The sequence below is a fragment of the Lentzea alba genome, from assembly GCF_047445655.1.
Taxonomy (GTDB): domain Bacteria; phylum Actinomycetota; class Actinomycetes; order Mycobacteriales; family Pseudonocardiaceae; genus Lentzea; species Lentzea alba_A.
In genome coordinates this window covers 226532-283093 of record NZ_JAJAEG010000006.1, presented here as the reverse complement: position 1 = coordinate 283093, position 56562 = coordinate 226532, and the positions used below count along the sequence as shown (strand labels likewise).

Annotated in this window: 52 protein-coding genes and 1 pseudogene (2 of these 53 only partly in view); 27 read left to right on the top strand and 26 right to left on the bottom strand. The window is 69.1% G+C overall.

Features of this window, described 5'->3' with window-relative positions; all coding sequences use genetic code 11:
* The 3 genes in view from LFM09_RS12295 to LFM09_RS12285 are tightly spaced (at most 40 nt apart) and all read left to right on the top strand, a layout consistent with a single transcriptional unit that may run on beyond the window.
* Positions 1–878 carry the 3' portion of a TlpA family protein disulfide reductase gene (locus LFM09_RS12295; RefSeq protein WP_414096520.1) on the top strand. It extends 61 nt beyond the left edge of the window, so 878 of the gene's 939 nt are visible here — the last part of the coding sequence; the start codon falls outside the window, past its left edge; it ends in the stop codon at positions 876–878.
* Entirely contained in the window at positions 875–2659 is a 1785-nt protein-coding gene (locus LFM09_RS12290; protein ID WP_414096519.1) for an ABC transporter ATP-binding protein, read from the top strand. The genes LFM09_RS12295 and LFM09_RS12290 overlap by 4 nt, the downstream gene beginning before the upstream one ends.
* Positions 2660–2699: 40 nt before the next feature.
* Positions 2700–3044 carry a S26 family signal peptidase gene (locus LFM09_RS12285; RefSeq protein WP_414096517.1) on the top strand — a complete coding sequence of 115 codons (345 nt, stop codon included), beginning with the start codon at positions 2700–2702 and terminating at the stop codon, positions 3042–3044.
* Here LFM09_RS12285 and LFM09_RS12280 read toward each other — a convergent pair.
* Positions 2990–3274: a helix-turn-helix domain-containing protein gene (locus LFM09_RS12280; RefSeq protein ID WP_414096516.1), complete on the bottom strand. Its 285-nt coding sequence runs from the start codon at positions 3272–3274 to the stop codon at positions 2990–2992. The genes LFM09_RS12285 and LFM09_RS12280 overlap by 55 nt on opposite strands.
* A gap of 181 nt (positions 3275–3455) precedes the next feature.
* On the opposite strand from LFM09_RS12280, the gene LFM09_RS12275 reads away from it, so the two are divergent.
* The 5 genes from LFM09_RS12275 to LFM09_RS12255 all read left to right on the top strand — a co-directional run bounded on the left by LFM09_RS12275 (position 3456) and on the right by LFM09_RS12255 (position 13017).
* Positions 3456–8630: a CHAT domain-containing protein gene (locus LFM09_RS12275; protein WP_414096515.1), complete on the top strand. Its 5175-nt coding sequence runs from the start codon at positions 3456–3458 to the stop codon at positions 8628–8630.
* 50 nt (positions 8631–8680) lie between these two features.
* Entirely contained in the window at positions 8681–9373 is a 693-nt protein-coding gene (locus LFM09_RS12270) for an NUDIX hydrolase (RefSeq protein WP_414096514.1), read from the top strand.
* 95 nt (positions 9374–9468) lie between these two features.
* A complete protein-coding gene (locus LFM09_RS12265) occupies positions 9469–9951 on the top strand; it encodes an NUDIX domain-containing protein (RefSeq protein ID WP_414096513.1) in 483 nt (160 codons plus the stop codon).
* A 199-nt stretch (positions 9952–10150) separates the two neighbouring features.
* Positions 10151–11011 (top strand): hypothetical protein, encoded by an 861-nt coding sequence (locus tag LFM09_RS12260; RefSeq protein WP_414096512.1) that lies wholly within the window; start codon positions 10151–10153, stop codon positions 11009–11011.
* Entirely contained in the window at positions 11008–13017 is a 2010-nt protein-coding gene (locus tag LFM09_RS12255) for a hypothetical protein (protein ID WP_414096511.1), read from the top strand. Before LFM09_RS12260 ends, LFM09_RS12255 begins: the two co-directional genes overlap by 4 nt.
* Positions 13018–13021: 4 nt before the next feature.
* On the opposite strand, the gene map is transcribed toward LFM09_RS12255, so the two are convergent.
* Positions 13022–13801, bottom strand: coding sequence for a type I methionyl aminopeptidase (gene map / locus LFM09_RS12250; protein ID WP_414096510.1), 780 nt, complete (start codon positions 13799–13801; stop codon positions 13022–13024).
* A gap of 135 nt (positions 13802–13936) precedes the next feature.
* Between map and LFM09_RS12245 the strand changes: the two genes are divergently transcribed.
* Positions 13937–14491 carry an EF-hand domain-containing protein gene (locus LFM09_RS12245; RefSeq protein WP_414096509.1) on the top strand — a complete coding sequence of 185 codons (555 nt, stop codon included), beginning with the start codon at positions 13937–13939 and terminating at the stop codon, positions 14489–14491.
* Between the two features lie 177 nt (positions 14492–14668).
* On the opposite strand, the gene LFM09_RS12240 is transcribed toward LFM09_RS12245, so the two are convergent.
* Both LFM09_RS12240 and LFM09_RS12235 read right to left on the bottom strand, forming a co-directional pair.
* Complete coding sequence (locus LFM09_RS12240; protein WP_414096508.1) at positions 14669–16207, bottom strand: tannase/feruloyl esterase family alpha/beta hydrolase; 1539 nt, start codon at positions 16205–16207, stop codon at positions 14669–14671.
* Between the two features lie 11 nt (positions 16208–16218).
* A complete protein-coding gene (locus tag LFM09_RS12235; protein ID WP_414096506.1) occupies positions 16219–16854 on the bottom strand; it encodes an AfsR/SARP family transcriptional regulator in 636 nt (211 codons plus the stop codon).
* An 89-nt stretch (positions 16855–16943) separates the two neighbouring features.
* Between LFM09_RS12235 and LFM09_RS12230 the strand changes: the two genes are divergently transcribed.
* Positions 16944–17615, top strand: a complete 672-nt coding sequence (locus LFM09_RS12230) for an AfsR/SARP family transcriptional regulator (protein WP_414096505.1) — start codon at positions 16944–16946, stop codon at positions 17613–17615.
* Here LFM09_RS12230 and LFM09_RS12225 read toward each other — a convergent pair.
* Positions 17599–18429 carry a TIR domain-containing protein gene (locus LFM09_RS12225; protein WP_414096504.1) on the bottom strand — a complete coding sequence of 277 codons (831 nt, stop codon included), beginning with the start codon at positions 18427–18429 and terminating at the stop codon, positions 17599–17601. The genes LFM09_RS12230 and LFM09_RS12225 overlap by 17 nt on opposite strands.
* A gap of 37 nt (positions 18430–18466) precedes the next feature.
* Here LFM09_RS12225 and LFM09_RS12220 point away from each other — a divergent pair, with 37 nt between their 5' ends.
* From LFM09_RS12220 to LFM09_RS12200, 5 genes are all read left to right on the top strand, one after another.
* Positions 18467–19936, top strand: coding sequence for a protein kinase domain-containing protein (locus LFM09_RS12220; RefSeq protein WP_414096503.1), 1470 nt, complete (start codon positions 18467–18469; stop codon positions 19934–19936).
* A gap of 116 nt (positions 19937–20052) precedes the next feature.
* A complete protein-coding gene (locus LFM09_RS12215; protein ID WP_414096502.1) occupies positions 20053–20520 on the top strand; it encodes a cupin domain-containing protein in 468 nt (155 codons plus the stop codon).
* 83 nt (positions 20521–20603) lie between these two features.
* The gene (locus LFM09_RS12210) at positions 20604–21446 is read left to right on the top strand and encodes a polysaccharide deacetylase family protein (protein ID WP_414096501.1); all 843 of its coding nucleotides are present in this window, start codon (positions 20604–20606) and stop codon (positions 21444–21446) included.
* Positions 21443–23593 carry a penicillin acylase family protein gene (locus tag LFM09_RS12205; protein WP_414096500.1) on the top strand — a complete coding sequence of 717 codons (2151 nt, stop codon included), beginning with the start codon at positions 21443–21445 and terminating at the stop codon, positions 23591–23593. The genes LFM09_RS12210 and LFM09_RS12205 overlap by 4 nt, the downstream gene beginning before the upstream one ends.
* A 4-nt stretch (positions 23594–23597) precedes the next feature.
* Positions 23598–24944 carry a PLP-dependent aminotransferase family protein gene (locus tag LFM09_RS12200; protein WP_414096499.1) on the top strand — a complete coding sequence of 449 codons (1347 nt, stop codon included), beginning with the start codon at positions 23598–23600 and terminating at the stop codon, positions 24942–24944.
* Here LFM09_RS12200 and LFM09_RS12195 read toward each other — a convergent pair.
* On the bottom strand, positions 24928–25122 hold the full coding sequence (locus LFM09_RS12195) for a ferredoxin (RefSeq protein WP_414096498.1): 195 nt from the start codon (positions 25120–25122) through the stop codon (positions 24928–24930). The two genes, LFM09_RS12200 and LFM09_RS12195, sit on opposite strands and share 17 nt — an antisense overlap.
* A gap of 2 nt (positions 25123–25124) precedes the next feature.
* Entirely contained in the window at positions 25125–26327 is a 1203-nt protein-coding gene (locus LFM09_RS12190; RefSeq protein ID WP_414096497.1) for a cytochrome P450, read from the bottom strand.
* Between the two features lie 73 nt (positions 26328–26400).
* Here LFM09_RS12190 and LFM09_RS12185 point away from each other — a divergent pair, with 73 nt between their 5' ends.
* The 5 genes from LFM09_RS12185 to LFM09_RS12165 all read left to right on the top strand — a co-directional run bounded on the left by LFM09_RS12185 (position 26401) and on the right by LFM09_RS12165 (position 29825).
* Entirely contained in the window at positions 26401–27039 is a 639-nt protein-coding gene (locus tag LFM09_RS12185) for a TetR family transcriptional regulator (RefSeq protein ID WP_414096496.1), read from the top strand.
* An 89-nt stretch (positions 27040–27128) separates the two neighbouring features.
* Positions 27129–27782, top strand: a complete 654-nt coding sequence (locus tag LFM09_RS12180) for a Crp/Fnr family transcriptional regulator (protein WP_414096494.1) — start codon at positions 27129–27131, stop codon at positions 27780–27782.
* Positions 27783–27867: 85 nt separating this feature from the next.
* Entirely contained in the window at positions 27868–28197 is a 330-nt protein-coding gene (locus tag LFM09_RS12175) for a hypothetical protein (RefSeq protein ID WP_414096492.1), read from the top strand.
* 93 nt (positions 28198–28290) lie between these two features.
* On the top strand, positions 28291–28980 hold the full coding sequence (locus LFM09_RS12170; RefSeq protein WP_414096491.1) for a hypothetical protein: 690 nt from the start codon (positions 28291–28293) through the stop codon (positions 28978–28980).
* Entirely contained in the window at positions 28959–29825 is an 867-nt protein-coding gene (locus LFM09_RS12165; RefSeq protein ID WP_414096490.1) for an aminoglycoside phosphotransferase family protein, read from the top strand. Before LFM09_RS12170 ends, LFM09_RS12165 begins: the two co-directional genes overlap by 22 nt.
* Positions 29826–29862: 37 nt before the next feature.
* Here the strand turns inward: LFM09_RS12165 and LFM09_RS12160 are convergent, their stop codons facing one another.
* From LFM09_RS12160 to LFM09_RS12150, 3 genes are all read right to left on the bottom strand, one after another.
* A complete protein-coding gene (locus tag LFM09_RS12160; protein WP_414096489.1) occupies positions 29863–30204 on the bottom strand; it encodes a hypothetical protein in 342 nt (113 codons plus the stop codon).
* Between the two features lie 30 nt (positions 30205–30234).
* Positions 30235–30726, bottom strand: a complete 492-nt coding sequence (locus LFM09_RS12155) for an RICIN domain-containing protein (RefSeq protein WP_414096488.1) — start codon at positions 30724–30726, stop codon at positions 30235–30237.
* A gap of 105 nt (positions 30727–30831) precedes the next feature.
* Positions 30832–31293 carry an SRPBCC family protein gene (locus LFM09_RS12150; protein WP_414096487.1) on the bottom strand — a complete coding sequence of 154 codons (462 nt, stop codon included), beginning with the start codon at positions 31291–31293 and terminating at the stop codon, positions 30832–30834.
* Positions 31294–31443: 150 nt separating this feature from the next.
* Between LFM09_RS12150 and LFM09_RS12145 the strand changes: the two genes are divergently transcribed.
* Positions 31444–32805, top strand: a complete 1362-nt coding sequence (locus LFM09_RS12145) for an RNA-guided endonuclease InsQ/TnpB family protein (protein WP_414096486.1) — start codon at positions 31444–31446, stop codon at positions 32803–32805.
* Here LFM09_RS12145 and LFM09_RS12140 read toward each other — a convergent pair.
* The 6 genes and pseudogenes from LFM09_RS12140 to LFM09_RS12115 all read right to left on the bottom strand — a co-directional run.
* Positions 32724–33434, bottom strand: a pseudogene (locus LFM09_RS12140) (SDR family NAD(P)-dependent oxidoreductase); the annotation flags it as partial. The gene LFM09_RS12145 and the pseudogene LFM09_RS12140 overlap by 82 nt on opposite strands.
* Complete coding sequence (locus LFM09_RS12135; protein ID WP_414096485.1) at positions 33434–34585, bottom strand: sulfotransferase family protein; 1152 nt, start codon at positions 34583–34585, stop codon at positions 33434–33436. The pseudogene LFM09_RS12140 and the gene LFM09_RS12135, both read right to left, overlap by 1 nt.
* Entirely contained in the window at positions 34582–35631 is a 1050-nt protein-coding gene (locus tag LFM09_RS12130) for a DUF1214 domain-containing protein (protein ID WP_414096484.1), read from the bottom strand. Before LFM09_RS12130 ends, LFM09_RS12135 begins: the two co-directional genes overlap by 4 nt.
* Before the next feature lie 60 nt (positions 35632–35691).
* Positions 35692–37458 carry an adenylyl-sulfate kinase gene (cysC, locus tag LFM09_RS12125; RefSeq protein ID WP_414096483.1) on the bottom strand — a complete coding sequence of 589 codons (1767 nt, stop codon included), beginning with the start codon at positions 37456–37458 and terminating at the stop codon, positions 35692–35694.
* Complete coding sequence (cysD, locus tag LFM09_RS12120; protein ID WP_414096594.1) at positions 37458–38375, bottom strand: sulfate adenylyltransferase subunit CysD; 918 nt, start codon at positions 38373–38375, stop codon at positions 37458–37460. Before cysD ends, cysC begins: the two co-directional genes overlap by 1 nt.
* The gene (locus tag LFM09_RS12115) at positions 38342–39028 is read right to left on the bottom strand and encodes a 3'(2'),5'-bisphosphate nucleotidase CysQ (protein WP_414096482.1); all 687 of its coding nucleotides are present in this window, start codon (positions 39026–39028) and stop codon (positions 38342–38344) included. The genes cysD and LFM09_RS12115 overlap by 34 nt, the downstream gene beginning before the upstream one ends.
* Positions 39029–39101: 73 nt before the next feature.
* On the opposite strand from LFM09_RS12115, the gene LFM09_RS12110 reads away from it, so the two are divergent.
* The gene (locus tag LFM09_RS12110) at positions 39102–39716 is read left to right on the top strand and encodes a TetR/AcrR family transcriptional regulator (RefSeq protein WP_414096480.1); all 615 of its coding nucleotides are present in this window, start codon (positions 39102–39104) and stop codon (positions 39714–39716) included.
* Here the strand turns inward: LFM09_RS12110 and LFM09_RS12105 are convergent.
* The 5 genes from LFM09_RS12105 to LFM09_RS12085 form a co-directional block, all read right to left on the bottom strand.
* Entirely contained in the window at positions 39703–40347 is a 645-nt protein-coding gene (locus LFM09_RS12105; protein ID WP_414096479.1) for a hypothetical protein, read from the bottom strand. The two genes, LFM09_RS12110 and LFM09_RS12105, sit on opposite strands and share 14 nt — an antisense overlap.
* Positions 40348–40414: 67 nt before the next feature.
* A complete protein-coding gene (locus tag LFM09_RS12100) occupies positions 40415–40942 on the bottom strand; it encodes a cysteine dioxygenase (RefSeq protein WP_414096478.1) in 528 nt (175 codons plus the stop codon).
* A gap of 11 nt (positions 40943–40953) precedes the next feature.
* The gene (locus LFM09_RS12095) at positions 40954–41943 is read right to left on the bottom strand and encodes a YeiH family protein (RefSeq protein ID WP_414096477.1); all 990 of its coding nucleotides are present in this window, start codon (positions 41941–41943) and stop codon (positions 40954–40956) included.
* A 69-nt stretch (positions 41944–42012) separates the two neighbouring features.
* Positions 42013–42912 (bottom strand): LysR family transcriptional regulator, encoded by a 900-nt coding sequence (locus tag LFM09_RS12090; RefSeq protein ID WP_414096476.1) that lies wholly within the window; start codon positions 42910–42912, stop codon positions 42013–42015.
* A gap of 55 nt (positions 42913–42967) precedes the next feature.
* Positions 42968–44680, bottom strand: coding sequence for a S8 family peptidase (locus LFM09_RS12085; protein ID WP_414096475.1), 1713 nt, complete (start codon positions 44678–44680; stop codon positions 42968–42970).
* A gap of 216 nt (positions 44681–44896) precedes the next feature.
* Here LFM09_RS12085 and LFM09_RS12080 point away from each other — a divergent pair, with 216 nt between their 5' ends.
* Positions 44897–45313 carry a hypothetical protein gene (locus LFM09_RS12080; RefSeq protein WP_414096474.1) on the top strand — a complete coding sequence of 139 codons (417 nt, stop codon included), beginning with the start codon at positions 44897–44899 and terminating at the stop codon, positions 45311–45313.
* On the opposite strand, the gene LFM09_RS12075 is transcribed toward LFM09_RS12080, so the two are convergent.
* Positions 45310–45795 (bottom strand): MarR family winged helix-turn-helix transcriptional regulator, encoded by a 486-nt coding sequence (locus LFM09_RS12075; RefSeq protein WP_414096473.1) that lies wholly within the window; start codon positions 45793–45795, stop codon positions 45310–45312. The two genes, LFM09_RS12080 and LFM09_RS12075, sit on opposite strands and share 4 nt — an antisense overlap.
* 62 nt (positions 45796–45857) lie before the next feature.
* Between LFM09_RS12075 and LFM09_RS12070 the strand changes: the two genes are divergently transcribed.
* The gene (locus LFM09_RS12070) at positions 45858–47069 is read left to right on the top strand and encodes an amidohydrolase family protein (protein WP_414096472.1); all 1212 of its coding nucleotides are present in this window, start codon (positions 45858–45860) and stop codon (positions 47067–47069) included.
* Here the strand turns inward: LFM09_RS12070 and LFM09_RS12065 are convergent.
* Complete coding sequence (locus LFM09_RS12065) at positions 47053–48309, bottom strand: hypothetical protein (protein ID WP_414096471.1); 1257 nt, start codon at positions 48307–48309, stop codon at positions 47053–47055. The two genes, LFM09_RS12070 and LFM09_RS12065, sit on opposite strands and share 17 nt — an antisense overlap.
* 98 nt (positions 48310–48407) lie before the next feature.
* Here LFM09_RS12065 and LFM09_RS12060 point away from each other — a divergent pair, with 98 nt between their 5' ends.
* Positions 48408–51869, top strand: a complete 3462-nt coding sequence (locus LFM09_RS12060) for a hypothetical protein (RefSeq protein WP_414096470.1) — start codon at positions 48408–48410, stop codon at positions 51867–51869.
* Here LFM09_RS12060 and LFM09_RS12055 read toward each other — a convergent pair.
* Both LFM09_RS12055 and LFM09_RS12050 read right to left on the bottom strand, forming a co-directional pair.
* The gene (locus LFM09_RS12055) at positions 51851–52981 is read right to left on the bottom strand and encodes an aromatic ring-hydroxylating oxygenase subunit alpha (protein WP_414096469.1); all 1131 of its coding nucleotides are present in this window, start codon (positions 52979–52981) and stop codon (positions 51851–51853) included. The two genes, LFM09_RS12060 and LFM09_RS12055, sit on opposite strands and share 19 nt — an antisense overlap.
* A 32-nt stretch (positions 52982–53013) precedes the next feature.
* Positions 53014–54321 (bottom strand): cytochrome P450, encoded by a 1308-nt coding sequence (locus LFM09_RS12050; protein ID WP_414096468.1) that lies wholly within the window; start codon positions 54319–54321, stop codon positions 53014–53016.
* A gap of 98 nt (positions 54322–54419) precedes the next feature.
* Between LFM09_RS12050 and LFM09_RS12045 the strand changes: the two genes are divergently transcribed.
* Both LFM09_RS12045 and LFM09_RS12040 read left to right on the top strand, forming a co-directional pair.
* Positions 54420–55565 (top strand): HEAT repeat domain-containing protein, encoded by a 1146-nt coding sequence (locus tag LFM09_RS12045; protein ID WP_414096467.1) that lies wholly within the window; start codon positions 54420–54422, stop codon positions 55563–55565.
* Positions 55514–55951, top strand: a complete 438-nt coding sequence (locus tag LFM09_RS12040; RefSeq protein WP_414096466.1) for a tetratricopeptide repeat protein — start codon at positions 55514–55516, stop codon at positions 55949–55951. Before LFM09_RS12045 ends, LFM09_RS12040 begins: the two co-directional genes overlap by 52 nt.
* Here the strand turns inward: LFM09_RS12040 and LFM09_RS12035 are convergent.
* On the bottom strand, positions 55938–56562 hold the 3' portion of the coding sequence (locus LFM09_RS12035) for a DeoR/GlpR family DNA-binding transcription regulator (protein WP_414096465.1). It continues 107 nt past the right edge of the window; the window shows 625 of its 732 coding nt (coding positions 108–732); its start codon lies beyond the right edge, outside the window; the stop codon is at positions 55938–55940. The two genes, LFM09_RS12040 and LFM09_RS12035, sit on opposite strands and share 14 nt — an antisense overlap.

Below are 56562 nucleotides of genomic sequence, written 5' to 3'. Positions count from 1 at the left end.
AAGTCCGCACCCGGCAAGGGTTTGCCGAGTTCCGCGACTCGATCGCGGCCATCGCGCCGTGGTCGCCGGCCCGGCTGGTCGCCGCGGCGATCCTCGCGGCAGAGGCCGTTGCCGTGGTGTTGCTGGCCGTCCCCGGCACGCGACTGGGGTACGCGGTCGTGGTGGCGTTGCTGTTGGCGTTCTGCGGTGGGATCGCGTTGGTCATGCGGAGCCGGAAAGCCGTGCGCTGCAAGTGTTTCGGCGCGGGCGGTGAGGTGCTCGGGCCGAAACACCTCGTCCGCAACGGATCACTGGTCGCTGTCGCTCTCATCGGCGCGTTCGCGCCGTCGCCCGCATCCTGGGAGGAACCGTTGACCCTGCTGACGATTGCCGTGGTGCTGCTCGCCGTCGTGGTCGCGCTGCACGTGCTGTTCACCTGCGGCCTGGTGGCCAGGGTCCGGGAGCTGCAGGAGAACTCCGGACCGCGCCGCAACGAGAACCTGCCGCAGCCCGGCCTGGTGATCAAGCCGTTCGAGGTCACCGATACGAAGGGCATGCCGTTCACGAACGCCGACCTCGACGGGCCGGTGCAGGTCGGTTTCTTCTCGGTCGGTTGTGGACCGTGCCGCACGCTCAGCGACGCGCTGCTGGCCGACCCGCCCGCGGCGAGGTTCGTGTCTGTTGTGGACGGTGATCTCACCGATCCGGAAGCGACCTCGCGACTGGCCGAGAAGGTCAGCGGGCTCGGGCGGGTCGTGGTCGTCGGCACCGACGACCCGGTGCTGTCGGCGTTCGAGGTCATGGCGTTCCCGACGCTGGTGCACACCCACGGCGGTGTGGTGACCGCGTCCGGCATCAAGCTCGGCGACTTCGCGCACGCTCCGGCGCCGGTGGCATGATCCGCAACGCCGCGGCGGCGCTCGCGTTGCCGTTCAGAGCAACGCCGCTGGTCGCCACGATCACGCTCGTGCTCACGGTGTTCGCCGGTGTGGCGCCGGCGAGCGGCGCGTGGCTGACGATGCTGCTGGTGGACGAGCTGACCTCGGGAACGGCGAGCCCTGGCCGGGCGGCGTTCCTCGCGGTCGCCGCGGCGCTGGTGGGCGGGCTCGCGATCGCGTTGCTCTACCTCGGCGGCCACCTCGGGGAAGTGGTGCAGCAGCGGGTCACGCTGACCGTCGAGAGCAGGTTGTTCCGCCGGGTCGCCACGTTGCCGGGGCTGCGGTACGTCGAGGACCCCGCGTTCCACGACCGGCTGCGGCTCGCCGAGCAGGCGGCGCAGGAGGCTCCCGGCACGATCTCGCAGTTCACCCAGGAGGTGATCCGCTCGGTCGTGCTGCTGGTCAGCTTTTCCGGCGCGTTGCTGGTGGTGTGGCCACCGATGACGTTGCTGCTGCTTGCCTCGGTGGTGACCGCGGTGTTCGCCAGGCTGGCGACTGCGCGGCGTGAGGCGGCCACGGAGGAGGCGTGGGTCGCCACCGACCGGCGGCGGCTGTTCTACCGGGCGTTGCTCACGGATGTGCGTGCGGCCAAGGAGATCCGGTTGTTCGGGCTCGGATCGTTGCTGCACAACAGGATGATCGACTCGCTCGCGACGGTCTCCGGCGCGCGGCTCGCGGCGGCGCGCCGGGGAACGTTGGTGCAGAGCGCCCTTGCGTTGCTCGGCGCCGCGGTGGGTGGGGCGGGCACGGTCGTGGTGGTGCTCAACGTGGCGGCCGGTCGGTCTTCGGTCGGTGATCTCGTGCTGTTCCTGGGAGCCGTCGCAGGGGTGCAGACCGGGCTCTCCGGTGTGGTGCTGCAGCTCGGTGAGGCGGGGCGGGCGGTCACGTTGTTCGGGCACTACCTCGACGTGATCGGCACTCACGACGACCTGCCCGAGGGCACGGGGACGCCGTCTCACAACGCGTCGATCGAGCTGCGGGACGTCTGGTTCCGCTACAGCGAGGACGGACCGTGGGTGCTGCGCGGGGTGAACCTGACCATCCCGGCCGGGAGGGCGGTCGGACTGGCCGGCGTCAACGGTGCGGGCAAGAGCACGCTGGTGAAGCTGCTTTGCCGGTTCTACGACCCGCAGCGGGGCACGATCACGTGGGACGGTGTGGACCTCCGCGAGCTGGACGTCGACGGGCTGCGGGCCCGGATCGGCGTGGTGTTCCAGGAGTTCATGGCCTACGACTTGACCGCGGCGGAGAACATCGGCATCGGTCAGGCCGCTCGGCTCGACGATCGGGGTGCGATCGAAGCCGCGGCGGAGCTGGCCCGCGTGGCCGACACGATCAGGGCGTTGCCTCAAGGGTTCGACACGGTGTTGTCCCGGACCCACGCGGACGACGACCATCCGGGCGTGACGTTGTCCGGTGGGCAGTGGCAGCGCGTGGCCCTGGCGCGGTGCCTGATGCGCGCCGACGCGGAGTTGATGATCCTCGACGAGCCGACGTCCGGGCTGGACGCCGAGGGCGAGCACCGGGTGCAGGAAACCGTGCGGCGGCACGCGGAAGGCCGGACCCGGTTGCTGATCTCGCACCGGATGTCCTCGCTGCGGGGTGCCGACCTCATCGTGACCCTGGCCGGCGGGCGGATCGCCGAGCAGGGTCGTCACGACGAGCTGATGGACGCGGGTGGGGAGTACGCGCGGCTCTTCCGGTTGCAGGCGGACGGATACCAGGATGCGAGGGTCGGTTGATGGGACTGCTGTGGACCGGGTACCGGGTTGCGAGGGCGCGATGATCACCCTCCCGTGGACGCGGGTGGTCGTGCGGGGCAACAGCATGGCGCCGACCCTGCGCGACGGCCAGCAGCTCCTGGCCCGCCGCCTGCGCAGGGACCCGCGCCGCCGTGAGGTGATCGTGTTCCGGGTGCCGGACCCGGAACTGCCGCACCGGATCAAACGGGTGGCGGCCGTCGCCGGAGACCCCATACCGGACTGGCTAACCCCGACGCTGCCGGACGTGGCCCAGGTGCCGGCGGGGTTCGTCGCGGTGGTGGGGGACAACCCGCGTTCACAGGACTCCCGTCAGCTGGGTTTGGTCGACTGCCGCGACATCGTCGGTGCCGTGCGCGGTGCCTGACATCGCCTCGCGTTGACCCAGCGCCGCCGCCAGCTCATCGGATCACCGCCGCACGCCCGTGCGATCGCCAGCACCGTGTCGAGCCGGGGAAACCGCTGGCCGGTCAACGCGTCGTGCAACGTGCTGCGCGCGCATCCGGTGCGGCGCGCCAGTTCGCGGTAGGACAACCCGACCAGCAGCCGCAGCTCGTCCAGGTCGACTCCCAGTTCTGTCCTGCCCCCTGTGGTCATCACAGACTCCCGTGTAGTCGCTCCGTTCCTCTCCGCGATCAGCCCACCCGCATGCCTACCCGCGGATCGCCGATTTCGCCACCACATGATCGAAATGATCGAACGCGCTGACGTGGAATAGGGGTAACGAAGTCGTTCGGATCCGCGAGAGCCACATGCACCTACGCGAAAGCAGGCCGGCATGGAGCTCATCGTTCACGGCAAACGCGTCGACTCACCGAAGGGTGACGAGTTCGCGGAGCTGTACGGAAACGACTTCGAGAGCTACCAGACCCGCGGCGAGATCAAGGTCGCCGGAGTGCGCAACGCCGACGCGGAGTTCGTGGGCCTGGACGGCGCGAGCGACGACGTCATCGAGGTCGTGGACACCGACGGCGTGGTGTCGTTCCACCGCGCCGACCGGCTGGCCGAGGCCGCCCGCGACACCGAGATCACCGACTACCTGGAGTCGGAGACCCGCTCGCGCGGCTCGTCGGCCGGGCTCGCCTCGGTCCGGCGCGTCGAGGTCACGCTGCCGCCGGAGGTCGCCGCGAACCTGCGCGTGGTCGACCAGGCCGTCGGCGTCGACATCGACCGCTCGGGGCTGGTCGACGACGCGCTCGGCGTGGTGGCCAACCCGATCGCGACCTGGACCGCCCGCAAGGCCATGCGCGAGGTCGTGGAGTGGATCGACAAGCCGGTCGGAGTCGACGCGCCCGAAAAGGTGTGGCGGCGCAAGCCGAAGCCGCGCGGGGTCTACAAGGTCGACGACAAACTGCAACTGCATCCCAAAGCGTTGCTGGACGCGGAGGTGCCGTCCAGCGACAAGCCGTATCTGGTGCTGCTGCACGGGACCTTCTCGCACACCGAGGGCGCGTTCGGCGCGCTGCGCGATACCCCTGAGTGGCTGGAACTGGTCAAGACGTACGAGGGCCGCATCCTGGCGGTCGAGCACGCGACGCTGAGCATGTCTCCGGTGGAGAACGCCTTGCAGGCCGCGGAGTTCCTGCCCGCCGGCACACCCCTGCACCTGGTGAGCCACTCACGCGGCGGACTCGTGGGCGAGGTGCTGAGCTACGCGTCGAAGCAGCCGCCCAACCTCAACCCGTACAAGCCGGATTCGCAGCCCGTCGACCCTGAGTCCCGACACCCTGACCTGAAAGCGTTGCCGAAGCTGCACGAGCGGCTCACCGAACGGAAGATCACCGTCGAGCGGTTCGTCCGGGTCGCCTGCCCCGCGCGTGGCACGACGCTCGCCTCGCACCGGCTGGACAAGTGGGGATCGTTCCTGTTCAACGCGTTCAACCTGGTGCCGGGGCTGTCCGAGACCGGCATCGCGTTCCTGATCAAGAAGTTCCTGATGACCGTGCTGGAGCAGCGCACGGACCCGCGCATCGTGCCCGGCATCGAGGCGATGATGCCGGAGGCGCCGTTCCTGCGGATGCTGCTGACCGCGACGAGACTGGACGACGGGCTGGGCTCGATCGCGGGTGACGTGCAGGGCAGCGGGATCCGCCGCAACCTGCTGGTGCGGGGCATGAACCTGTTCTTCCGCGAGGACCACGACTTCGTGGTGCCGACCTCGTCGATGTCCGGTGGTGCGCGCAGGAAAGCGCAACGCACCGCGTCGTTCAGGGGAACCACCGTCAGCCACGGCAAGTACTTCTCCAACTCGGACAGTCGCCAGGCGTTGCTGGGCTGGCTCAAGGCCACGAGTGGTCAGAGCGTGGCGCTGTTCGAGGACCCCACCATCACCACCACCACGCCACGGCACCGCGACGAGGCCTTGGTGGAGAAGAACACCAAGGTGATCGTGGTGCCCGACCTGCTGGGGTCGCGCATCAAGGTCGGCGAGGTGGAGACCTGGCCCGACGTCGCCGAGCTCGCGAGCTGCGGCGTGCCGAAGTCGCTCGACGGACAGCCGAACGGCCTCGTGAACGCCTACGGCATGCTCGCCGATACACTCGCCACACCGCACGAGGTGCTGCCTTTCTCTTATGCACCAACGGAGTCGCCGGTTGAGCGGCTGACCGGCCTGCTCGCCGCCCAGGTGGCGCAGGACAAGCCGGTGCACGTGGTCGCGCACGGGTTGGGCGCGCTCCTCGTTCTGGAGGCTCTGCGCGACGACGATCTGCGCAAGGCCTGGCGGGGCAAGGGCGGACGTGCGGTGCTGCTGGGCCCGCCGCTGCAGGGCAGTTGGCTGGCGAAAGCACGGTTGGCCGGCCGCGACGAGTTCACCGCGGCTCTCGCGTTGCTCTCGGGTGCCGAGTCTGCCGAGATCGGGCAGCAGATGGCCCGATGGCCGCTGATGGAGCTGCTGAAGCCTCGCGAGACGCCGGACACCGCGGACTGGACCGGGATCACCGCGGTCTACGGTTCGGCGGAGCTCACCGCGTCCGGTGTGAAGGACGGCGACTTCACCTGTTCGACCGGTGGTGACGGGTTCGCGATGCCGACCCCCGTTCCCGGCCTGCCGACGTTGTACGCGGTCGTGCCGCACGCGGACCTGCCCGGTGACCGCGACGTCGCGGCCTGCGTGCTGAACCTGTTGGAGGGCAAGACACCGGCGAAGCTGCTCAACTCGCCGCCCGCGGTGACGATCGACGCCAGGACCATGCCCGAGTCACGCGGACGGTTGCTGTTGCCGACCGACGCCGAGATCGTGCGGATGGCGTGGGGCGGCGGTTCGCGCACGTCCGACCGCCAGGTGTTGCGGGTCTGCGTCATGCACGGCGATCTCGGGTCGGTGCAGGATCCGGTGCTCGTCGGTCACCAGGACGGCACGCCTGTGGGTGGTGCCGAGAAGGCGCTGGACACCAGGCTGAAAGGGGCGCTCATCCGCCGCCTCGAACTGCGGCAGTACCCGGGACCGCTGAACACCTGCGAGGTGTTCGAGGACGACAAGGGCCCGGCCGGCGTGGTGATCGGCATCGGCGACGCCGGTGACCTGACGCCCCGCGGCCTGACGGCGAGCGTGATCCAGGCCGTGCTCCGCCTCGTCGCCGAGAGCAGGGACCGGGGCGCGACGGAACCGCTGGCGCTCGCGGCGGTGCTCGTCGGCACCGCGCTGGTACCCGCGATGCCGGTGGAGAACTCGCTCACCGCGATCGTCACCGGTGTGCGCCAGGCGAACCGCCGGCTGCGGGACGTCAGGTCGAGCGTGTTCGTCGACGAGCTGAAGATCGTCGAGCTGTACGAGGACAGGGCGATCCAGGCGACCAGGGCAGCGATCAACCTCGCGGGCACGCTGAAGGGCGACGGCGGCACCGAGGTCGTCGTCGAGGGCCGCCTGTTGGAGGGCGAGCACGGCACGCGCGGGATGCCGCGCCCGGACTACCACGACGACACGTGGCGGACCGTCCGCATCGTGGCGGCCGAGCCGGGCCAGCGGGTCCCGCTCGCCGAGGGCCTGGTCGAGCTGACGTTCACGAGCATCGGCAGGGACGCCGGTGTGCAGCAACGGGTGAGCAGGGGCCAGCGCCGCGTGCTGGACGAACTGGTCTCGGAGGCCATCGACAAGCCGGTGCAGGACCACCAGCTGTTCAACACCCTCTACGAGCTGCTCGTGCCGAACGCGTTGAAGGAGCAGGGATACGGCAGCGAGCACCTCAGCGTGGTCGTCGACGAGCAGGCGGGCGTGCTGCCGCTGGAGATGCTCGCCAGCCGTTCCCCGGACGAGGACCTGCTGCCGCTGGCCGTGCAGGTCGGTGTGCTGCGCAGGCTGGAGACGCGCACCACCACGGAAGGCACGCGACCCTCGTCGGGAAAGGCCGCGCTGGTCATCGGCGACCCGGCGGGCACCGGTCTGAAACGGCTGCCGGCCGCGCGCCGCGAAGCCGAGCTGGTGCGGGACGTGTTGCACAGCAAGGGGTACGAGGTCACCGCGATCATCCCCGGCGCGGACGCCGACGCGGGTGAGGACGTCGTCGGAATCCTGAACGCCCTGTTCGCCCGCGAGTACCGGATCATCCACATCGCCGGGCACGGCAACTACGACCCGGACGACGTCACCCGCAGCGGCGTGCGCATCGGCCTCGACACCTACCTCGGTCCACTCGAGATCGCGAAGATGCGGACGACTCCGGACCTCGTCTTCATGAACTGCTGCCACCTCGGCGCCATGAGGTCGCGCACGCGGGGCGCGTCGATGCCCGCCGACCGGTTCGCCTCCAGCATCTCCCGCCAGCTCGTGGACAACGGCGTGCGCGCGGTGATCGCGGCGGGGTGGGCGGTCGACGACAGGGCCGCCTACGCCTTCGCCGACCGGTTGTACGACTCGTTGCTCTCCGGCCGTGATCTCGGTTCAGCCGTGTTGCAAGCCCGCCAGCGCGTGTACCGGGAATTCCCGGCCACCAACACATGGGGTGCGTACCAGGTGTACGGCCCGCCGGCGTTCCGGCTGGTGTTGCGATCCGGGCAGGCGGGGCGGCCGGCGGCACCGATCGCGCAGCGGGAGCTCAGGGACCGGCTCGACGAGCTCAAGCGCCGCGCCGAGACCTGCCGGCCGAACGAGGTCCCGGACCTGGCCGAGGAGCTGCAGGCCCTGCGCGACGTGGATCCGCAGAGCTGGCTGGGCGGCCGGGAGCTGTCCGACATCGGCGACGTCTGGGGGCTGCTCGCCCGCTATGACCGGGCGATGGAGTGCTACGAGGCCGTGCTGAAGGACTGGAGCTCGGCCGGCACCCTCAAAACCTTGGAACAGCTCGTCAACGTCAAGGCCAAGAGCGCGGTCGAGCTCGTCGAACAGAGCGAGAAGAACACCCCGGACGCCCTGGGTCGCCTCGCGGAGGCCGAGGACCTGTTGAACTGGTTGCTGGAGCGGGGCAGGACACCCGAACGGTTGTCGATGCTCGGCAGCCTCGCCAGCCGCCGCGCACGGTGCTCTCTGTCCACAAAGGATGGACCGGTTGCCGCTCTAGCCGCCGCCCGTGACGCGTACGGCGAGGCCGCCGACCTGCACCAGGCCAAGACCGGCGAGGTCTACTACTACCCGACGCTCAACCAGGTCGTCCGCGGACTGCTCGCGCACCTGTGGAACCCGGAGCAGCCGTTCGTCAAGACCGATGCCAAGAAGAAGATCGCGGACGCGGCCAAGGCGGCGCGCGAGATCTCGCCCTCGACCTTCTGGTCACGGGTGACGGAGGCGGACGCGTTGCTCGCCAGGGCGTTGGTGGCCGACAAGGTGGCTGAGCGGGCTGCTCGGGTCACGGCTGCCTACGAGGAGGCGTTCCTCAAGTCGAGCAGCCGTGACCGGGCGACGGTTCTGGAGAACCTGGACATCATCGCGAAGGCGTTGCCGGGCGAGCGGGAGCAGGATGCCGCGGCGTTGCAGGAGATGCGGAAGGCGCTGGCCGAGGTGACGTCTCAGGCGCCGTGACCGGGCCGCCGTTTGGCGGGCCGGACCGTCCGGTCAGTACGCTGCCCGCCATGACTCGCCGACCTCGGCAGACCGTCGCGCTCACCGCGGATCTCGTCATCCTGACGATCCGCGAGGGCGTGCTGTGCGTGCTGGTCGTGGAGCGCGGCAACGAGCCGTTCGCCGGCCGGTTGGCGTTGCCCGGCGGCTTCCTGCGGGGCGAGGAGAGCCTGGACGAGACGGCCGCGCGTGAGCTGGCCGAGGAGACCGGGCTCGACGCCGCTGATCTGCACCTGCAGCAGGTCGGCGTCTACTCCGCGCCTGATCGCGATCCGCGTCAGCGGGTGGTGACGTGCGCTTACCTGGCGATCGCGCCGAACCTGCCGTTGCCCAGCGCCGGTTCGGACGCGCGGGCGGCCCACTGGCTGCCGGTCGACGAGGTGCGGCGCAGCGGGTTGGCGTTCGACCACGACGAGATCCTGCGCGACGCCGTCGAGCTGGCGCGGGCCGAGTTGCAGTTCCGGACGATCGCGACGGCGTTCTGCGCGGACGAGTTCACGATCGGTGAGCTGCGCGAGGTGTACGAGGCGGTCTGGGGGGTGGAGCTGGACAAGCCCAACTTCCACCGCAAGGTCACCGAGTCCGCCGGGTTCGTCGAGGCGACGGGGGAGAAGCGGCCCAGTCCCAACGGCCGGCCCGCCGCGCTCTACCGCGCCGGTGGTGCGGTCACGTTGTCGCCGCCGATGATGCGGCCGCGGTCCTGACGCGTGTTCGTGTCTGATTGACAATTGGCTTGTCATAACGAAGTTCTTTCGTCGAACCACTTGATGTCAATCTGACAATAACCTAGCCTTCCGGTATGGCTGAAGGTCGGAGGCTCACCGCGGACGTCGTGTTGTTCACCAAGCAGGACGGTGTGCTGGCGGTCCTCGTCGTGGAACGGGGGAAGGGGCCGTTCGCCGGCGCGCTCGCGTTGCCCGGCGGGTTCGTGGAGCCGGACGAGCGTGCGGCCGACGCGGCGGCGCGAGAGCTCGCCGAGGAGACCGGCATCGCGGTGCCGCGGGATCGGCTGAGGCGGTTCGGGCGCTATCGCAAGCGTGGCCGGGATCCGCGCGGTGCTGTTGAGAGCGTGGCGTTCCACGCGTATGTCGCCGGGGCTCCCGCGCCGGTGGGAGGGGGTGACGCCGCCGGTGCCCGGTGGGTGGGGCTGGCGGAGTTCTTCGGAGTGGACACCGCGGTCGCGTTCGACCACCGCGAGATCGTGGCCGATGCCATCGCTCACCGGTTCGGGTTTCGTTACCGCGTGGAATCGGTGCTGGACATCAGGTTTCCCGGTGGTTGAGCGTCCTCTTGGGATGTAACGAAAGAATGGTTTGACGCGAAACGCAGGGCGGGGTTAACCTCCTCCGCGCCGCGGGCCCCTGTCCCGCGAGTCTCAGAGCTCTGCACCCAGAACGAATCGGCCGTGTCGCGGACTCGCCATCCGCCTGTTTGTCGCGCGTGAAAGTCCCTTTGCAACGGGATTCTCTTGGGGTGGAACGATGATCGTGATTCTGACCGCGTTGCCGGTCGAGCAGGAAGCGGTGCTGGAGCACCTGGTGGGTGTTCGCGAGCACCGGCACGAGCTGGGCACGTTGTTCGACGTCGGCACGCTGCCTGGGCATCCCGGGCGCGAGGTCGCCGTCGGGGTGACCGGGCAGGGCACGCTGGCCGCCGCCGCGCTGACCGAGCGGGCGATCGCCGAGTTCTCGCCGGCCGCAGTGCTGTTCGCCGGGATCGCCGGCGGGTTGCGGCCGTGGCTGGAGATCGGCGACGTCGTGGTGGGCACCAAGGTGTACGCCTACCAGGGCGGCAAGAGCGAGGACGCCGAGTTTCTGGCGCGGCCGCGGTCCTGGGACATCTCGCACGAGCTGGAGCAGGTCGCCCGCCGCGTGCACCGCGCTCGCGCGTGGCACGCCGATCCCGCCCCCGAGGTCTGTTTCGAGGCCATCGCCGCAGGTGACGTGGTGCTGAACTCGACGACCTCGTCGGTGGCGGATGCGTTGCACCGCAACTACAACGACGCGGTCGCGGTCGAGATGGAGAGCGCCGGGTTCGCTCTCGCCGGGCATCTCGCGGGCCGGGTTCCGACGGCGGCCGTGCGGGGCATCAGCGACCGCGCCGACGGCACCAAGTCCACGACGGACCGGAACGGGGGCCAGCTCCTCGCCGCGCGCAACGCGGCGGCGTTCGCGGTCGCGTTGGCCGCCGCGGTCCAGGACAACGGCAGCTCTGCTAAGGCCTCGGAGCCGCTTCCGCAGGTGCACAACCAGAACATCGCGCAGACCGGCGCCAACGTCGGTCAGCAGATCGGCGTGAACACGGGCGACTTCCACCAGCACGTGACCCGGGAGATCCGATGAACAACCAGAACTTCGCGGAGTCGGGAGCCGACGTCGGTCAGCAGATCGGCGTGAACTACGGCGACACCGCGTTCCACAACGAGTCGATCTACAACATCAACCAGGGCGACCCGCCGGAGCGCCGCCACGACGTCGCCCGCAACTTCCTCGCCGCGGGCGTCCCGCGCACGGCCGAGAGCATCTTCGGTGATCTGCTGCGGGAAGGGCACATCACCGCGGAAAGGGCGTACTACTACGTGCTGTCCGTCGTCAGCGGCCGGTCGTGCGGCAACGTGGACGGTGAGCTGTTCAAGAACATCCGCGACGCGCGCAAGATGGCGCTGTCGCTGCCGCACGACGGTTGGCAGGACGCGTTCACCGTGGTGTGGCGGTTGATGAGGTTCGTGCGGGGCGAGGTCGAGGGCGGCAGGCCGACGGAGAACCTGGACGACGTGCTCGGCGCGTTCAGCGGGTTGCCCGCGGACCGTCAGGACGAGATCGCCCAGCACGTGAACATGATGCTCAGCGGTGCGTCGCAGACCAAGCTGGAGGGCGCGTACGCCGAGCGCGTCGTGACTCAGCGGATGTCGAACGACCGCAAGCGCCGGGCGTGGAAGTTCTTCGAGCCGGAACCGGCGCCGCCGCGCCCGTACGTCGCGGCCGAGACCAAGGCGGAGCAGAAGGACTGGCTCCAGTTCGTCATCGGCGGCGCGTTCGCCGTCATGGGCGTGCTCTCCAGCTTCGCCGGCACGTCGTTGCCCGGCGTCCTGCTGGCGCTGCCGCTGGTGGCGGTCGGCGGGTTGCTGGCGGTGTTCCACGGCGCCGAGCGGGCGGCCACGACGATGTGGGCGCAGATCCGGCACAACCAGGTCGCACCGCACACGGTGGCGGCGCGCTCGCCGGGCCACTGGGTCCCCACGTCGTTCGTCCGGGAGATCCACCGGGTCGTCGACAGCCGATTCACCGAGGCGCGTCCACACGTGTCCGGCGACTGGCCTGGGTACACCGCCGGCATCCGGTCGCATCTCAAGCAGCGTTTCGTCGACCTCTACGGCAACGCGCAGGTCCCGGCCGGCGCGGTGGGCTGGCTAGCGCTCTGGCACGCCCGCAAGGTCGCGTCCGGGTGGGCCGACAACGGCCTGTTCAACTTTCCCCGGCCGTCCGAACGCGACACGCTCCTGCACCGCGTCGGAATCGGCGTCGCCGTGGTCGCGCTGGTCCTGCTGGTCGCAGCCAAAGGGGGTGGCGCCGCGGTGCTCATCGCGGGTGGCGGGTTCTTCGTGGTCCAGGGCGCCACGCGAATCCGCAGCCTGCAGCGCATGAGCGCACTGGCCCGCGCCCACGACGAGCAGATCTTCGCCGCCGAGAAGCACGGCTACGAGGAGTGGCTGCGCGTGCTGGCCGACCGCCCGTCCGACGGCGAGATGGCCCGCTGGCTGGCGATGGACAAGATCTACCTGAAGAACGACCTGGTGCGCCGTAACAACCTCACGACCCACGACCTCGTGACGCACGTCGTCATGACCGAGGGTGCCGACGGCGCGGACCGCGCGCGCGTTCGGCGCGGCCCGATGCGCTACTCGAAGTACGAGGTGCAGATCTTCCTCCTGACCCGCAGCGGTGTGCGGGAGTCGCGGCAGGAGCTGAACTTCCTGACCGGCGAGGCACGCAACGAGCGCCGCAACCTCTTCCGCTACGACGCGCTGGCGTCCGCGAGCGTCCGCGAAACCGGCGTGCGCGCCACACGCGGGTTCGGTGAAGACACCCAGGAGGTCGAACGCCTCCGCAGCCGCCGCTTCTGCCTGACGTTGGTCAACGGCAGGGACATCACCGTCGTCGCCGAGAACTTCCGCAACGCCAACGACACCGTGCTGGAGGACGAGTCCGAGCTGTTCCTCGTGGCGCTGCAGACCTCCGGGATCGACGCGGCGTTGCCGATCCTGGAGGCGGTGGCAGCGGAGGGCAGCGACTGGATCGCGCGCGAGCAGGAACGCCGCGAGCAGTGGTCCCGCGACTGGTACGAGTGATGCTCTAGCGGTTCTCGGACGGGCGACGGGTCAGCACCAACGGCCCGTCCTCGGTGATCGCGACCGTGTGCTCGGAGTGCGCGGTCCGCGATCCGTCCGCGGACCGCAACGTCCACCCGTCCTCGTCGAAGATGATCCGGTCGGTCGTGGCCGCGAGCCACGGTTCGATGGCGATGGTCAGGCCGGGCCGGAGCTTCATGCCGTGCCCGCGCCGGCCGTTGTTCGACACGTGTGGCGCCTCGTGCATCGTGCGCCCGATGCCGTGCCCGCCGAACTCGAGGTTGGGCGTGTACCCGAACTCCGCGGCGACCTCCCCGATCGACGCCTCGATGTCGCCCATCCGGTTACCTGGTTTGGCGGCCAGGATCGCGGCCTCCAGCGCCACCTCGGTCGCGCGGATGAGGTGCAGGTCTTTCTCGCTCGGCGTGCCGACGATGATGGAGAGCGCCGAGTCGGCCACCCAGCCGTCGATGCTCACGGCGATGTCCATGGTCAGCAGGTCGCCGTCCTGCAGCACGTAGCTCTTCGGCAGGCCGTGCAGGACCGCGTCGTTGACCGACAGGCAGATCACGTTGCGGAACGGGCCGCGGCCGAACGACGGCGAGTAGTCCCAGTAGCAGGACTCGGCGCCGCGTTCGGAGATCATGCCGCGGGCGTGGAGTTCGAGGTCGAGCAGGTTGACGCCCACGGCGGCCACTGTGGAGAGCTCTTCGAGGAGCTTTCCGACGAACTGGCCGGTGATGTGCATGCGTTCGACTTCGGCGGGCGACTTGAGCTCGATCAACGTGATCCTCCGTAGGCGGGTACCGGTATAACTATACCGCGTGGTCGCCGGTGATGATCCTGGAGGCTGAACTCCGTCACCTGGGTGGGCGACGTGGTTTGCGCTCACCCACGTCACGTCTCCACAGTGCCGGGCATGAAGCAGGTGCTGCAGCACAGGATCGACTCGACGTTCGCCCACTACGACGTCAACGGTAACGGCGTCATCGAGCTCGCGGACATCTACGCGCTGGCCAACCGCCTGCTGCAGGCGTTCGGGGAGCCGGCGTCCTCGGAGCGCGGGGGTGAGCTGGTCGACGCGTACGACCGGTTCTGGGAGTTGCTGGTCGAGCACTGCGACGCCGACCGGGACGGGCGGATCGGGCCGGAGGAGTACCGCGAGGCGATGATGTCGGCGTTCGTCGAGGACGGGCCGTTCGACGCGGACTTCCTGGAGGTCGTGCAGTCGTTGCTGGACATCGCGGACACCAACGAGGACGGCCGGGTCGACGCGGACGAGTTCCAGGTGTTGTTGAAGGCGCGGGGGCTCACCGAGGCGGAGTGCGGGATGGCGTTCGCGCACCTCGACACCGACGGTGACGGGGCGATCAGCGTGCAGGAGTACGTGGCGGCGGTGCGGGACTTCTACACGAACCCCGCCGAGGACACGCCTGGTGCGTGGCTTTACCCGACGTCGTTGCAGCCGGCGTAGAGAACCGGCTGCAACGACAGGCAACCTAGACGCAGCGGTAGCTCGACGCCGACGAAGGATCACCGACGCCGACGTAGCGCGAGATCTGCGGGAGCGGGCACAGGTTGCGGGAACCGGTGGCCGAAGCAGCCGGCAACACAGAAGGAGCCTTGCCNCCCGCCCCCCACGACAGGCAACCTAGACGCAGCGGTAGCTCGACGCCGACGAAGGATCACCGACGCCGACGTAGCGCGAGATCTGCGGGAGCGGGCACAGGTTGCGGGAACCGGTGGCCGAAGCAGCCGGCAACACAGAAGGAGCCTTGCCGCGTTCCACCCAGACGACCAGCGCGCCCAGCGGGTTGGTCGGCTGGGGGCCGTTGCCGCCGGTGCAGTGGTCGACGCCGGGGGCCAGGAACAGGCGGTAGAAGTCGTTCACGTGGCCCATGCGGCGTTCCACGTCCGAGCGGTACTTGAGGGTGCCGCCGGGTGGGATGAGCTGGTCGTTGGTGCCGATGAACGTGAGCAGCCTGCCGCCCGCGCGACGGAACGCCGACAGGTCCGGGTTCGACGTGCCGATGACCGCGTCGAACTCGCGCACCGACTGCTGGAACAGCGCGCGGAACTGTGCGTAGCTCAGCGACGAGGTGTCGAAGCCGGGCTGCTTCAACAGGAAGCTGGACACCCAGGCGGAGGCCACGGGGAAGCCGGGGCCGGGCAAACCGGGCAGCGTGCCGGCGAGCCACACGGGATCCGCGCCCTTGGGCAGGCCCGGCCACAGGGAGCGGCCGAAAGCGTCCGTGGGGCCGTTCCAGATCTTGCGCATCACCTCCGCATCGGCAAGGGAGACGACAACTTCCTTGCCGTCGCACAAAACAGAAGTGCCGACCAGGCGTCGCGGGTCGTAGCCGCAGCGGTCGGGGCGGTCGACGATGTTGTTCGTCACGCCGTCCCCAGAATCGCAGGCAGCAATCGCGGCCTTGCGGAACGCGTCGAGCACGCAGTTGCCGAGGATGTGGCCCTCGTTGTACTGCACGGTTTGCGGCCACAGTGTCGCCACGGCGAACTGGGACCAGTTCACGGCGGGCGCGGCCGCGAGGATGCCGTCGTAGTCGGAGGGGAACTGCTGCGCTTCGGCGTAGCCCTGGCGGCCGCCGGTCGAGCAGCCGTTCCAGTACGCGTAGGACACCGAACGCTGGTAGTGCTTGCGCACCACGGACTTCGCGATCACCGCCGACTCGTGGACCGAGCGAGAAGCGAAGTTCGTCAGCAACGTGGAGTTCACCTTGCCGTCGACGACGGCCCAGCTGGTGTCGAGGCCGGTCAGGACGCCGGCGTCGGTGGTCACAGCGGCGTAGCCGTCCTTCACGGCCTGCACGAACGGGGCGCCGGTGTCGCCGGCCGCGTAGGCGCTCCCGCCGACGTCCTGGAGGCGGCCGGACCAGCCGGCCTCTGGGAGCGCGACCACGGTGCGGGCGTGATCACCCCCGTGGGTCACGGTGACGGTGATCTCGCACCACGCGGGCACGTCGTGGATCGGAGCCGGTGCGGAGAAAGGGGTTTGAGGGAACGTGACCGTCCCACCTGGACGGCGCACGGCGTCCACGGACTCGATCTTGGCGCCGGCGGGTGCGGTGACCGCGATCGGTGCGCACGAGGAGCTGGCGGTGGCCGGCGCGAGTGGCACCAGACCGGAAATGAGCACGGTTGTTGCCAACAGCTTTGTCAGTCGTCTCACGCGGCGCGACGTTAAGCGCGTGGCGTTGACAAACGTTGTACGCGCAGGCCGGGACCGGGGCGCAGGCCGAGGTCCTCGTCCAGCAGCCGGGTGATGCGGCGCTGAGCGGCCAACGCTTCGGCACAACGACCTCGGCGCACCAGAGCCTCGATCAGCAACTCCCACACCCGTTCGCGATAGGGCTCCGCCGCCGTGGCCGCGACAAGCTCACCGATCACCGCCGGATCACCGAGCGAGGCAGCCCAGAGGTCTTCCTGAGCCGTGGCCCGGAGTTGGTCGAGCCACGTGCGACGGCTGTCGAAGAAGGCACCGGACAACCCGTCGAGCGCCCGCCCGCGCCACAGGTCCAGTGCGCCCTTCAACTGCCCGAGACGGAGCTTCGAGAGGAACACCGAAACGTCCACAGTGGCCGGATCGACGACCATCCGATAGCCACCGGCTTCCGCCACAATCGCGCAGCCGGTGAGCAAACGCAGGCGCGACACGTACGTGCGCACCGTCGATGCGGCACCAGCAGGCGCGTCCGGACCCCACACCGCGCACACCAGATCCTCCAGCGTCACGTGGGAGCTCAGCAGCAGCACGGCGAGAACTCCGCTCTGCTGCGGAGATCCGAAGCTCACCGGGCCGAGCAGCCTGAAGTCCACACCTCCATTTCAGCAGAAAACCGATGACGTACACCGACACCGTCACCTGACGCTCGCGACGAGAACCCCGAACGACTTCCACTGCAGCAGTGAGGTTCAAGGTGCTCGGCCCGCCGAGGCTCGTGCTTGACGGCACCAGCGTCGACCTCGGCAGCCCGCAGCAGCAGGCCGTGCTGATGATGCTGATCACCGGCCCGAAACGGACAGGAGAGCTGGTCGACGGCCTGTGGGGCGGAGCGGCGCCACCGGCGGCGGACGGCGTCATTCGGACGTACCTCTGCCGGTTGCGGCGGATTCTCAGCCCGGCGATCAGCACCCACAACGGGTTGCACACGCTCGACCCAGCGCTGTTCACGCTCGATGCCGATGAGTTCGACGAACTGGTCAAGAAGAACCGGCCGAAGGAGGCCCTGGATCTCTGGATGGGCACCGCCCTGGCTGGCGTCCCCGGCGAAGCCGCCGAACGGGAACGCTTCCGGCTGGAGCAGCAACGACTCAACGCCACCCTGCAGCTGTTCGAACTACGACTGGCCCGGGGAGACCACGCCGAAGTAGCCGCCGAAGCACCATTGATCATCCACCGGCACCGGCTGGAGGAACGGCTGTACGAGCTCTACCTGACCGCACTGCACCGCTGCGGCCGGCGCGCCCAGGCGCTGGAGGTCTACCGGAACGTCCACGCCCTGCTCGCGCGAGAACTGGGAGTGCCTCCAGGTCCCCGGCTGAGGGCCGCCCACGAGATGATCATCCGGGCCGAGTGATCAGGTACAAGATCACCAGGGCGATCAGGACGCCGAGCACCACCCACGTCCACGGGTCCGAGGCAGGGACCTGAGGCTGTGTCACCGAAGGCTTGCGAACCGGGACCGGCTTCGGACGCAGCTGGTGAGCCCTGACGGCCGCGAGGACTGCGGGCTGACGGAGCTGCGCGGCGAGCAGGTCGCGCACCCGCTCGAGTTGCGCGACCCTGGCCGGATCCGGTGGCGGTACGACCATGAACGGGCTCACCACCTCGTCGAGCGTGGGACCGGCGGTGATCTCCGGGAGGTCGCACTCCTTCACGTCGTTCACCAGCGCCCAGCTGAACGCGTCGAGGAACTCCTCGTAGTCGTCCCGGTAGCGCTGTTGTTTGACGAGGGCGGCGAGCCCTTTCTCCTGGTACACCTCGCCGTAGTCGTGATGCGAGTGCTGGATGCGCGCGAGCACGTCCGGCAACGGGCCCAGCCGCCACTCGGGCTGCCACAGCACCGGTTTGATCAGCCTGCTGCCCGGCACGTGCCGGTCGACCCGGTTGCGGAACACGGCGAACTCGCGGCCGCAGTAGTCGCTGGCCAGGTACGACACGCTGATCAACGCGATGTAGGTCTTGCTCCGGCGCAACGCCGTCAGCAGGGCGTGATCGAAGTCGTCGCCGTGCTCGGTGCGGGTGTCCATGTACCCGACGGCGCCTGCGGAAAGCCCCTTGTACGCGGGGTTCTTGGCGCGCACGGCGGCGACCAGGTCTTCGTAGAACCGGGTGACGTGCGGACCGTCCGCGCGCCCGTAGCTCAGCAGGAAGTGCGGCGGAGGGGGCACGGCGAGGATCGTAACCACGGCTGCAAGACTTCGCGGCATGCGTGAGGTGGGAAACGGGCGCTACCAACTGGTTCGTGAACTGGGCCGGGGCGGCATGGGCGTCGTGTGGCTCGGCCAGGACGCCGTCCTCGGTCGCGACGTGGCGGTCAAGGAACTCCTGCTGCCCGGCAACGTGCCCGCGGCGGAACAGGCCGTGTACCAGGAACGCGTGCTGCGCGAGGCCCGGATCGCGAGCCGGCTGACCGACCCCGCGGTGGTCGCCGTGTACGACCTCGTCAAGGAGGACGACCAGACGTTCATCGTGATGGAGCTGATCAACGCTCCCACGCTGGACGAGCTGGTGGACCTCGACGGCCCGCTCGACGTCCGCGCGGCCGCCACCCTCGCCTCGCAGCTGCTGAACGCCCTGCAGTCGGCCCACGAGTCCGGCGTCGTGCACCGGGACGTCAAGCCGGGCAACGTGATGGTGCCCGCGCGCGGCACGGCGAAGCTCACCGACTTCGGCATCGCCCAGGCGGTCGACGATCCGAAGCTGACCGCGACCGGCACGTTGATCGGCTCGCCCGCGTACATGTCGCCGGAACGCCTCGCCGGTGGACCCGCTTCCCCGGCGTGGGACCTGTGGGCGTTGGGCGCCACGTTGTTCTACGCCACCGAGGGTTTCGGGGCGTTCGACCGGCCCACCACGTCCGCGACGATCCTCGCGGTGATGAGCGAACGACCGCAGCCGCGCCGGGTTTCCGGTCCGCTCGGCGAGCTGATCACGGGCCTGCTGGAGCCGGACCCGCAGCGACGGCTGGGAGTTGAGCAGGCGCACCGGCTGATCGAGCGGGCACTGGCGACCGGCCCGCAGCACGAGGTGGTCTCGCTGGGTGCCGCACCGCCGCCGGCGCCTGCCCCACCGGTCCAGGTCCCGCCGCGAAGACGCCGCCCGGTCGGCGTGATCATGTCCGCGACCCTCGTCCCGCTGTTCCTGATCGGCGCGCTGGTCTCGTTGTACATCACCGTGTTCAAGCCGATGTTCACCACCTGGGGCCTGACCGGGCCCGCGAGCACCGCCGCGATGCAGCCGGTGCTGACCCTGGGCCCGGAGGGCGACATCAAGGGCGACGGGCTCCGGGCGTTCCACAAGGACTGCCTGACCTGGACACCGCGGAAGGACGCCCCGGAGATCAGGTCGCAGGACGACGTCGGCTGCTACGCCGAGCACGAGACGGAGCTGCTCGACACCGTCCTCGCGAACACCGAGACCGAGAAGGACGTGCCGTACCCCGGTGCCGACGAGCTGACGAAGATCGGCGGCACCGCGTGCACGCGCACGTTCCTCTCGTTCGCGGTGCTCGGCGAGGACAAGGAGAAGACCCTGCGGTACTGGGTGGTCATCCCGACCGCGGAGGCGTGGAAGGTCAAGACGGAGAACGGCTACCGGCGCTCGAGCCGCGTCATCCACTGCTTCGTGGGCAAGGCCGACGGCTCGAAGCTGACCGAGCCGATCATGAAGCCCTGATCAACGTCGAACGGACCGCCGCACATTTCTGTGACAGCCGATGGTTCTTGTCACATCTCCGCTCGCGATTCGGTCTTGTAGACAGGACATACACGAGAACAAGGGGGATGGTCAGCATGTCCTACCCGGAGAAGGTGTACCTCGGCGAGAACGGCGAGGTCAGCGCGAACTTCCGGCCTGCGGACACCCCGCCCGAGCTCGGCCAGGAGGGCGACGGCATCCACTACCTCGCCACCACCGAGACCACACGCGGCGAGTACGGGCTGTACCGGGTCATGATGAAACCCAGAGCGGGCGGCCCGAGCACGCACTTCCACCGCACGATCTCGGAGTCGTTCTTCATCCTCAGCGGCACGGTGAACCTGTACAACGGTGACAAGTGGGTCGACGCGAAGCAGGGTGACTTCCTGCACGTGCCGCAGGGCGGGCTGCACGCGTTCCGCAACGACTCCGACGCGCCGGCCGAGATGTTGCTGCTCTTCACGCCGGGCGCGCCGCGTGAGGAGTACTTCGAGAAGCTCGGCGGCATCGCGAAGGACGAGCTGACCGCCTTCCGGGAGAAGCACGACTCGTACTTCCTCTGACCGGTCCACGGCGGTGGTCCACTCAGGACCGGATTCCTTGGGCCAGTCTCCTGAGCGGACCACCGAAGCGGTGCAGTGGAGGCATGTCACTTCAACTACCAGACGGCATGCGGATGGCCGTCGCCATCACGCTCGACTTCGACGCCCATTCCCCGTGGATGGGCACGATGAACACCACCAGCCCGTCCGCGTTGTCCCGCGGCGACTTCGGGGTCGAGGTGGGGGTGCCGCGGCTGCTGGAGCTGTTCCGGCGGCTGGACATCAGGACCACCTGGCCCACGCCGGGCCACGACCTGGTGACCTTCCCGGCGGCCATCGAGTCCGTGCTCGCCCACGGGCACGAGATCGCGGCCCACGGCGCCTACCACGAGAACATCCGCGCGCTCAGCCCCGAACGCGAGCGGGAGCTGATGGAGCTGCAGCTCTCCCAGCACGAGAAGATCGTCGGCAAACGGCCGCGCGGCTACCGTTCGCCCGCCTGGGACTTCACCGACAGCACGCTCGGCATCCTGGAGGAGGCCGGATTCGACTGGGACAGCTCGTTGATGGGCCGCGAGTTCGAGCCCTACCACCCGCGGCCCGTCGAGGTCCGGTACGAACAGGCCAGCACGTTCGGTGAGCCGAGCCGGATCCTGGAGATCCCGGTGTCGTGGTTCCTCGACGACCTCATCGCGGTCGAGTACCTGCCCGGCGTCTCCGCCGGGATGGGTGACCACCGGGCGATGTTCCAGCGCTTCCGCGACGTCTTCACCTATGCCTACCAACGGGTTCCCGGCGCGGTCTACACGTTGACCGTGCACCCGCAGTCCATCGGGCGGGCCCACCACATCGCCGCGTTCGAGGAGCTGTTGACGCACATGCGCGGGATGAGCGGACTCTGGTGGCCGACGCTCTCGGACGTCTACGACGCTTGGACGGACGAATGAACATCCCAGGGCTCACCGCCGAGGTCGAGGTGCTGATCGACCGGTGGGGTGTGCCGCACATCTACGCCGCCAACGAGCACGACCTGTTCCTGGCACAGGGTTTCGTCGCCGCCCGCGAGCGCCTGCAGCAGATGGATCTGTGGCGGCGCAAGGGTCTCGGCCTGCTGTCGGAGGTGTTCGGTCCGTCCTTTGCAGAACAGGACAGGGCGGCGCGGCTGTTCCTCTACCGCGGTGAGCCCGACTGGGACGCCTACGGGCCGTCCACCAGGCGATCCGCGGAGGCGTTCGTGGCCGGGATCAACGCGTTCATCGACCTGGGAAAGGTCCCCGGCGCGGGACGGTGGAACGCCGAGGACATCATCCGCATCCGGACCAATGCCTTCTACCCCAACGTGGACCAGGAGGTCGCCCGCGCGGTCACGCTGGCCAAGTACGGCCCGGAGGTCGAGGACCTGCGCAGATTCCGCACCGAGGGACACCGGATCGTCGTGCCGGACGGGCTCGATCCCGCCGAGATCCCAGAGGACGTGCTGAGGGTGTACCGGCTGGCGTTCGGGCCGGTCGCGGGCGGTGGCAGCAACAACTGGGTGATCGGCGCGTCGCGGACCCGCAGCGGCCGGCCGATCCTCGCCAACGACCCGCACCGGGCGATGACCGTGCCGTCACTGCGGTTCGTCACGCACCTGGTCGCGCCGGGGATCGACGTGATCGGCGCGGGAGAACCGAGCCTGCCCGGCATCTCGGTGGGGCACAACGGTTCCATCGCGTTCGGGTTGACGATCTTCGCGATGGACCAGGAAGACCTGTACGTCTACGACACCGACGAGTGGGACGAGCCGGAACGGATCACGGAGCTCGTCCCGATCAGCGGCGAGGAACCGCGCGAGGTCGAGCTGGCGTACACCCGGCACGGCCCGGTCCTGAAGGAGGGCGACGGCAAGGCGTTCGCGCTCAGAGCGGCCTGGCTCGAACCGGGGATGGCGCCCTATCTCGGTGGTGTGCAACTGATGCGGGCCAAGGACACCAGGACGTTCCGCGCGACGCTGAAGAGCTGGGGTGCCCCAGCGGAGAACCAGGTCTACGCGACGCCGGACGGTGAGATCGGCTGGCAGGCCGCGGGTCTGCTGCCGGTGCGCCGCGGCTGGGACGGCACGCTGCCGGTACCGGGCGACGGGCGCTACGAGTGGGACGGCTTCAGGTCGACGGACCTGCTTCCGGGCGTCGTGAACCCGCCGGAGGACCTGATCGTCACCGCGAACGAGCAGAACTTCCCGGACGGCGAACGGGCGGGCATCCCGGTCGGGTACGACTACTGGCTCTCCCCGCAGCGCGCCGAACGAATCCGCGAGGTGCTCACCACCGGCGACGACTGGACCGTCGCGGACAGCCTCGCCCTGCAGGCGGACGAGTTGAGCCCGCTCGCCAGAGAGGTCGTGCCGATCCTGCTCGACGCGGTCGACTCCACCGAGCCGATGGTCCGCAGGGCGCTGCAGTTGCTGCGGTCCTGGGACTTCGTGGAGTCCGTCGACGCCGCGGCACCGGCCGTGTTCCAGACGTGGTTCCGCCGGCACCTGCGGCCGGCGTTGCTGATGGACGCCCTCGCACCTCACGCCGGCGCGCATCCGCTGGACGAGGTGGTCGAGGCGGTGCTCCCGGAGGAGGGCTACGGCGGCGACCCCCGGATCGACCTGCGCCTGCTGCACGCGCACCCGTCGCTGAAGCCGTTGATGCAACGGACGTTCGCCGACGCGGTGGCGGAACTGGTGACGGACCACGGCTCGTGCCCGGAGTCGTGGCAGTGGGGCGACCTGCACACGCTGACGTTCGGAGCACCCGGTCTGCCGCCGATCCCGCGCGGTGGGAGCGGTGACACGGTCAACAGCACGCCGTTCGACCGGTCGTTCCGGCAGGTGCTCGGTGCCTCGTTCCGGATCGTGATCGACGTGGGGGACTGGGACTCGTCGGTCGCGGTCAACGCTCCCGGCCAGTCCGAGCATCCGACCGGCACGCATTACGACGACCACATCGACGCCTGGGCGCGCGGGGACGCGTTTCCGCTGTCGTACTCACGACAGGCGGTGGAGCGGGTCGCCGAGTCGCGGCTGGTGCTGCGGCCTGTCACAAATGGACGGTCGGTCTGGTCTTAGCTGCATGACTGACCTGCACCTGGAAGTCCGCGGGACGGGGGTGCTGGCCGGGCTGACCGAGGCGCTGCGCGACGCGGTGCGCACCGGCCGGCTCGCGCCCGGCACCACGCTGCCCTCCAGCCGCCGGCTCGCCGAGGACCTCGGCGTCGCCCGCAACACCGTGGTCGCCGCCTACAGCGAACTGATCGACGAGGGCTGGCTGACCGCTCGCCAGGGTGCGACGACCCAGGTCGCGGACCGCAGAACCGGGCAGCCGCGCCCGGTCGCCCCGCCCGTTCAGAACGAGCGCCCGCTGCACGACCTGCGTGCGGGCTGGCCGGACGTGTCGTCTTTCCCGCGCGCGGAGTGGATCAAGGCGACCAAGCGCGCGCTCGAACGGGCCTCCGTCGACGCGTTCGCCTGCAGCCCACCGGCCGGGCGCCTCGAACTGCGCCGCGCCCTGGCCGACTACCTGCCCAGGGTGCGGGGCGTGTACGCGGACCCGTCGCGGATCGTGATCTCCGCCGGCGCCTCCCACGGCATCGCGCTGCTGGCCGCCGCGTTGCGGGCCCGGCAGGTCGGCACCGTCGCGGTGGAGGCCTACGGACTGCCGTTGCACCGCGATCTCCTGGCCAGGGCGGGGCTGCGCACGCCCGCGTTGCCGGTGGACCGGTGTGGTGCCCGCACCGAACGGCTGGACCGCGGCGGGGCCGTGCTGCTGACACCGGCGCACCAGTTCCCGACCGGCGCCGCGCTGGACCCCGCACGGCGCTCGGCCGTCGTCGACTGGGCCAGGTCGACCGGGGGTCTCGTCATCGAGGACGACTACGACGGCGAGTTCCGCTATGACCGCAAACCCGTTGGCGCACTGCAGGGTCTCGATCCCGAGCACGTCGTCTACCTCGGCACGGCGAGCAAGGCGCTCGCCCCCGGTATCCGCCTCGGCTGGATGGTCGTGCCGGAGTCGCTGGACCTCACCGGCGTGCTCGGCGACTTCGGCCTGACCGGGGCGGTCGAGCAGCTCGCGCTCGCGGAACTGCTCGACTCCGGTGCCTACGACAAGCACGTCCGCACCATGCGGGCCCGCTACCGGCAACGCCGCGACGAGCTGGTCAGCGCGGGAGTCCAGGTGTCCGGCATCGCCGCGGGTCTGCACGCCCTCATCGACCTGCCGCCCGGCACCGAGAAGGCCACCCTGGACAGCGCGGCCGCACGCCGGTTGGCCGTGCTGGGGCTGGACGAGTTCCGCCATCCCGCCGTGCCCCGGTGCCGGGACGCTTTGGTCGTCGGGTTCGGCACACCGTCACCCAGCGGCTGGCCAGGTGCGCTGGCGGCGTTGCGGCGGGTGCTGCCCGTCAGTCCTCGACGGTGATCGCCGACGCCGGGCAGACGGCGGCAGCGTGTCGCACGTCAGCCAGCCGGGCTTCCGGTGGGCTCGCGTCCAGCAGGTCCACCAGCCCGTCGTCGTCCCGTTGGTCGAACACGTCGTCCGCGGCCAGCACGCACTGCCCGGCGCCGACGCACTTCCCCTGATCCACCAAGACCTTCACGACTACCTCCAGGTCACGGGCAGCTCGGCGACACCACCTGTGAGCGTGGCGCGGACCTCCAGCTCGTCGAGGTCCTTGGCCAGCCGCAGCTCGGGCAGGCGGCGGGCCAGTGCCGAGAACACGACGCGCAGCTCCGTGCGGGCCAGCGATGCGCCGATGCAGAAGTGTGCGCCGTGCCCGAAGCCCAGGTGTGTCCTTTCCGGACGGTCGGGGTTGAACGCCTCGGCGTCGGAGTAGACGTCGGTGTCGCGGTTGGCCGCGTTGATCGACAGCACCAGCGCGTCACCGCGGTTGATCGTCACGCCCGCGATCTCCACGTCCTCGTGCGAGTACCGCAGCAGCCCGAGGTCACCGGGTGCGCCCAGCCGCATGATCTCCTCGACGACGGCGTCGACCCGCCCGTCGGGATCGGCCACCAGCTCCTCCCACCGGGAGCGTTCGGTGAGCAGGAACAACGTGCCGAGACCGATGCGGTTGACGGTGGTCTCGTGGCCCGCGAAGAGCAGGCCGACGCAGAGCCGGACCATCTCCTCGTAGTCGAACGACGGGTCCTCGCTCTGCGCGCGGACCAGGTCGGAGATCACGTCCTCGCCGAGTTGCGGGCGCTTGGCCTCGACCAGCCCGACCATGTAGCGGAAGAACTCCTCGCGCGCCCGGTGGGCCTCCTCACCGATGGTCAGGTTGGCCATGCGCTCGGACAGGTGGGCGAAGGTCTCGTGGTCTTCCTGCGGCACCCCGAGCAACCGGCAGATCATCGCGACCGGCAACGGGTAGGCGAGCCCGGCGTGCAGGTCGACGACGGACTCGTCCGAGGCGATCAGGCGGTCGATGTAGCCGTCGACCAACCCTCCCATGTGGTCGGACAGCATCCGCATGCGCTTGGCGGAGAACGCCGGCGTGAGCAGGCGCCGCATGCGCGCGTGGTCGGCCTCCTCGGTCTCGTACTCGCCGGTCGGGCCGTCCTGCACGGCGGCGGTGAAGATGCGCGACGCCTTGTCCGGTTCGGGGTGGGAACGGCCGAACCGCTTGTCGCCCAGCAGGAGGCGGACCTCCTCGTACCGGGTCACGAGCCAGGCGGGGTCACCGGCCGGTGTGGTGACCGGCGCGATCGGTGCCTCCCGGCGCAGCACCTCGTAGAGCGGGGCCAGGTCGAGGACGTTCGGCCTGGCCAGCGGCAGCTGTAGGCGTTCGGTGGCAGTGCTCATACCTCGACCGTAGCGATTACTGGCACTCTCTGCCACTAAATGATTCGCCTGGGTGACGTGGTTGAATCGGGCGATGACGGACGTTGTGTCAGAAAAGCCTCGCCGGGGCCGGCCGCCGGTGAGCGACGAGCAACGTCAGCAGCAACGCCTCGACATCTCGCGCCACGCCGTGCGGCTGTTCGCGGAACAGGGCGTCGCCGCCACCTCCGGCGAGCAGATCGCGCAGGCCGCGGGCGTCTCCGAGCGGACGTTCTGGCGCTACTTCCCGCACAAGGAGAGCTGCGTCGAGCCGTTGCTCACCAAGATGATCGACGCGTTCTGCGTCGTGCTGCGCGCCTGGCCGGCCGAGCTCGAACTGATCGACCACCTGCGTGCGGCCTACACCCCGTTGCTCGACGACGCGTCCGACGACGACATCGAGGCGGTGCTCGAAGTCGTGCGGCTGACGCAGAACGAACGTGCGCTGCGTGCCGCGTACCTCGTGCTCCGCGAACGGGCTGAGCACGCGCTGGCGGACGTGCTGGCGAACCGCACGGGCCTGCCGCGGGAGTCCATCGACCTCCGGGTGCAGGCCGCCGCCATGAGCGCCGTGCTCAAGGTCGCCACCGACGACGTCGCCAGGTCGACGAGCCGGGGCGTCACTCGGGTCACCCTCGATCAGCACCGCGAGCAGATCGCCGACGCGCTGCGCGGGCTGTCCCGGTTGCGGTAGTCGACGGCCGGTTCTGCTGACCAGGCCCTGGACATGATTTAGATCGATCGGGGCAGTGTGCGGCGTGCTGTTGCAGGAATCATGGAAGCATGGGGATTGACCGGTCTTTCATGGGGATGCTCGACGCGACTGATCGCACAGCGTTGCGAGACGCCGCGACCAGCGTCGAGTTTCCGCCTGGATCGGTGATCTGTCATCAGGGCGACCCGTCGCGCAACGTGTTGGTGGTGTCTCAGGGGCGGATTCGGGTCAGCCGCTTCGCCGTGACCGGTGAGGAGAACGTGCTGGCCGTCCGGGGTCCGGGCGAGATCATCGGCGAGCTTTCCGCTGTCGACGGCAGGCGGCGCTCGGCGACTCTGACCGCGGTGGATTTCGTGTGCGGCATGGTGATTTCCGCCCGTGCGTTGGAGAAGCTGTGCCGCGAACGGCCGGGGATCGCGTGGGCGATGGTGCGGGTCGTGACGTCACGCCAGCGCGCCATGGTCGACCAGCAGGACCTGCGGACCGGGCCGTCGCTGTACCGCGTGGGTGCGATGCTGCTCGACCTCGCGCACCGGGGTGCCGGCGACCTGATCGCCACGGTGCCGCTCAGCCAGCGCGAACTGGCGGGGATTGCCGGGATTTCCCGCGAGACGCTCGCCAGGACGTTGAAGATTCTGCGCGACTCGGGAATCATCCACACGCGGCGCAACGGTGTGGAGATTCTTCGCGAAGAAGAATTGCGCGCCTTGTGCGGTATCTGATCGTGTGTGGCATCTGACGCAGACATGTCCGGGTTCTGGCGTTTTCCTGATCAGGCACAGTTCACCGAGCCGCACAGGAGACGTCATGAAGCGCAACTCACTCCCTGACCCCACCTCCCGCTCGGAGGTGCTGCGTGCTCGGCGCAAGTACACCGAACAGGTGGTGTTCGCCGTGATCTTCACCGTTGTCGAGCTCTGGGCGATCGTCGCCGTCGTCGTGCTGCTCGACGACCACGGCGTGCTCGCGGTCGCCGTGTCGATCGTCCTGTCCGCCGCGCTGATAGCCCTGTGGGACATCTGGCGCACGCTGCTGATGTTCGGGCGGGCGCTCCGGGCCTGGTTGCCGGAGACGTTGCCCGCGGCGGAGGAAGAGGTCGAACCCGACCGTTCTCCGAGCAGTTTGCTGAGGCTCTGATCCCGGTGTGGCCGCCTCGGGGGTGCGGCCACACCACTACTTCTCGGACCGTGGTCCGATGTCAGCGGGAGGGCCGGTCCCTGGCGTCGAGGCATGAGGGTCCTCGCGTTGGTGGCCGGTCCGCTGGTGTGGTTCGCCGCGTTGCTCGTACGGCATCTGGGTGTGGAGACGGCCGGGTTCACGGCCGCCGAACGGGCGCGCTTCGACGCCGAACCGTTCGCGGCGCCGGAGCAGCTGGCGGCTTACGCACGGCAGCCGGAGCTGGTCACGGCCGGGTACGCGATGTTCGCACTGGCATCGATCCTGTTGTGCGCCACCGTGATCGTGTTCGCCAGAGAGATCGGCGGACGGCTGGCGATGGTGGGAGCGGCGCTGTTCGTGGCGTCGCTGTTCTCACGGCTCCAGCGCTCCGGAATCGACCTGACGGCGTTCGAGCTGGTCGATCGGCTCGGAGTGGAGCAGGCCACGGCGTTCGTCATGGAGTCCTATGTGGACCTTTCGTACGGGTTGTGGCGGGTGCCGGTCACCGCGTCGGCCGGGTCGATCGTCGGGGCGGTGCTGCTGGCCATCGCGGGGTGGCGAGCCCTCGGGGTGGTGCCGAGCCTGTTGCTGCTGTCGTTCGGCTGGGTGTTCCAGGGCGTGCTGAAGGAAGCGACGCTGGCCGCCGTGCTGCGTGCGGGAGTCGCGGCGGTCGTGTTGTTCGGGTGGTGGGCGGCAAGTGGCGGTGATCCCGTTCGAAGGCGGGAGGTAGCGTGGGCTCGATGGAAGATCTGGGGAACATGACCACGCGGTTGTCGGCGCGGTTCGGGCCGGAGGTGTCGGTCTGGTGCGCGGACGTGCCGCGGCTGGTGGAGCGCACGGCCGGCCGGTGGGGACTCTCGGTGGGCGCGGAGCTCGAACCCGGCGCGGTGTCCGTGGTGTTGCAGTGCCGGTGGTCGAACGACACACCCGCGGTGCTGAAGCTCAGCCCGGACCGCGAGTTGCTGGCCGCCCAGGCCCGGATGCTCCGGCTGTTCGCGAGATCCGGCCGGGTGCCCGCCGTGCTGGCGCTGGACGGGTCCGCGCTGGTGCTCGAAGAGGTGCTGCCGGGCACGCCCGCCGAGGCCCTGCCGGCCGCTGCCCTGCCAGGACTGTGGGCGGACCTGCTGGACGCGTTGCACCGTGTACCGCCGCAGCCCGTGGGGTTGCTGCGCGGGCGGTGCGAGGAGTTCTTCGCACGGATCGGGCGGCGGCTGACCGAGCCCGTGATCGGTGCGCGGATCAGCGAAGCCGCGTGGAGCCGGGCGATGCGGCGGTGCGAGCGGCTGCTGGACACGGAGACGAAGACCGTCATGCTGCACGGTGATCTGCATCTGGGCAACGCACTCGTCGGGCCGCGCGGCCTGATGGCCATCGATCCCAAGGCGTGCGTGGGTGACCCGTGTTTCGACGCCGTCGACCTCGTGGTGGCCGGTGCGGGGCAGGAAGGCGTCGCGGCGCGGTGCGAGAAGGTCGCGAAGGCCTGCGGGCTCGACGCCGACCGGCTGTTCGGGTGGAGTCAGGTGATCGCGCCGCTGCTGGCGGTCGCGCACCTGGGCAACGGTGGCCACGACAAGGCGGTCGAGGAACTGCTCGCGGTGTCGAGGTGATCGGGTGCCCCCTCTGCTCGGGGGCACCCGACCAACGTCACCACCAGCCGTTACAGCGGCCGGTCGAGCTGTCGCACAGGCGGAACGCGATCTTCTTCACGTCGGAGTAGCTGCCCGAGAAGGACGAGTTGCGCACCACACCGTCCTCGGAACGCTGCAGGTACGTGCGCGAGGGCAGCGACGACGGACCGTCCGTCCACCACCTGCCGTCGTAGTCGTTGCCGTCCCAGACCCATGACTTGCACAACGGCAGCGTGCCGCCTTCCGGTCCGCGCAGGTCGGCGCACTGCTGGGCGGCCGAGGCGGGCGAGGCGGCGAGGAGGGTCGCGCCGGCGACCGTGGCGAGCACCACGGAGATCTTCTTGGCAGCGGAAAGCATGGTGTTACCCCAGTTTTCTTCGAGATCAGATCAGGCGTCGATGAAGCGGGCGTCGAAGTACCAGCCCTGCTCGCTGCCGCCGTTGGCGGACCACTGGACGACCTTGGCGCCGTTCGCGGTGCTGCCGCCGCCGGAGACCGACGCGACCTTGCCGCTCTTGCCGTTGACCAGGTAGCCGTTCGAGGAGTCCCAGGTCTGCTCGGCCTCGCCGTTGCAGGACCACTGGATCAGCTCGGCACCGTTGGCCGTGCTGCCGCCACCGGAGACCGAGAGGCACTTGCCGCTCTTGCGGTTCTTGAGCTGGCTGCCGGACCAGTACCAGAGCTGCTCGCCGCCGTCGTTGCAGCTCCACTGGATCACGTTGGCGCCGTTGGAGGTGCTGCCGCCACCTTCGACGGACATGCACTTGTTGCTCTTGTAGTTCACGAGGTTGTAGTAGGTCGCCGCGCTGGCCTGCGGGGCCAGGGTCGCGGTGAGGCCGACAGCGGTCAGAGCAGCGAAAACCGTTCTGCGGAAACGCAAAATCGCACCCCAGGTGTGATCGGAGCGGGCCGGGCGGCCCACGTTTGCAACGTTACAAACGCTGCGGGCGCGCTCCCACTCCCGTTGATCATGTTCGCCTGGACTTCACTTCCTCGTCACCTCGGTGAGCGCGGCGACCCGGTCGCGCAGCGCGTGCGCGACCGAATCGAACCCGTTCTTGACGTAGGCGCCCTGAGCGGTGAACACGGCCTCGGCGTACTTGCCGGTGAACGTCTCGAACGTGCGGTAGCTGCACCGCCCGGCGTCGAGCGGCGTGATCACCTGGTCGCGCGTGCCGAGCAGACCCGGAAACGTGTCACCGGTGTCGTAACGCAGCAACCGCGGCGCGTTCACGACCCGGATGTACTCCCGGCTGACCCACGTGCCCTCGCTGCCGTCCGGCTTCGGCAGCGTGAGGTCGATGGGAGAGTCGACTGCCAACGTCGTGGAAACACTTACCGTGTAGGGATTCCACTGCGGATAGCTCGGATAGTCGAGCAGCACGCCCCACACGAACTCGGCAGGCGCGTCGATCTCGACGACAACAGACTCGATGAGATTGTTCATGCGAAGTCCTCTGTGGAAGGCCTGTACGGCAGCGTTGGTGGGAATTCGGAGGCCTGCGAAAGAGAAGCAAGTGTTTGGTCGTCGGATACGGCGACACCCACTGCACGTCCGCTTCTGCGGCTTGCTACTGTCTGAATGGTGACGGGGCACGTGAAGCGGGCGTTCAAGTACCGCTTCTATCCGACCGAGGTACAAGCAGCGGAACTGTTGCGCACGTTCGGATGCGTCCGCAAGGTGTACAACTTGGCGTTGCAGGCGCGTATCGAGGCGTGGACACAGCGCGGGGAACGGGTCGGCTACCAAGCCACGTCCGGGATGCTCACCGAGTGGAAACGCCATTCGGAACTGTCTTTCCTCTCGGAGGTGTCGAGTGTCCCGCTGCAACAGACGCTGCGGCATCTCCAGGCTGCGTTCACGAACTACTTCGCCAAGCGAGCCAAGCATCCCAGGTTCAAGTCCCGCAAGAAGTCGCATTCCTGCGCTGAGTACACGCGCTCGGCGTTCCGGTGGCGCGACGGCAACTTGACGCTGGCGAAGATGGCAGAACCGCTGGACATCCGATGGTCGCAAACACTGCCTGAGGGAGTGGTTCCGTCGACCGCGACCGTGTCGCAGGATGCGGCCGGGCGCTGGTTTGTGTCGCTGCTGTGTGAAGACCCAGGCCCTCGGCCTTTGCGCGTAGTGGACTCGGCAGTGGGTGTGGACGTCGGCCTCGATCACCTTTTGGTGCTCTCGACTGGGGAGAAGATCGCTAACCCCCGACACGAGCGTCGTGACCGGCGCGCGCTGGTCATGGCGCAGCGTGCCTTGTGCCGTAAGCAGAAGTGCAGCCGAAACCGAGAAAAGGCTCGCGTCAAGTTGGCTCGAGTCCATGTCCGCATCGGCGACCGGCGAGCGGACTTGCTGCACAAGATCACTACTCGGCTCGTGCGTGAGAACCAAACGCTCGTGATCGAGGACCTGGCCGTGTCGAACATGGTTGGCAACCGCAGCCTCGCCCGGGCGATCAGCGACGCAAGCTGGCGGCAGTTCCGGGAGATGCTTCAGTACAAGGCGGCCTGGTACGGGCGGAACGTGATCGTGGTCGATCGCTGGTTCCCGTCGTCCAAGCTGTGCTCGGTCTGTGGCGCGCTCGCGGCGGCCATGCAGCTGCACGTGCGCGAGTGGACCTGTGCATGCGGCGCGACCCACGATCGGGACGTGAATGCCGCACGCAACATTCTGGCCGCCGGGCTGGCGGTATCGGTCTGTGGAGCCGATGTAAGACCTCAACGGAACACTCCGGGCGGGCGGTTGGTGACGAAGCAGAAACCCCTGTGGCGTGAGCCGCAGGAATCTCCTCGTTCACGAGGAGGAGGAAGTCAAGCCGGCATGTACTCCCCACCGTTGACGTCCAGCACCGCGCCCGTCACCTCAGAAGCAAGACGGGACAACAGGAACAACACCGCACCGGCGCACGCCTCGTCGGCCGGGATCCGGCCGAGCGGGTTGCGCGCGGCGATCTCGTCGTAGACGTCCTGCTCGGTCACGCCACGACCGTCCGCGGTCATCTTCAGGAAGAACCGCACACCGGGGCCGTCCAGCCAGCCCATGATCGCCTGGTTCGCCCGGATGCCGTGCTGGCCGAGCTCCAGGGCCAGGAACTGGGTCGCGGTCGCCATCGACGCCTTCGCCACCGCGTAACCGGCCTCGCCGCGCATCGGCTTGCGCGTGGTCATCGTGCCGATGTTGACGATCGAGCCGCCGCCAGCCGCCTTCATGTGCGGCACCACCTCGCGGGTCACGTTCAACGCGCCGTACAGGATGATGTCCATCGACCGGCGGATCGCCTTCTCCGGCGTGTCCAGCAGGTCGAAGAAACCGGGGTGCCCGAAAGCCGAGTTGACCAGCCCGGTGATCTTGCCGAACCGGTCGACCGCGGTCGAGACCAGCAACGCCACGTCCTCGGGCTTGCGCACATCACACTGCACGCCGACAGCTTCGCCACCTAGATCGGCGACGTCCTTCTCGACCTGCTTCATCACGTCGGCGGACCGTGCGGCCATCACCACGCGAGCGCCCTCGGCGGCGGCGCGGACGGCCAGCTTCGAGCCGAGGCCCGGTCCGACGCCGGTGATCACCACGACCTCGTCCTGGAGCATCACAGGTACACCTCCGAGTAGAAGTCGAAGTCGCGCTTCAGCTGGTCTTCGGACATCCCGAAGTCCGTCGGGGCATAGGAATGCGAACCGTGCCGTTCGGTGCGGTTCTGCTCCAGGTAGGCCTCGAACGCCCGGTCGTCGGCGGCACCCGCGGGCAGGTCCAGCGCGTCGAGCACCTGCCGGGCGACCTCCAGCGGCTTGCTGACGGTGTCCGCGAACCGCACGTCCACGAACCGGTCCGGACGTGCCTCACGAGAAGCAGCGAAGTCCTGAAGTGTCGAAGCGAACCGGCGCGACCAGTACTGTCCAATCCGGACCGGATCGACGCTTTCGCTGTACTGCGAGGACATCGCACGCACCATCGAGGCGTAGGACGGCACGGCGTTCACGGGCGAGCGGTGCGTCATGACGATCTTGCAACCGTCGAACGTGTCCAGCACGGTGTCGACCGCGGTCAGGTGGTGCGGAGACTTGAGTACCCACGGGCGGCCGGCCCGCGAAGGGTTCTGCCACTGCAACACCTGCAGCCACTCGCGCAGCTCGCGGTACGCCGGACGTTGGTCGGCCGAGCGCAGCCAGTCGCCGTACGTCGGCACCCAGTAGAACGAGTCGTAGCTCATCGACACGAACGTCCGGTCGAGCAGGATCACGTCCTCCTCCGGCCCGTCCCACACGACCGTGTGCAGGTCGCCGAAGTCGGGGGAGAGCTGCGCGAACACCTGCATCCGTTCCTGTGCACGACGTTTGCGCAGCTCGGCGTCCGGTCCCTCCTCGGGGAACGGGATCGGGTACGCGACCTCCCACGACAGCGTCGAGGTGACCTGCGGGGAAGCGGAAAGCAGCCGGTGCAGCAGTGTTGAACCGGTGCGCGGCAGACCGCAGATCTCCGCCGCGACCCGCACCTCGACGTCGAGCACGGAAGGGTTCTTGCGCTGCAGTTCGCGCAACCGCAGCCGGTCGGACAGCAGCGCTGTCAGCCGGTGCTTGGTCAGCTCGAAACCCAGGGGTGACAACGAGGCCTCGGTGTTCAGACTCGTCACCAGCACGTCCAGCGGCTCGCGGAACCAGTCGTCGCCGAAGTCGGAGAGCCCGGTCTTCACACAGGCCTTCTCCACCAGCTCGGAGACGTTCAACTCGGTCGTCACCGTCATCGAAGTTCCTCCAACGAGACCACGCGACACTTCGGGATCGGGTGTTCGCTCGCGCCGAGCCAGCGCAGCAACGCGGTGCCGGAGCTGTGCCCGCAGGTGTCGATCCAGTTCCCGACACCGGGATCACGCGAAGCCACCACGATCGTCAGGCGGCCGTCCTCAAGCCGGGCGGTGTGCTTGTTCAGCGTCATCTGCCGGTGGTGGTCGAGCGACTCCATCCACCAGTTGTCCAGCTGGAAGTTCCAGTACGGGCAGTCCGGCACGTCGGTCTCGATCACCCACGCCTCATCGGGCCGCAGCTCCCAGTACCCGTGCAGGTAGAAGATCTCCGGATCACCACCGGCGCGTTGGAACATCTCCTGACCGAAGTCGGGGAGCTCGTTGGGGCGCTTCATGAACGTCCGGGTCCAGTGTGCGAACGTCGCCGCGGTGCCGTGCACGGACAACGCCGCCCGCTGCAGCGCCTTGACCAAGAACTCCGGCGTGAGCTCGGCAGGCGTGGCCGGACCGTCGATCTGCTCGATGTGCCACGAACCGGGAACCTCGGCCGCCCGGTCGAGATAGGTCTGACGCACCACCAGACCCGTCGAGTCCGGAGCCAGTGGCAACCAGTTCGTGCCTTGCCGGCGAGCGCTCGCGATGATCTCCACCGTGCCGTCCGGCGCGATCGTCAGGTCGGCGTCGGTCAGCTCGCCGGTCGACGCCATCGTGCCGTCCTTGGCGTACCGGTTGGCCTTGGACCCGATGCTGAAGTACGAGATCGTGCCGCGCGTCCCGGTGATCCGGTAGGTCCGGTCGCCTCGGATGTTCGCCGACAGGTAGACGTTGTCGGGGTTGTCCGCGCCGATCTTCACCAGATCGAGCTCGTGGAACCGCGGGAAGTCGGGATCGGCGTTGTCCAGGCAGGAGTACAGCATCTCGCGGGTGAGCCGGGCCAGGTACCGGTAGCCCTCCGCGCGGTCCAGCGGGGTGTCCGGGCCCGACAGCACCACCTCGCCGGCATTCTCCAACGCCTGGCAGAACCGCGACCACGCCTGATCCGGCACCGGGTGACCTCCCGAATTTAGAACGTGTTCTAGCTGAACATACCCGATTCTGGACAACGTTCAACAGACGCCGAGCGTGCGCAGTTTCGCCACCACGACCTCGGCCGCGGCCTCCGGGCTGAGCGCCGTGGTGTCCAGCCGGACCTCGGGGTTCTCCGGTGGTTCGTAGGGCGAGTCGATGCCGGTGAAGTTCGCCAGCTCACCCCGGCGGGCCTTGCGGTACAGGCCCTTCGGATCGCGCTGCTCGGCGACGGCGAGCGGGGTGTCGACGAAGACTTCGCAGAACTCGTTCTCCTCGACGAGCTCCCTGGCCAGGGCGCGCTCGGCCCGGAACGGCGAGATGAACGAGACCAGCACGATCAGCCCGGCGTCGACCATCAGCGCGGCGACCTCGGCGATGCGCCGGATGTTCTCGACCCGGTCCGCGTCGGTGAACCCGAGGTCGGAGTTCAGCCCGTGCCGGACGTTGTCGCCGTCCAGCAGGAACGTGTGACGCCCTTCCGCGTGCAGCGCCTTCTCGACCAGGTCGGCGATGGTCGACTTGCCGGCACCGGACAGGCCGGTCAGCCACACCACGCAGGGCCGGTGGCCGTTGCGCCCGGCCCGCGCCTGCTTGTCCACGGTCAGGTGCTGCCAGCGCACGTCCGTCGAGCCGAGCGCGAAGTCGATCATCCCGGCGCCGACCGTGGCGTTCGTCAACCGGTCGAGCACCACGAACGAGCCCAGATCCCGGCTCGTGCGGTAGCTCTCGAACGCCACGGGTGCGTCGAAGTGCACCTCGGCGACGCCGATCTCGTTGAGCTGCAACGCCTTCGTGGCGGAGAACCCGAGTGTGCGGGCACCGATCTTGGCCAGGTAGTGGCGGCCGGGCAGCAGGCCGGTCTCGTTCAACCACACCAGGTGCGCCTGGAACGTGTCGGCCGTTCCCGGCGGATCCGCGGCGGCGGCCAGCACGTCACCACGGCTCGCGTCCACGTCGTCGGCGAGCACCACCGTGACCGACGATCCCGTTGGTGCCTCGGGCAGGTCGCCGTCCATCGTGACGATCCGGTCCACAGTGGAGGTTCGCTCGCCGACGCGGACCTCGTCGCCCTGGCGCAGGGTCCCGCGCAGCACCCGCCCGGAGAACCCGCGGAACGTCGCGTCCGGCCGGTTGACCCACTGCACGAGGAACCGCGACGGCCCGTCCGCCGCCGTCGGGATCTCGACCGACTCCAGCCACTGCAGCAGGGTCTTGCCGTCGTACCACGGGGTCAGCTCGCTGTGACCGACCACGTTGACGCCCTCGGTCGCGGCCATCGGCACGCACACGATCTCATCGAAGTCGTTCTCCCGCGCGAACTCGGCGCTGACCCGCTCGAAGACCTCCTGCGAGTACCCGACGAGATCGAGCTTGTTCACCGCCAGGGCGACGTGCCGGATCCCCAGCAGCGACACGATGTGCGCGTGCCGGCGGGTCTGGGAGAGCACGCCTTTGCGCGCGTCGATCAGGATGACTGCGGCGTCGGCGGTGGACGCGCCGGTCACCATGTTGCGGGTGTACTGCTCGTGACCAGGGGTGTCCGCGACGATGAACCGCCTCGCCTCGGTGGCGAAGAACCGGTGCGCGACATCGATGGTGATGCCCTGCTCCCGTTCCGCGGCCAGCCCGTCCACCAGCAGTGCGAAGTCCAGCTCACCGCCACGGGTGCCGACGCGCCGCGAGTCGGCCTCCAAAGCGGCCAGGTGGTCGGCGTACAGCAGTTTCGACTCGTACAGCAGCCGCCCGATCAGCGTGCTCTTGCCGTCGTCCACGCTGCCGCAGGTGATGAACCGCAGAAGCTCCATCAGAAGTATCCCTCCCGCTTCTTGCGCTCCATCGACCCGCTCTGGTCGTGGTCGATCAGCCGGCCCTGTCGCTCGGACGTGGTCGCGGCTCGCATCTCCTCGACGATCTCCGCGACCGTCCGCGCCTCGCTGCGCACCGCGCCGGTCAGCGGGTAGCAGCCCAGCGTGCGGAACCGGACGAGCTCGTTGCGCGGTTCGGACGTCAAAGGCATCCGGTCGTCGTCGACCATGATCAGCAGGCCGTCGCGGTCGACGACCGGCCGCTGCGCCGCGAAGTACAGCGGCACCACGGGAATCCGCTCGCGTTCGACGTACCGCCACACGTCGAGCTCGGTCCAGTTCGACAGCGGGAACACCCGGATGCTCTCGCCCGGTGCGACCCGTGTGTTGTAGAGCCGCCACAGTTCCGGACGTTGGTTCTTCGGATCCCACTGATGTTGGGCGGTGCGGAACGAGAACACTCTTTCCTTGGCGCGAGAGGCTTCCTCGTCCCGCCGCGCACCTCCGAACGCGACGTCGAACCGGTGCTTGTCCAGTGCCTGCCGCAGTCCCTGGGTCTTCCACAGGTCGGTGTGCCGCGCCGAACCGTGGTCGAACGGGTTGATGCCGAGCGCCACGCAGTCCGGGTTGCGGTGCACGATCAGCTCCAAGCCGAGGTCGGCGGCGACCTGGTCCCGGAACGCGATCATCTCGCGGAACTTCCACGTGGTGTCCACGTGCAGCAACGGAAACGGTGGCTTGGACGGGTAGAAAGCCTTGCGCGCCAGGTGGAGCAACACCGAGCTGTCCTTGCCGATCGAGTACAGCAGCACCGGTCGTTCGCTCTCCGCCACGGCCTCGCGGAAGATGTCGATGCTGTCGGCTTCCAGCCGATCGAGGTGGTTCACGCGAGCACCTCCGCGAGTTCTGGGCGGCAGATCAGCAGGTCGGGCAGCCAGGGATCACGCTGGTTGTAGGCGAGTGGCCTGCCGTCGACGCGTGAGGCGTGCAACCCGGCCGCGCGGGCCACGAACACCGGGGCGGCTGAGTCCCATTCGTGCATGCCGCCCGCGTGCAGGTAGGCGTCGGCCTCACCGCGCACCACCGCCATCGCCTTGGCTCCCGCGCTGCCCATCGGCACCAGCAGGCCACCCAGCGCGTCGGCGACCCGCTGGGCGAACGCCGGTGGGCGGGTGCGGCTGACGACGATCCTGGGCCGGTCGCCGGGAGGTTGCGGGGGACCGGTTCTGTGCGCGGGCAACACGACCGCTCCCGCCGTGAGCTCGCCTCGTTCCCGCTCTTGTCGTTCCCACAGGGCCACGTGCACGGCCCAGTCGGTCCGCCCCGGCTCGGCGTACTCGCGGCTGCCGTCGAGCGGGTCGATGATCCACACCCGTGAGGCGGTGAGCCGGCTGAGGTCGTCCGGCGCTTCCTCGGACAGCACCGCGTCGTCCGGCCGGTGCTCTTTCAGTTGTGCCGCGATGAAGTCCTGTGCGATCCGATCGCCGTCGCCGTGACCTCGGACGCGCACGAGCAGTCGACCGGTCTCGGTGGCCAACCGCCTGGCTAACTCACTGTCGGTCTCCGCCATGGACCGACTGTAGCGAGCAAACCGAACAACGTTCAATATGCTTTTGAACGTTGTTCAAAGTAGGCTGTGCGACGTGAGCACCGAGCAGACGGCGTGGGGAGACGCGGAGGGCAGGCGGCGCGACATCCTGTCGTCGGCGGAGTTGATCGTGGAGCAGCAGGGCTACGCGGGCCTGACCATGCGCGCGATCGCGGTGGGTGCGGGCGTCAGCTCCGGCACCGTGTACCAGTACTTCTCCGGCAAGGAGGACGTCTTCGCGGCGTTGATGGAACGGCGCCTGGACGAGCTGCAGCGCACGCTCGCTCAGGTCGACCGCGGCCTCGGCATCGCGGGTGTGCTGCGCGAGATCGAGCCGCAGATCACCGAGCTGTGGCGGCGGTTCGGGCGTTCGGCGGCGCAGTGGGAGGCCAAGGTGCTCTCCGGTGGCCGCCGGGGCAAGGAGGTCGACGGGTCCGCGCAGGACTACCGCAAGACGATCAAGGCCCTCGCGAAGGCGTTGCGCGAGACCGCGGACGAGTGCGGTCAGACGTTGATCGACGACCCGGCACTGCCGCACTGGGTGTGGGACTCGTTGATCGGCCTGGCGGACGACCTGCTGCTCCAGGGCGCGCGCACCAACCGGGTCAAGCCCGCGCACCTGATCGCGTTCGCCACGGCCGCGATCGAACGGGGCGTCATCGACCGGTGACGAGCGAGTCCAGCGTCGCGCCTCCGTGCTCACCGCAGTGGCGGCGGGAGGCGTCGAGCGTGGCCGGCTTCTCGGCTTCTTCAGGCTTGCCGACCTGGCCGAACAGCCCTCGCAGCAGTTCCAGCTGGGCGTCCAACCCGGCCCGCAGGAAGTCGCCGCAGGTCGAGCGGACGGTCAGCCGGTTGTCGTTCGTGTCCAGGTCTGACGGTCCGAAGGCGAAGAGCAGCGCGACGACGAGCAGCAGCCCGAACGCGGCGATGCCGAAGCCCGACCCGCTCTGCTTGGGCCGCAGCCACGCCTCCGCCTGTTCGGTGAACGGCTCGACCGGGGTGATCGTGGTGTCGACCCAGAACTCGAAGCTGTCGTTGTTGACCACGTCGAACTGGACGTGACCTGCGGCGATGAGAATGCGCGTGACCTCGACGCGCGGGTAGCGCCCCGCCCAGAACGGTTCGGGTCGCACCAGCACGAGCCGGTCCGGCAACAGGAACACCACGTCGCGCTCGCCACGAGCCAGCCGTTCGGTCTGGCCCGGCTGTGCCACCACGCCGGCGAGCCACGCCCGCACCTCCGTGCGCTCGTCCTCCTGGAGGGCCTCCGCGGCGATCGACCACAGGTCCGGTAGTTCCACGCTGGTGCTATCGCTGCGGCTGGGGACCTGGGTTAGCCGTCTTTGCTGATGTTCGGCCGAATGGCGTTCAGAAAGTGACCTTCAGGTCGTACCGGCGCCGGATGCTCGTGCCCAGGACCCCGATGTCGGCGCCGTAGACGTGGATCGAGATCGACACGGAGTCCGAACTGTTGCAGACCTTGTGGATGTCTCCCGGCGGCACCAGGTACGACGCGACGCCTTCTGGAGTCCGGTTGATCCGCAACGGGATCAGCCGCTCGCCCGCGAGCCGGTAGGTGGTCTCTTCTTCTTCGCCGACGTACGTGCCGACAACGCACCACGACACGTGGTCGTGGATGCACGTCTCCTGGCCGGGCAGCCAGACCAGTGCGACGACCGAGAAGCTGCCGTCGGGTTCGACGTGCAGGACGTGCTGGCGGTAGTGGTTCGGGTCGGGTTCGCGGTGTTCCGGGTCCAGCAGCGTCGGGTCGGCGAGGTGGCGGGTCAACGCCCTGGTGACGCGCGCCGCGACGGCGTGGTCGTCGCCTCCAGCGGTCACGGCGGAGCGGATGCCGTCGACGAGAACCGCGGCGGTGGGTGAGAGCAGGCGTGGCATTGGTGCCTCCTTCACATGATCAACAAGGCTCCGGTCAGCGCCACCGCGGCGATCACGACGGTGGAGAGCAGACCCAGCGCGAGCGCGGGCAGTCCGGAGCGGACGAGTGAGCGCAGGCGGACGGCGGTGCCGAGCGCGAACATGCCGGCCGCCAGCAGCAGGTTGTCGACGAACGTGGCGGCGGAAAGCACCACGTCAGGAAGCAGATCGGTGGCCCGGACCGCTGCCGCGGCCAGGAAGCCGACGACGAACAACGGCACGATCGGCGGCCGCGTGCCGGTGAACCGGCGGCGTTCGGCGATGCTCACCGCGGCGAGCATCGGAGCGAGCAGCACGACCCTGGTCAGCTTCACCGCGACCGCGATGGCGAGCGCACCCGCGACCGGTCCGGCGGCGGCGACCACCTGGGCCACCTCGTGCACGCTGCCGCCCGCCCACACCCCGTATCCGGCGGGATCCAGGCCGGTCAACGGGTACAGCGCGGGCAGGCTGAACATGGCCACGGTGCCGAAGAGCGTGACCAGGCCGAGTGCCCTGGCGACGTCCTCCTCGTCCTGCTCACGCACGCCGTTCATCGCGGCGATGGCCGACGCGCCACAGATCGAGAACCCGGTCGCGATCAGCAACGACAGTCCTTCGCTCACCCCGAGCACCCGGCCGAGCCACCGCGTGACCACGAACGTCACGGTGACCGCCACGACCGCCAGCGCCAGCACCTCGTAGCCGAGTGCCAGCACGTCGCGGATGACCAGCTTGAGCCCGAGCAGCACGATGCCGATGCGCAGCAGGCGGCGTCCGGCGAGCTTGATCCCGGGGGTGAACGACGCGGGGAGGTGCACGACGTTGGCCACGACGGCGCCGAGCAGCACCGCCACGGTCAGCGCGCTGACAGAGGGCAGCATCCAGGCGGCGATCATCGCGACGGCGACCCCGCCGGCGACCACGGTCAGGCCGGGTACCGGTGAGTCGGTCGCGCGCGGCGTTGTCCGGATGCTGCCCATATGAGCAACCATCGCTTCTGCGACCTATGCGCAGAAGACGCCGATCTCTTGGGGACGTATAAGGCAGCGTTATAGGACCTTGGCCGCAGCCGTGACCAGCGCGTCCACGGTGGCCCGCACGATCGGCAGCCGGATCAGGTCGGGCCACGTGTAGAGGGCGGTGTTGCGCTGCGCGAACGAGTCGATGCTGACCGTGGTCAGACCGGGGTGCCGCAGGAACGACAGCACGAGTCCCGGCACGAGCGCGATGCCCAGCCCGGCGCTGACGAGGCTCTGGATGGCCAGGTTGTCGTCGGTGGAGCAGGTGATGTCGGGCGTGAACCCGGCTTCGGTGCAGGCCTGGTCCAGCGCGTGCCGGCAGCGCGGGCAGCCGGCGATCCAGCGTTCGTCCGCGGTCTCTTTGAGTGACACGCGCTCGTGGCCCGCGAGCCGATGGCCGGTGGGCACGAGCAAGGCGAGCGGTTCGTGCAGCAGCGGGACCCGCAGCATGCCGGCGGCCTCGTCGAGCGGCTCGTCCTCGTAGCTGAAGCTGATCAGCAGGTCCACCGCGCCGCGCCGGAGCAGGGCGAACGAGTCGGGCGGCTCCTCCTCGACCAGTTCGAGGCGCAGGTGGGGCCGTTCCTTGGCCAGGATCGCGGCCGCCGCCGGCACGAGCGAGACGGTGGCGCTGGGGAACGCGCAGATGCGGATGGTGCCGATGTCGTGCGTCGCGATCGCGCTGATCTGCTGGTGGGTCGCGGCCAGCTCGTCCAGCAACGCCGTACCGCGCTCGGCGAGGATGCGGCCGGCCTCGGTGAGGGTCAGGCCGCGGCCGGTGCGCACGAACAGCGGGCCGCCGACCTGCCGTTCCAGTGCCCGCATCTGCTGGCTGATCGCCGGCTGGGTGCAGTGCAGCTCGCGTGCGGCCGCGCTGAACGAGCCGGTCCTGGCGACGGTCGCGAACACCTCTAGCTGGCGGGTATCTAGCACTTCCGCACCATAAGCCTGATCGGCCGCCCAGGGCGGGCGGCCGATCAGGGGGTTTCTAGAAGGTCAGCTTCCAGGAGTTGATGAAGCCGACATCAGCGCTGGCCACGTCCTGCACGCGCAGCTTCCAGACGCCGTTGGCGACCTCGCTGGAGGCGTTGACCGTGAAGGTCTGCACGATGTTGTCCGCGCTGCCGCCGGAGCGGTTGCTCAGCGAGTACACCGTGCCGTCCGGCGCGATCAGGTCGACGACCAGGTCACCGCGGTAGGGGTGCTGGATGTCGACGCCGACCTTGAGCGTGGCCGGGGCGTTGCCCGTGACGCCGGAGACCGTGATCGAGCTGGTCACGGCCGCGCCGTTGTCGGGGATGCTGACGTCGGCGGTGTTCTCGAACGACGTGCCGGGCGTGCCGGTGTCGACCGCCGCGAGCGCGTCCACGCGGCCCTCGCCGAAGAAGTTGTTCTTGGCGGTGGTGCCGCTGCACCGGCTGTCGGTGCACGCCAGGTCGTCGGCCTGGGTCGCGAGGAGCTGGCGCAGCTGGGCCGGGGTGGCCGTCGGGTTGGCCGACTTCAGCAGTGCCGCGACGCCCGCGACGTGCGGGGAGGCCATCGACGTTCCGGACTTGGAGCCGTACCGGCCGCCGGGCACCGTCGAGTAGACGCTGTCACCGGGCGCCGCGATGTGGACCTTGTCGGTGCCGTAGTTGGAGAACGACGACTTGCCGTTGCCCGAGGTGATCGACGAGACGGTCACGACGCCGGAGACCTCGGTCGGGACGCTCAGGCAAGCGTTGGTGATGTTGCGCTGCACCGGCGTGGAGTCGTTGGGGCTCGTGGTGTCGCGGGTCTTGTTCGCGAGGTTGTAGTTCTCGTTGCCCGCCGCGGCCACGTTCAGCACGCCCTTGCCCTCGGCGTAGGCCACCGCGCGCTTCACACCCTCCAGAATGGCGTCCTGGTCGGCGTTGTCCGGGCAGTTGAACAGCCACGGGTCGGTGTAGTAGCTGTTGTTGGTCACCGCGAACCCCTGGTCACCCGAGAAGACCAAGGCGCAGATGGTGTTCTCCGCGAAGAACAGCCCGCTCGGCTTCTCCGCGATGCGCACCGAGGCGATCTTCACGCCGGGCGCCACGCCCACCATGCCGCGCTCGTTCTTCTTCGCCGCGATCGTGCCGGCGACGTGCGTGCCGTGGGTGTCGGTGTCCCGCCACGACCCAGCGCGCGTGTCGAGCTTGCCGTAGGCGCACGACGCGGACTTGCTCGCGAGGAAGTTCTCCTTGAGGTCGTCGTGCAGGTCGTCGACCCCGGTGTCGAGCACACCGACCGTGACGCTCGGCGAACCCTGGTTGATCGCCCACGCCTTGTCGGCGCCGATCTGCGTCATGTCCGTGCGCAACGGCTCGGACGTCGCCGGCGTCGCCTGGGAGGGCGCGGCGGGAATCGGCGGGTTGGCCGCCTCGGCCGGGATGTCCGACGTGCGGGTTGCGCCCACCTTCTGCACACCGCTGACGGTGCGCATCTTGCTCGCGAAGTCGGTGGTGTTGGCGTGCGCAACGATGACGCCGATCGCGTCGTAGCTGCTGAACACCGTGCCGCCGTTGGTGCCGATGGCCTCCTTGGCGCCCGCCGTGCCGTTCGGCGCCGTGATGACCAGATATGACCGCGTACCCGCGAGTGGTGCCGCGGCGGCGGGGGTGGCCGCCGTCAGAACACCAGCGCCCACGGCCGCGGCGATGACCGCGGTGCGCAGACGTGATCGTGAACCCAGGAACACGATTCCTCCAACTCCCTAGCGGGCGATGCCCACGCTCATTGCGCGGGTGCAGGGGCCCGTTACGGCTGATAGAGGAGGTCGGGACGGATTCGGGACGCGCCGTTTCGGAAATGCTCCGTTCGGTTCACGCCGAACGTCGCACGTCAGGCGTGGTGCTGCTGGGTCTGCCCCAAATGACGTTCTGCGGACGTTTGGGCCTGAGTAGAACCGGCTGACATGAGCCTTGTACTTGCTTCGGCCTTGTTGTTCGCGGCTGCCTCGCCGTGCGCGGACGAGGTGGTGATCAGAAGCGCCGCCGTGGACTCGGTGATCGAGGCCGCCGACCACCTTCGTCAGGTCGCGCCGTCAGGGTCTGCGGCCCAGCGCTGGGTTCGCACGACCTCTGGCGGGCTGCGCAACGTCCACACCGGACAGTGCATGTCCGGGAGTGGGAACTACGTGCTGCTGCGGGATTGCAGCGCTTCGGATCCTTCGCAGCGCTGGAAGTTCCTGCCGGTGGCCGGTGGCGTGATGCTGACGACCGAGGCCGCCGCCGAGGGTGCGGTGCTCGCCGGCAGCCGGTCGGTGCCGAACTCGATCTACGGCCTGTTCGAGCCCACCGCCGGCGACCCGATCTACCGCTGGATCATCTAGGACAGGTGCTTGAACAGCTCGCGCAGTGCGGCCGTGGCGTTGTCGAGGACTTCGGCCGGGACCGCCTTGAACACCTGGTCGTGGGCCTGGGAGTTCGCGATCACGACCTCTTCGGCGATCTCCTTGCCGGTCGCGGTGAGGCGCACGTAGGTGCTGCGGCCGTCGGACTGGTCGGGCTCGCGTTCGACCAGTCCCCGGCTCACCAGGCGGTTCACCACGTTGCTGGTGCCGCCGGTCGACAGCAGCAGTGAGCGGCTGAGCTCGTTCGCCTTGAGCCGGAAGGGCTTTCCGGCGCGGCGCAGGGCGGCCAGCACGTCGAAGTCCGCGCCGGTGAGGTCGAACCGGGTCACGGTGGCGCGGGTGGCCTCGCCCAGCAGGGCCGAGAGCATCATCGCGCGCTTGCCGAGTTCCGAGCTGGCGACCAGGGCCTCCGGGAGCTCCGTCCGCCACATCGCCAGCACTTCTTCCACCCGATCCGTCACAGGTCAGAGCCTATTGCACGTCGTGATAGCTTTTAAGAAAGCTTTCGCGTGAGGGGGATCTGATGGACTTCGTGCTGCGCAACGCCCTGGTGATCGACACGGATCCGGTCGTCGTCCGGCCCGGTACCGACGTGCTGGTGTCGGACGGCCGGATCACCGCGGTGGGCAAGGATCTGGTCGTCGACCGCGTGATCGACTGCACGGACCGGATCGTGCTGCCGGGTTTCGTCGACACGCACCGGCACCTGTGGCAGGTGTTGCTGCGTTCGTTCACCGCGGACATGTCGCTGGGGGAGTACCTGGAGAAGCTGCTGCGGCCCGTACAGCCCGTGCTCACACCCGAGCACCTGCGGATCGGCAACCTCGCCGGCGCGCTGGAGTGCCTGGCGTCCGGGATCACGACGGTGCAGGACTTCTCGCACTCGCCGTCCTTCGCGTACGCCGAGGCCGGGGTGGAAGGACTGCGCTCATCGGGAGTGCGGGCGCAGTTCGGCTACGGGCAGCCTCTAACACGGTCCTCTGTGGACGACGTCAGGCGTGCTGCGGGGCTGGCCGGTGGGTTGATCGACGTTGTGCTGGCCGCGCCGGGGCCGTCGTTCGGCGGGATGGCCGAGGTCGAGGAGGACTGGGCACTGGCCCGCTCACTGGGGCAACGGGTCGTGACGCACATCGGCGGAGACGCGAACTCGATCTCGGCCCTGCGCGACCGCGGCCTGCTCGACGCGAACATGACGTTCGTGCACGGCAACGGCCTCTCCGACGACGAGCTGAAGCTGATCGCGGAGGCCGGTGCGGGGGTGTCGATCGCACCCGCGTTGGAGGCGCGGATGGGTCACGGGGCGCCGATGGTGCGCCGGACGCGATCGCTCGGAGTGCTCACGGGTCTGGCCTCGGACACCGTGGCGGCGGTGGCCGGGGACATGTTCTCGACCATGCGCGCCACGTTGCTGACGGCTCAGTTCAGCGAGGGCGTGCACGTCACTCCCGCCGACGTGCTGCGGATGGCGACGATCGAGGGTGCGGCGGCGCTCGGGATGGCAGACCGGGTGGGGTCGCTCGGCGTGGGCAAGCATGCGGATCTGGTGGTGCTGCGGGCTGACGACATCAACCTCGTCGGCACGGCCGACCCCGTCGCGGCAGTGGTGACGGCGGCGCATCCCGGGAACGTCGAGCGGGTGTTCGTGGGTGGCGTTGAGGCCGGGCGGCAGGACGTGGCGGCCGCTGTGAAGGAAGCGGCCGCCAGTCTCGTGAACGCGCTCAGCCCATTGTGTTGAGCGGCACGCCGAACACGACGCGTTTGTCGATCTGCGTGCCGGACCCGTTGAAAGCGTGCTCGGTGGCGGTCCACACCAGACCGCTGCCGTGCTCGTAGTAAAGGTCCTCCCCGCCGACGGCCCAGCTGTAGGTGGTCATGGCAGCACCCACGCCACCAGAGAACATGAAGCTGTGCTTGTCGGCGGAACTCCGGCCGAGGTAGTAGCGGCCGTTCCACGTCTGCACGCCCTGGACGTTGGTCTTCGGGATGGTGACCGCGGTGCGCGGCACGGCCTTGCCGCCGGACAACGTCAGCTTCCGGGTCGAAGCGTCGACCGGGTAGTGCACGACGCGGCCGCCCTCGACGGCGGGGTCGGTGCTGCGGCCGTCGCGGTACTCGCCGACGACCAGGGTGTCCGGGGCCGTGCTGCGGTCCAGGGCGAGCGAGGAGAAGCACAACGCGTTGGCCTGCGGGAGGCACGGCGACGCGGGCACGATCGACTGCTTGTAGGAAGCGACCTGCGGCAGCACATAGCGGTAGCCGTAGGCGTAGTAGGAGCCGCCGGACAACCCCATGACGTCGTCGCGCGCGGTTGAGACTTCGAGGATGCGTTCCATGTCGAACACCCGGATGCCGCGCGAGGTGTCGGCCATGTAGAGGTAGCGGCCGAGCCACGCCATGCCGCCCGCGTGGATCGGGACCGGCTTGAAGTTGGTGTTGCTCGTCGGTTCGGCGAGCAGGACGTGGCGGTACTTGCCGGTGTTGCGGTCGACGAACGAGATCCGCACGCCGTGGCTCTCGTGCGTGCCGGCCTTGCCCTTGTCGTGGTACCAGGCGACCAGCAGCACGCGGTCCGAGCCCCAGAGCTCGTCGTCGTCCGCGTCGGACGAGCCGCTGACGCCCTGCGGAACCCAGTACGACACCAGGCTGTCGCCGTCGTCCCAGCAGAACCTGGCGCTGCTGCGCAGGATCTTGTCCGCGGGGAGCGGGATGTCCGTGCGGTCGTAGTACTCCGGCTGGGCCTGCTTGCGGCTTTCGGAGCACGAGTTGGTGCTGCGGTTGGCGGCATTGAGCACCTCCGACACCGGGCGACGAGTGCCCAGTTCGGTCGTCAGAGCAGCGGCTCGAGCGTCGAGCGACCAGTCCGCGGTGAGCGAGAACGCGCTGCCGTCGCGCTCGGTGATCTGGTCCGGTGCCGCGAGCGCGGGTGTTGATGTCAACGAAACGGCCGCCAGCAAGGGCAACCAAAAGCGTCGCATGTCGATCTCCTCTGTTTGGAGAGGTTCTTAATCGGCCGCGAGTTGTCCAGCAGCCCCGATCAGCACTGGACAATCAACGGCCCTGGCGGGAGGACCCGATGGGAAGGCCGGAACGCAAGATCGACCCCGAGACCGGCCCGGTGGCGCGGTTCGCGTGGGAGCTGCGGCAGTTGCGGGAGAAGGCCGGCTCGCCGAGCTACCGGGAGTTGTCCAGACGCGCGCATTTCGGCACGACCGCGTTGTCGGAGGCGGCCGGTGGGACGCAGTTCCCCTCGCTGGAGGTGACGCTCGGATACGTGCGGGCGTGCGAGGGCGACCTCGACGCGTGGACCGAGTACTGGCGTGAGGTGGCGGAAGGACTCGAAGCCCCCGGCTGGGACGAGCACATCGCGCCGTACCTGGGACTCGCGGCGTTCCAGGCCGAGGACGCGGAACGGTTCCACGGCCGGGAGGCGTTGGTCGCAGACCTGGTGGCCAAGCTGGAGAACAACCGGTTCCTCGGGGTTTTCGGGCCGTCGGGGTGCGGCAAGTCGTCGCTGCTGCGCGCGGGACTGGTGCCTGCGATGGCGGTCAAAACGGTCGTGTTGACGCCCACCGAGCACCCGCTCGTGGAGCTGCGTCGGGCCGGCCCAGCGGAACTGATCGTCGTCGACCAGTTCGAGGAGATCTTCACGCTGTGCCGGGACGACAACGAACGGGACGAGTTCATCGCCGCTCTGCTGAAGTCGGAAGCGCGAGTGGTCGTGGGGGGACGAGTCGACTTCCTCGGCCGGTGCGCGGCGATACCGGCTCTCGTGGAGGCGTTGCGCGACGCCCAAGTGCTGGTCGGACCCATGAACCTGGACGAGCTGCGCCGGGCGATCGAGCTGCCGGCGGCGGGGTTGTCGCTGGAACCCGCGATGGTGACCGCCGCGCTCACCGACACCCATGGCAGACCCGGCGCGTTGCCGCTGCTCTCCCACGCCTTGCTGGAGACGTGGCGGCGACGCGAGAACGGAACGTTGACGCTCAAGGCATATCGGGACGCCGGTGGGGTGAGCGGCGCGATCGCGGCCACCGCCGAGGACGTCTACACCACACTGGACTCCGCCGGCCAAGTCGCGATGCGAGGAGTGTTGCTGCGCCTGGTCTCCAGCGAGGACGACCTGGTCGACGTGCGGCGCCGCGCCCCGCTGGACGAGGTCCTCGACGCCGGTGATCCTGCTGATACGGCAGCCGCGGTCGACGCGTTGACGACGGCGCGGCTGGTCGTGGTGACCGAGGGCGGGGTCGAGCTGGCCCACGAGGCGATGATCGAGGCGTGGCCCCGGTTGCGCGGCTGGATCGACGAGAACCGCGAACACCTGCGCCGGCACCGCGATCTCACCGCCGCGGCGCAGGCGTGGGTCTGCTTGGACCGCGATCCCGGTTCGCTGTACCGGGGTGTGCGGCTGGCCACGGCACGCGCGATCGCGGAGGCACCTGACTGGCCGGTGCTGTCCACCGAGCTCGAGCGCGAGTTCCTGGGCGCCAGCTCGGCCTTGGAGAACACCGAGCTGGCAACGGCAAAACGGCACACGCGCCGGTTGCGCACGTTGGTCCGGACACTCGCCGTGCTGCTGGTCGTGACCGTGACCGTGGCGGTCGCCGCAGCCGTCCAACGCAGAGCAGCGGTCGCTGAACAGCACATCGCCCAGTCACGTCAGCTCGCCCTGCAGGCGCAGGACCTGAGCGAGTCGTGGCCGGACGCGGCGAAAGCCCTTGCCGTGTCGGCCTATCGGACCGCCCCGACGTCGGAGGCGTTGGGCGCGTTGCTCAGCACCGCCGCCTACAAGCCCGCGCGCACCGTGTTCAAGGACCATCGCGGTCCGGTGCGGGCGGTGGCCTTGAGCAGCAACGGAATGCTCGCCTCAGCCGGTGACGACAGGTCGGTGCTGGTCCGCGACTCCGGGGCTCCTGTCGCACTCACCGGACATCAGGCACCGGTCCACGCACTCGCGTTCCACCCCGACGCTCCTGTCGTGGCCTCCGGATCCGACGACGGCCAGATCATCGTGTGGAACCTGAACAACCGCACACCTCAGCAACAGATCTCCTTGCCACACGGCCGGATCAACGGCCTGGAGTTCAGCGCCGACGGCCGCCTGCTCGCGTCGGCTTCGAACGACGGCACCGCGGTGCTGTGGGAACGCTCGGACGCGGGCTGGCGTGAGTCGGCGCGGATCCCGCACGATCTGGGCTCTTTGAACGGCATCACGCTGAGCGGCGATCTCGTCGGATTGGCAGGGGAGAAGGGCGCGCAGATCCACAACCGGCAGACGGGTGCCGCCCGGACCTACCGCGACCACGACAGCGCCGTTCGCACGATCGCGCTCAGCGGCACCTCGATCGCCACCGGCGGCGCGGACAGCCAGGTCGTGCTGCGCGCAGGTGACGGAGAACCCCGGTTCCTGCGCCGCCACACCGCCGGCCTGCGTTCGGTCCGCTTCACACCCGACGGCGGCAAGCTCATGTCCGCGAGCGACGACGGCAGCATCCGCTGGTGGTCCGCGACCGGCGGCTGGCTGACGGGTCTGATCGGCAGGACCGGGGCGTTCTTCGCGGCGGCCCTGAGCCCGGACGGCAGCCGCATCGCCGCGGGCGGCGACGACAGCGTCAGCCTGTGGCCAGTGGCTCTACCGCCCTTCACCGGACACGCCGTCCCGCCGTTCTCCGTCGCGATGACTGCCGACGGCACCGTCGCGACCGGCGGCGCCGACCGTACGATCATGGTGTGGGGTCAGGACGGCGTGCGGCGCCACGTCCTCACAACGCCCGCCGCCGTGAAGTCTGTGCTCTTCCACCCCGACGGCACGCTGTTGTCCGCGGGGGAGGACGGCCAGGTCACCGTGTGGGACATCGCCGCACGCCGAGCACTGCGCACGTTCGCGGGACACCAGGGCCCGGTCACCGGACTTTCGTTGACCAGCAAGGGAGATCTAGCGGCCTCCGGTGGCGCGGACCGCACGATCCGGCTCTTCGATCCCCGCTCCGACGCCCCGGCACGCGTCCTCCCCGCCGCCCACACCGCCGAGGTCGACGCGCTGCAGTTCAGCCCGGACGGCCACCTGCTCGCGTCCGGCGGCGAGGACGGTCGCCTGGTCCTGTGGGACGTCGAACACGACCGCAGCCTCGCCGTGCTGAGCGAACGCAACACAGCGTTGCGCGACATCGCTTTCACCCCCGACGGCACCACGCTGATCACCGGCGACGCGACCGGCACGATCACCCTCTGGGACGTCGCGCGCCGCCGCGAGATCGGGGTGCTACCCGGTCAGCGCGGAGCCGTGCGCGAGATCGCGGTCAACGGAAACGTCCTCGCCGTGGCCGGCAGCGACACGGCGATCACGTTGTGGGACATCGCTTCCCGCACTCAGATCGCCTCTCTCACCGGGCACACCGGCCCCGCCAACGCCCTCGCGATCGACGGCACGCGGCTCGTCTCCGCCGGCGCCGACCCGCGCGTCATCCTGTGGGATCTCGCCCCGGACTCCGTCGCCGCGCACGTGGTCGACCCGGTAGCTCAGCACTCCTCGCGGTAGGCGTCGAGGAGCAGTCCGTGGAAGTGGTGCACCCCGTGTTCGGACAGGCCTGATCCCTGCGGGTCGTAGACGATCCGGCCCTGGTCGAACGCGGGGGTGCGCATTCCCCGCTGCACGCTTTCGACGATGCCGATGTCCTGCTGCTGCAACACTTCGTCGATGTACCGGACCCCGTCCTGTTCCGAGGCGGTGAGTTCGGTCGTCTCGAAGTAGAAGTCCCAGGTCTCCTTCGTCCGTTCCGGGCCGTCCGGCAGGATCTGCAACACCATGAAGTTGTCGCGGCCGGGGTAGCGCAGCAGGCAGGTGTTGGGCCACAACCACCACACCGCGTGCTGGTTGACCGTCGCGCCGGACACGTCGTACGCCGAGTTCTCGTGCTTGCCGGCCTCGGCGAAGTGGCTCGACCAGATGCCGTGCGTCTTCACGTCGTACGTGCCCATGTCGACCAGGTCGACGAACTCCGGGTGTGCGATGTGGCAGTGGTAGCACTCCAGGAAGTTGTCGACGACGTTCTTCCAGTTGGAGTTGAGCTCGTACGTGAGCCGTTTGGCGTGCGTCAGGTTCGCGACGTTCGGGGCCCAGAAGTCGATCTCCGCCTTGAGGTCTGGTGCCTGTTCGGCGAGAGGTTTCGCGGTGGCGTCGAGGTTGACGTAGACGAACCCGCAGAACTCCTCGACCTGCACCTGGTCCAGGCAGATCTCGTTCTTGTCGAAGGTTTCCATGCGGTCAGCGCGGCGTGCGGCTTTCAGCGAGCCGTTCAGGTCGTACGTCCACGCGTGGTACGGGCACACGATGTTGCGCGTCGTGCCCGCGCCGCTGAGGAGTTCGTGCGCGCGGTGCTTGCAGACGTTGTAGAACGCCCGGAGCGTGCCTTCCCGGTCGCGGACGATCGCGATCGGCATCCCGGCCACGGTCGCGGCGACGTAGTTGCCGGGTTCGCGGAGCTGCTCGACGTGGCAGATCCATTGCCACGTACGGGAAAAGACCGTCTTCAGCTCGTAGGAGTGCCACTGAGGCTCGACGTACGCCTCGGCGCGCAACGACATCGAGCGCGCGGGATCCTCGTGGTAGCCGGAAGAGATGCGATGTACGTCCGCCGCCGTGACACCCATCCGTCAGAACCTAGAGATGTTTGAACGATCGTTCAATAGAGCTGGGTGGGGAGGCGTTCGAAGCCGCGCAGGATGCGGGTCGGGCGGCGTCGCGCACCGGGCAACGCCCGCAGGTCGGGGAACCGTTCGAAGATCGAGCGCAGGCCGATCTCGCCCTCCATGCGGGCCAGCTGGGCGCCCAGGCAGTAGTGGCGGCCGGCGCCGAACGACACGTGGTCGCGGGCGTTGGGGCGGGTCACGTCGAACGCGGCGGGGTTATCGAAGACGGACGGGTCGCGGTTGGCCGCGGCGAGCACGGCGGTGACGAACTGGCCGCGCCGCACGGGAACGCCGGCGATAGTGGTGTCGGCAAAACACATCCGGCCCGTCATCAGCACCGGCGGGTCGTAACGCAGCACCTCGTCGACGGCGTTGGCCCACAGGTCGGGTCGCGAGCGCAGGACTTCGAGTTGCGACGAGTGCTGGGTGAGCAGGGCGATTCCGTTGCCGAGGAGGTTGACGGTGGTTTCGAAGCCCGCGGCCAGGACCAGGCCCGCGGTGGCTTTGAGCTCGCGTTCGGTGAGGCCCTCGCCGTCCTCGCGGGCGGTGATCAGGCGGCTCAGCAGGTTGTCGCCGGGGTTGGCGCGCAGGGCGTCGAGGTGCTGGGTCAGCCAGGTGTCGAAGCTGCTCAGAGTGGACTCGACGCTGCGGAAGACGCGCCACGACAGGCCCATGTCGAGGCTGGGGGCGGCGGCCGCGCCCAGGGCCAGGACCTTCGCGCGTTCCGAGTGCGGGACGCCGAGGATCTCGCTGATCACGGTGACCGGGAGCAGGCCGCAGTAGGTCTCGATGAGATCGACCGGGTTGGTGGGGTCGAGGCTGTCCAGCAACGAGTCGGCGATCGACTGGGTGCGGGCGCGCAGCTGTTCCACGGCGCGGGCGGTGAAGACGCGGGTGACCAGCTTGCGGTAGCGGGTGTGCTGCGGGGGTTCGACGACCAGCAGCGACGGTGGCTGCACGGGGTGCGTGATGTCCGTGGCGGACCACGCGGCCAGCCGGCCCAGGATGCCGGCGCCGTAGCGGGGGCGGGTCGTCACGAGGGCGTCGCTGGTGAGGATCTCGCGCACGCTCGCGTGCCGGGCCGTGGTGTGGCCGACCTTGGTGGCGGCCAACGGGCCTCGCGCGCGGATCTCGTTGAACAGATCGGTGAGGTCGGCGCCGCTGGAGGCTTCGACGGTGATGCGACCCTGCAGGTCGCCGCGGCGGGCTGCCAGGCGCAGCACCGCCCGTGGCAGGGCGTGGCCGATGCTCCATCGCACTGCCGGCTTGACGTGCTCCTCGGTCAAACTTGAGGTACTCATCGGTTTCGTAGGGTCGTCCACCTGCGGCGGAGAGTCAAGAGTGGGCCGTCCGGCCGAATGGGAAGTCCACTTCGGACTAACAGGTATCCTGCCGCGCCATGGAGATTCGGGCGCTGCTCGACGGAATGGACCGGGACGACTTCCGGAACGAGGCCGCGGACTTCGCGGCCGAGCACGGGCTCACGACGTTCGAGGGGCTCGTCGACCTCATCGCCACGACGGAGGACGCCCAGGTCAGCCGGCAGGCGTGCCGGGTGTTCTCGCTGCTGAGCGCCGGCGACGAGACCTACGCGGCGCTGACCCGGCATCCCCACCGGACCGTGCGCCTGCACGCCGCGAGCATGTTCCGCGGCGAGAGCGCGTTGAAGCACGCCGACGAACTCCTGCCGCTGCTGGGCGATGACGACTACTACGTGGGACGGGAAGCGCGGTGGGCGTTCGGGTCTGCGGGGCCCGAGGCGTTGCCGTACCTGCAGGAGGCGCGGAGAACGACGAAGGGCGCGGTGCGCAGGGGCGCGTGGCAGGGCATCGCCGAGGTCGCCGGACCTGACGCCTTCGACGAGCGGGACCGCCGAGTGCTCAAGCGGTTCATCGAGGTCAAGGTCGAGGAGGACATGTACTCCAGCGAGCCGATGCACCTCTGCGGCGGCTGGTACGCGATCAAGACCGACAACCAGCAGGCCGTGCTCGAGGTCTGCGGTCTGAAAGATCCGACGCCGGTGACCAAGATCCTCGGCGGCGACGCCTGGAACAACGACCACCACTCGTGGGCCAAGGCGGAGGAGCACGTCCGCTGCGCCAGGGTCTACGTCACCGGCGCGTGGGACGGCTGGACGCTCGTGTTCGGCGAGCCGTTCGCGCACGCCGACCGTGGGGTCCGGGAGATCTGCGCGGTGCTCAGCGCGGTGTTCGGCGAGGTGCACTACTACGCCATGCACTGCCAGGGCGGCGGGAACGAGTGGTGCATCGCGGAGGGCGGCGAGGTGATCCGCCACTACGACGAGGACAACCCGGACGAGCAGATCGGCGAGCCCCTCGACTGCGAGGACGGCCTGAGCCTGCCGCACGACTGGAGCGACGAGGCCGACGACCTGGAGGACTGCTACGCGACCGACGTCGCCGAGGCGATGTCCGCCAACCCCAAGTACTTCGAGGGCGACTGGGAGGGCCACGGCGTGCTCGCGCTCACCGCGTGTGGCCTGAAGTACGGTTCTCCCAAGGGTTTTCTGCGGATCACCTACTAGTAGAGGTCGTCCAGCAGCTCCAGATCAGGCGGCACCAGCGTCTTCGACAACACGCGCGCCGCGGACGAACAACGGCGTGTGGCCCAACGGCAACGGCCTGCGAACACGGCGAGCTCTCACTCACGCTGCACCGGGAGGTCGGCTTCCGCGTCGGCGAGGGGTACGCCCTGGACACTCTGGGGCACGTCGAGCTCCACAGTGGACGACCGGCGCGAGCTGTCGAACGGTACAGGCAGGCGTTGGAGCTCCGCCGCGAGCTCGGCGACACCTACGAGATCGCGAACACGCTCTTCGGCCTCGGCCGGGCGCTTGCCGTGCTGGACGAGCCGGGGCGGGCGCGAGAGGTGTGGGAGGCGATGGACGAGCCGCAGCTCACGCGGGGATGACCGGCGCCTCCAGCACGGGGGTGGGCGCGTCGGTGATCACGCCGGCGACCTCGGTGAACGGCAGCACGGTGAACCGGGACGCCGCGCCGATCTTCTCCGCGCTGGCCAGCACGTACGTGTCGGCGGCCTGACCCGCGAGCGCGCGCTTCATCGCGGCTTCGTCGGCGTCTCCGGTGGTGAGGCCTGCTTCGGGATGGACGCCCGTGACGCCGAGGAAGAAGAGGTCGGCGTGCACACCCCGTGCGGCCTCCACGGCGGCGGCACCGCAGGCGACCATCGAGTGCTTGAACAGGCGTCCGCCGATCACGTAGACCTCCACGTTCTCGTGATCCGCCAGCGCGCTCGCGATCGTCGGACTGTGCGTGACGACCGTGGCTCGTAGGTCGAGCGGTAGCACGCGCACCAACGCGAGCGTGGTCGTGCCGCCGTCGAGGATCACGGTGGCGTTCGGCTCGATGAGCTTCGCTGCTGCTCGCGCGACGCGTTGCTTGCTGTCCGGCTGAACGCCCTGGCGCGTGGCGTAGTCGGCGATCGCGGGGGAGACGGGCAGCGCGCCGCCGTAGACGCGCTGGCAGAGACCGGCCGCGGCGAGATCGCGCAGGTCGCGGCGG

Coding starts and splice junctions, on each gene's coding strand:
- LFM09_RS12290 (WP_414096519.1), top strand. CDS start 875: ATGATCCGCAACGCCGCGGCGGCGCTCGCGTTGCCGTTCAGAGCAACG.
- LFM09_RS12285 (WP_414096517.1), top strand. CDS start 2,700: ATGATCACCCTCCCGTGGACGCGGGTGGTCGTGCGGGGCAACAGCATG.
- LFM09_RS12280 (WP_414096516.1), bottom strand. CDS start 3,274: ATGACCACAGGGGGCAGGACAGAACTGGGAGTCGACCTGGACGAGCTG.
- LFM09_RS12275 (WP_414096515.1), top strand. CDS start 3,456: ATGGAGCTCATCGTTCACGGCAAACGCGTCGACTCACCGAAGGGTGAC.
- LFM09_RS12270 (WP_414096514.1), top strand. CDS start 8,681: ATGACTCGCCGACCTCGGCAGACCGTCGCGCTCACCGCGGATCTCGTC.
- LFM09_RS12265 (WP_414096513.1), top strand. CDS start 9,469: ATGGCTGAAGGTCGGAGGCTCACCGCGGACGTCGTGTTGTTCACCAAG.
- LFM09_RS12260 (WP_414096512.1), top strand. CDS start 10,151: ATGATCGTGATTCTGACCGCGTTGCCGGTCGAGCAGGAAGCGGTGCTG.
- LFM09_RS12255 (WP_414096511.1), top strand. CDS start 11,008: ATGAACAACCAGAACTTCGCGGAGTCGGGAGCCGACGTCGGTCAGCAG.
- LFM09_RS12245 (WP_414096509.1), top strand. CDS start 13,937: ATGAAGCAGGTGCTGCAGCACAGGATCGACTCGACGTTCGCCCACTAC.
- LFM09_RS12220 (WP_414096503.1), top strand. CDS start 18,467: ATGCGTGAGGTGGGAAACGGGCGCTACCAACTGGTTCGTGAACTGGGC.
- LFM09_RS12215 (WP_414096502.1), top strand. CDS start 20,053: ATGTCCTACCCGGAGAAGGTGTACCTCGGCGAGAACGGCGAGGTCAGC.
- LFM09_RS12210 (WP_414096501.1), top strand. CDS start 20,604: ATGTCACTTCAACTACCAGACGGCATGCGGATGGCCGTCGCCATCACG.
- LFM09_RS12205 (WP_414096500.1), top strand. CDS start 21,443: ATGAACATCCCAGGGCTCACCGCCGAGGTCGAGGTGCTGATCGACCGG.
- LFM09_RS12200 (WP_414096499.1), top strand. CDS start 23,598: ATGACTGACCTGCACCTGGAAGTCCGCGGGACGGGGGTGCTGGCCGGG.
- LFM09_RS12190 (WP_414096497.1), bottom strand. CDS start 26,327: ATGAGCACTGCCACCGAACGCCTACAGCTGCCGCTGGCCAGGCCGAAC.
- LFM09_RS12185 (WP_414096496.1), top strand. CDS start 26,401: ATGACGGACGTTGTGTCAGAAAAGCCTCGCCGGGGCCGGCCGCCGGTG.
- LFM09_RS12180 (WP_414096494.1), top strand. CDS start 27,129: ATGGGGATTGACCGGTCTTTCATGGGGATGCTCGACGCGACTGATCGC.
- LFM09_RS12175 (WP_414096492.1), top strand. CDS start 27,868: ATGAAGCGCAACTCACTCCCTGACCCCACCTCCCGCTCGGAGGTGCTG.
- LFM09_RS12170 (WP_414096491.1), top strand. CDS start 28,291: ATGAGGGTCCTCGCGTTGGTGGCCGGTCCGCTGGTGTGGTTCGCCGCG.
- LFM09_RS12165 (WP_414096490.1), top strand. CDS start 28,959: ATGGAAGATCTGGGGAACATGACCACGCGGTTGTCGGCGCGGTTCGGG.
- LFM09_RS12160 (WP_414096489.1), bottom strand. CDS start 30,204: ATGCTTTCCGCTGCCAAGAAGATCTCCGTGGTGCTCGCCACGGTCGCC.
- LFM09_RS12150 (WP_414096487.1), bottom strand. CDS start 31,293: ATGAACAATCTCATCGAGTCTGTTGTCGTCGAGATCGACGCGCCTGCC.
- LFM09_RS12135 (WP_414096485.1), bottom strand. CDS start 34,585: ATGACGGTGACGACCGAGTTGAACGTCTCCGAGCTGGTGGAGAAGGCC.
- cysC (WP_414096483.1), bottom strand. CDS start 37,458: ATGGAGCTTCTGCGGTTCATCACCTGCGGCAGCGTGGACGACGGCAAG.
- LFM09_RS12115 (WP_414096482.1), bottom strand. CDS start 39,028: ATGGCGGAGACCGACAGTGAGTTAGCCAGGCGGTTGGCCACCGAGACC.
- LFM09_RS12100 (WP_414096478.1), bottom strand. CDS start 40,942: ATGCCACGCCTGCTCTCACCCACCGCCGCGGTTCTCGTCGACGGCATC.
- LFM09_RS12095 (WP_414096477.1), bottom strand. CDS start 41,943: ATGGGCAGCATCCGGACAACGCCGCGCGCGACCGACTCACCGGTACCC.
- LFM09_RS12080 (WP_414096474.1), top strand. CDS start 44,897: ATGAGCCTTGTACTTGCTTCGGCCTTGTTGTTCGCGGCTGCCTCGCCG.
- LFM09_RS12070 (WP_414096472.1), top strand. CDS start 45,858: ATGGACTTCGTGCTGCGCAACGCCCTGGTGATCGACACGGATCCGGTC.
- LFM09_RS12065 (WP_414096471.1), bottom strand. CDS start 48,309: ATGCGACGCTTTTGGTTGCCCTTGCTGGCGGCCGTTTCGTTGACATCA.
- LFM09_RS12060 (WP_414096470.1), top strand. CDS start 48,408: ATGGGAAGGCCGGAACGCAAGATCGACCCCGAGACCGGCCCGGTGGCG.
- LFM09_RS12055 (WP_414096469.1), bottom strand. CDS start 52,981: ATGGGTGTCACGGCGGCGGACGTACATCGCATCTCTTCCGGCTACCAC.
- LFM09_RS12050 (WP_414096468.1), bottom strand. CDS start 54,321: ATGAGTACCTCAAGTTTGACCGAGGAGCACGTCAAGCCGGCAGTGCGA.
- LFM09_RS12045 (WP_414096467.1), top strand. CDS start 54,420: ATGGAGATTCGGGCGCTGCTCGACGGAATGGACCGGGACGACTTCCGG.